The sequence below is a fragment of the Rhodococcus coprophilus NBRC 100603 genome, from assembly GCF_001895045.1.
GTDB classification, from domain to species: Bacteria; Actinomycetota; Actinomycetes; order Mycobacteriales; family Mycobacteriaceae; genus Rhodococcus; species Rhodococcus coprophilus.
In genome coordinates, this window is record NZ_BDAM01000002.1 from 1 (window position 1) to 57,671 (window position 57,671).

The window sequence follows — 57,671 nt, forward strand, 5'->3', positions numbered from 1 at the left end:
TTTGCGTTTCGGACTTGTCCGCTTCCGCTCCGGGGCAACCGTTCCAACCTATCACCGTCGATCCGAGGAGCGCAACTTGTGTGCTTCTTGGTCTTCGGGCAGGTGCTCGAAGTGACTTACCCGAACACCAGTGAACTCCGTACCTTTCGGTCCGGGTCGGTGTCCGTGTCGCTCGAACGACGACAAAGTTACGCCGCCGCTAACGAGCCGTCAAATCCGCTGGTCAACGGCCCGAAAGCGGGCGGCGAACGTGCGGGGTCAGCCCCGATCGACGCGTACGCCGGCAAAGTTCCGCTTGCCCCGGCGAATGACGAGCCACCTGCCGTGGAGCAGCTCGCCGTCGCCCGGTGTCCACTCTTCCGACGACACCCGAACGTTGTTGACCGAGGCGCCACCCTCCTTCACCGTTCGGCGGGCTGCGCCCTTGCTCTCGCACAGACCCGTGGCGACGAGCAGGTCGACGATCGTGTCGGGCTCACCCGGGTGCAGATCCACCACCGACGCTTCGGTCAGGGCGGCGGCGAGCGTCGGCTCGTCGAGGTCGGCCAGTTCCCCGCGCCCGAAGAGGGCACGGCTCGCCAACTCGACGGCCGCGGTGTTCGCCGCGCCGTGGACGAGCGTGGTCATCTCCGCGGCGAGTCGCTTCTGCGCCTCGCGCGCGTGCGGCCGTTCGACCGTTGCGGTCTCGAGTTCGGCCAGTTCCTCGCGGTCGAGGAACGTGAACCAGCGCAGGTACTTCATGACATCTGCGTCCGCCGCGTTCACGAAGTACTGGTACCAGGCGTACGGGCTGGTCATCTCCGGGTCGAGCCAGAGGCTTCCGCCGCCGGTCGACTTGCCGAACTTCTTGCCGTCGGACGACGTCACCAGGGGGACCGTCAACGCGTGAACCGACGCGCCGTCGGTCCGGCGGTTGAGCTCGACGCCCGCGATGATGTTGCCCCACTGATCGGAGCCACCGACCTGGAGTGCACATCCGTAGTCGCGGCGAAGCTGCACGAAATCGTTCGCCTGCAGCAGCATGTAGCTGAACTCGGTGTAAGAGATGCCGTCGCCTTCGAGCCGTCGCTTGACGGTGTCGCGGGCGAGCATCACGTTCACCGAGAAGTGCTTGCCGATGTCACGCAGGAAATCGACGGCGGTCAGCTGCCCCGTCCAGTCCAGGTTGTTCGCGACCACGGCACCGGTCGGCGACTCGTCGAAGTCCACGAAGCGCTCGAGTTGCCCGCGGATCCGCTGCGCCCAGTCGGCGACGGTGTCGGCGGAGTTCATCGTCCGCTCCCCCACATCCCGGGGATCGCCGATCATGCCGGTTGCGCCACCTGCGAGGACGATCGGGCGGTGCCCGGCCCGCTGGAACCGTTTGAGTGCGAGAAGCGGGACAAGGTGACCGGCGTGCAAGCTCGGTCCGGTCGGATCGAAGCCTGCGTACAGGGTGATCGGACCTGCGTCGAGATCGCGTCGGAGTGCATCGAGATCGGTCGATTGGGCAATGAGCCCGCGCCAGGTCAGTTCGTCGAGAATGTGCTCAGTCACCGCTCGATCATCCCATTCGCGCTCGGAGCGCCGGCGCCCGTGGGCTCCGTCGATACGCCGAGACCCCGGGTGAGCCGGGAATCCACCGACGCCACGGCCGGTCCGCGGCGACGCTGATCCCGACGCGCGGTCCGGAGGCAACGGCGACTTCAGGACGTTGCTCCGGGAGTTCCAGGCGTACCCGCGACTGCTCGGAGAACATGTCGAGACCGTTATCGGAGATATCCAATCCTAGTGCCGCGGCGAGGTTTCCGGGTCCGCGGGCAAGCTTGTCGGCCGGCATTCCCGGCGTTCGTCGCTGCCGGGCGCACTCCTCACCCTCCACGACTTCACCTCCGCGCAGCAATACCGCGGCGGCGACGCCGTCGGGTCCGACCGAGATGTTCGCGCACAGATGCAGGCCGTAGCTGCGGTAGACGTACAGGTGACCGGCTGGTCCGAACATCACGGCGTTGCGTGCGTTCGGCCCCCGATACGAGTGCGCCGAAGGATCCGGCCACGGACCGTCCTCCGGGCCGCCGTACGCCTCGACCTCCGTCAACCGGATTGCGACTTCACCGACGCGAACCACTGCGCCGAGCAGGGCGCAGGCAGCCTCGACCGGGTCGAGGGTTGCGAGGTCCTGCGCGCTCATACCGGTCGGTTGGTCAGTCCTGGGTCCAGCCCGGGACGCCGCGCGCGACGTAGTCCTCATGCTCTGCGTCACCGACGGAGACCGCCTCGTCGATGAGCAGCACCGGGATGCCGTTCTCGATCGGGTAGGCGCGGCGCAGCCGGGGGTTGTAGAGAACCGTGTCGTCGACGAGAAGCAGCGGCCCCTTGTCCTCGGGGCAGGCAAGAATGTTCAACAGCGTGGGATCGACGGCCACGGGGGTCCTTCCGACTTCGTACACAACGGAACCGGTCCAGCCTACCGCGCGGCGGGGGCCGCCCCGGTCGCGCCCGCTGTCCATCGTGCGGCGACCGCCTTCGTGAATCTCCGGTATGTGCCGGTCTCCCGGTCCGCGTACCAGGAGCGGACGGTGGGAGTCGGCATGCCCCGTTCTCGCAGCGTGTCCGCAGCGGGACGGTACGACGGTCCGAGAGGGATCGACGGGACGATGTGGACCAGATCGGGTCGCTCACCTTCGGGAACGGTGTCGAGTGCGGCGGTGATCTCAGCGGCCGTCGGCGCCTTCTTGCCACGCAGAGTACATGCGGCGACCGCGATGTCGTCGTCTCCCAATGAAATTCCGTACGAGACCGCGAGGTCGATCCGCGGGATCATCCCGAGCACGTCGATGACCGGCTGGGCGTACACCGGGCCGTGCGCGGTGACGACCACACTTCGTTTGTTGTCGAGAAGCCAGTAGTCGCCGTCCGCGTCGCGGCGGAACAGGTTCTCCGTCGGGACCCACACGTCTCCCGGTTCGAAGACTCCACGCATGACGTTGCCGAGCGCTTCGCTCGCCGCACCCGGTTTTCCGAGGAGAAGACCGACCTCGTCGTCCGCGCACGGGCGCACGAAGCCCCGCTCGTCCTCGACGAGACGCCCGGTGAGGGGGTCGTAGGCCGCGAGACATACGGCAGCGCTGCCCGGCAGCGGGCGTCCCTTGGATCCGACTTTCGATCCGGACACGTTGGCGAGGATCACGTCGCCTTCGGCAGACGCGTAGAACTCCACCACCCGCGCGGGGGCGAACCGTTCGAGCGTGCGCCACCACAGGCCGGGAGGCATGCCGGACCCGATGAACAACCGGACCGGGTGACTCGCGTCGATGTGCAGGGACTGAGAGTCGAGCACCTGCCGCATCATCGACCACGTGTAGGTGACTACGGTGACGCCGTACCGATGGATCTCTTCTCCGAACTTCGCCGGGTTCAGTCCGTTCGACAGCGCGATCCGCGACCCGCCGGCGAGCGCGCCGCCGAAACTGACGAGCAGACCCGACGAGTGGTGCAGCGGAGCGAGGCAGTACATGGTGTCGCCTCGTCCCAGCGACGCTGCCGTGGCGGTACCGAATGCAGACAGCGCCCAGCGGTAGTTGGTGATCCGCTTGATTTCGAGCGTCGGTCCACCGCCCACGAAAAGGATGAATGCCAGTTCGCGGGCGAGACCGGGGTCGGGGACGTACCACCCCGGCAACTGGACATCGGAGATGTCGATGCGTTCGAGGTCTACGACGTCGGCGCCCGGAGCGACGTCGAGGTCGCGGACGTCGCCGCCCCCGAGCACGAGGACGGGCAGATCGGTCGCGACGGCGAGGTCGAGATTCTCGGGATCGGCGACGAGTTTCTCCACGCCTCCGAGCCGCGCGGCGGCGACCGCGTCCGGGCCCGGCGGGATCAGCACCGACACCGCTCCGAGCCTCGAGATCGCCGCCACCGCCGCCATTGCGCTCGGCCGGACGTTCATGAGCACCCCGACATGCATGGCGGGCCGGACGCCGTTGTCGACGAGACCGAGCACGATGTTGTCGATGCGGCGGTTGACCGCTTCGTAGGTGTAGACCCGGTCTTCGAAGATGAAGCACTCGCGTTGGGGTGCCCTGCGGCCCTGTTCCGCGAGGAGGCTTCCGACCGAGACGCGGGTGCGGGGCTGGATCTGGCCGAGGCGCGCGAGCCGCGGGAGCGCCCGCGCGGCTTCGCCGGACAGGTCGCGGGCACCGCGCACCGCGCCGGTGGCGACCTCGGCGATCCCCTTGCCGATATCGGCGCCCACGTCGGCGAGCGTGGCGACGGTGTGCGCCACGCGGCTACTGATGGAGACGCCGGTGTCCCCGACGCCGTCGGGGTCGGGTGCGGCCATCGGAGTGACCCCGACCGGCCTGTCCCCCATCCCTTCCCTCCACTGCACCCATTCGCTCGTGGCGGGCCAGGTCTGTTGCGCTGCAACGGATCCGACGACGAGCCCGAAGTGGCCCGCGCGCAGGGAGTACTCGTACACCTCAGCGCGCGGTGCTGCCTTGCGGACGCCGCGGACGGCGAGCGGCTGGCCGATGTCGTCGACCTCCCCGAGGAACGCGAGGATGGGACAGGTGATCTCCGCGATTGTCACGGCTTTGTCGTTGATCACGAAGCCGCCGCTGACCATCCGGTTGTGGGCGACGAACTGGCGCAGCAGGTCGGCGACGGCGGGACCGGACCACGCGACCCAGCCTTCGGTGTCGAGGAACCGGCGCTGCGGCTCCCGCGGCAGCAGGGCTTCGCGGTCGTGGAGTTGACGGAGGAAGTCGATGCGCGACCGCACCGTCTTGACCGGATCGAGGAACTGGAATCCGGTGCGCGCCATCCAGCCTGTGATCGCGAGACGGTTGAAGACGTGATCGGCGAGGAAGTCCGCCGACAGCGTCGCCACGGTTTCGGGGATACCGAAGGGCAGTGCGGCGAGCGTGTCGACGGGACTGCCGAAGGTGATGAGGCTGGCGATGTTGCGACTGCGGCGATAGGCGGCGGCCTGATAGCAGAACATGCCGCCCTGGGAATACCCACCGAGGTGTACGTCGCGTGCGGTGTAGGCGTGTATCCGGTCGACGATCTCGTCGAGGGCGAGGATGTGGTCGGTGAGGGTGCGGTCCCACCCGCCTTCTTCTTTGTCCGGTGATCCGAAGTCCACCACCCACGGATCGAGCCCGGCGGCGTGGAGGATGCCCACCGCCCCGCGGTCGCGCGTGACGTCGTAGACATCGGCGGACATCATCATCGGCGGCACCAGCACCACCGGAGGTCCGGACGCGGCGGTGTCCGAGTCGGGGTAGTAACGCCGGAGGCGGTACATCCCGGAGCGTTCCACGACCTGATAGGGCGAGGACGACGAGTCCGGTTCGAGCCCCCCGAACCGGATCACTTCGAGACCGTTCTGGGCCGTCGCGATCAGGCGACGCATCGGCCCGGTCACCGCTCTACTGTCCAGTCCCACGATCGCTTCCCTCCACGACGCAATGTCCCCGGTACATGATGGGTGTACGCGTAAGCCTGCCACATCCGCGATCCGGTCCCGGGCAATTCGGACGCTGCCCGGGACCGCGACGAGGAGATGACGGGCGACCGCCGTCGACCTACGCCGGTCGTATCAGCCGCGTACCCAGCTACGCAGCGCGGCTGCGGTCTCGCGGAGCGTCGCGAGTTGCTCGGCGACGCGAACTCCGGCGGTGCCGCCCCGGGCGTTTCGCGACGCGATAGAGCCCTCGACCGTGAGCACCTCGCGCACCTGCGGGGTCAGCGCGGGATCCACGGCGGCGAGTTCTTCGTCGGTGAGATCCTCGAGCCCCACGCCGCGGGCTTCCGCTACGCGGACGCAGGCACCTGCCGCCTCGTGGGCGACGCGGAACGGCACTCCCTGACGAACCATCCACTCCGCGATGTCGGTCGCGAGAGTGAACCCTGCGGGCGCGAGCTCGGCCATCCGGTCGGTGTGGAACGTCAGCGTCGACACGAGTCCGGCGATGGCCGGCAGCAGAAGCTCGAGCTGCGCGACGGAATCGAAGACCGGTTCCTTGTCTTCCTGGAGGTCCCGGTTGTAGGCCAGCGGCTGCGCCTTGAGCGTTGCGAGCAGGCCCGTGAGGTTTCCGATGAGCCTGCCCGCTTTGCCACGGGTCAGTTCGGAGACGTCGGGATTCTTCTTCTGCGGCATGATCGACGATCCGGTGGACCACGCGTCGGCGAGGGTGATATACCCGAATTCCGGTGTGCTCCAGAGGATCACCTCCTCCGCCATCCGCGAGAGGTCGACCGCGATCTGAGCGAAGACGAACGCTGCTTCTGCGGCGAAGTCGCGCGCACTGGTCGCGTCGATGGAATTGTCGGCGGCAGCGTCGAATCCCAGATCGGCGGCGATCGCGTCGGGGTCGAGCCCGAGGGACGAGCCCGCGAGCGCGCCCGACCCGTACGGCGACACAGCCGTCCGCCGGTCGAAGTCACGCAGCCGATCGACATCACGCAGCAAGGGATGCGCGTGCGCGAGCAGATGATGCGCCAGCAGGACAGGTTGTGCCGCCTGCAGATGGGTCTTGCCCGGCATCACCGCGTCGGGATGCGCGGCGGCCTGGCCCGCGATGGCTTCGACCACGTCGAGCACACCGTCGGCGACGCGCCGCGCGCTCTCGCGCAGCCACATGCGGAACAGTGTGGCGACCTGGTCGTTGCGGGAACGTCCGGCACGCAGGCGACCGCCCACCTCGGGTCCGACGCGCTCGATGAGACCGCGTTCGAGCGCCCCGTGGACGTCCTCGTCGGATTCTTCCGGGGCGAAGGCGCCCGACGCGACATCGGCGGCGAGGCTTTCGAGCCCCTCGAGCATGGTCGCCAGTTCGTCGTCACCGAGCAGCCCTGCCCGGTGCAGGACCTTGGCGTGCGCCTGGGATGCCCGCACGTCGTAGGGAGCGAGGACCCAGTCGAACTGGGTGGACTTGCTCAATGCCGCCATGGCGGCGGCCGGTCCGCTTTCGAACCGGCCGCCCCACAGGGAACCTTCGTTGGTGCCGTGGGTGGCCATGACTAGAGGCCCAGATCGCGCTTCGCGGCGACCTTCGACGACAGGCCGTGGATCTGGACGAAGCCCTTGGCGTTGGACTGGTCGAAGCTGTCGCCCTCGTCGTACGTGGCGAGGTTGAAGTCGTACAGCGACTCGGGGCTGCGACGTCCGTTGACGGTGATGTGCCCGCCGTGCATGGCCATCCGGATGTCGCCGGTGACGCGTTCCTGCGTGTTCTGGATGAACGCGTCGAGCGCGTACTTGAGCGGGGAGAACCAGAGGCCGTCGTAGACCAGCTCGCTCCAGCGCTCTTCGACGCGGCGCTTGTAGCGGCCGAGCTCGCGCTCGAGGGTGACGTGCTCGAGTTCCTGGTGCGCGGTGATCAGCGCGATCGCGCCGGGCGCCTCGTAGATCTCGCGGCTCTTGATGCCGACGAGGCGGTCCTCGACCATGTCGAGCCGGCCGACACCCTGCGCGCCGGCGCGCTTGTTGAGTTCCTGGATCGCCTCGAGCACGGACACGGGCTTGCCGTCGATCGCGACGGGGCGACCCGCCTCGAAGGAGACGATGAGCTCGTCGGGAGCCTGCCAGTTGAGGGTGGGGTCCTCGGTGTAGTCGTAGACGTCCTTGGTGGGAGCGTTCCACAGGTCTTCGAGGAAGCCGGTCTCGACGGCGCGTCCCCACACGTTCTGGTCGATGGAGAACGGGGACTTCTTGGTGACGTTGATCGGCAGGTTGTGCTCGGAGGCGAAGGCGATGGCCTTCTCGCGGGTCCAGGCGTAGTCACGCACGGGTGCGATGACCTGCAGGTCGGGCGCGAGGGCACCGAAGCCGACCTCGAAGCGCACCTGGTCGTTGCCCTTGCCGGTGCAGCCGTGCGAGACGATGGTGCCGCCGTACTCCCGGGCCGCCTTCACGATGTGCTTGACGATCAGCGGGCGGCTGATCGCCGAGACCAGCGGGTAGCGGTCCATGTAGAGCGCGTTCGCCTGCACGGTGGGCAGGCAGTATTCGTCGGCGAACTCGTCCTTGGCATCGACGACCACCGATTCGACGGCGCCACAATCGAGGGCGCGCTGACGCACGACCTCCATGTCCTCGCCGCCCTGACCGAGATCTATGGCGACGGCGACGACCTCCTTGCCGGTCTCCTTGCCGATCCAGCTGATGGCAACGGAGGTGTCCAGCCCGCCCGAGTAGGCGAGTACGACGCGATCGGCCATTGTCTTGTGCTCCTTCTTTTCTTCGTTTACGTCTAGATCTTGATGGGTCAGGCCAGTGATTCGAACAGGGCGGCCAGTTCGGCCCCTGTCATCGGTTCCCGGGCGATCACCGCGATGGTGTCGTCCCCGGCGATCGTGCCGACCACCTCAGGTAATGATGCCCGATCGAGTGCGCTGGCCAGATAGTGCGCCGCCCCCGGCGGGGTGCGGAGCACCGCGATGTTGCCGCTGGCGTCGGTGGAGACGAGCAGCTCACCGAGCAGCCGGGAGAGCCGATCTGTTCCGCCGGTCACTCCGCGGACGGGGCTGCCGTCCTCCGGCACGATGTACACGCCCGCTCCCCCGTCTGCGCCGCGCAGTTTGACGGCACCGAGTTCTTCGAGGTCACGGGACAGTGTGGCGGTGGAGACCTCGATGCCTTCGGCGGCGAGCAGTGTCGCGAGCTCGGTGTGGCTGCGCACCGCGCGGGTCGCCAGGAGCGCGGTGATGCGCGCCTGCCGTGCCGCCCGGGTGGGGGCGGCGCCGCCGACCCGTTCGGGAGCTCCCTGCGCGGTGGTGTCCACGGTCAGCTCCTGCGCTGCTCGAGCAGCCAGACGAGCAGCGCCTTCTGGGCGTGGAGCCGGTTCTCGGCCTCGTCCCACACCACGGAGCGGGGTCCGTCAATGACCTCTGCCGTGATCTCCTTCCCGCGGTACGCGGGCAGGCAGTGCAGCACGATGGAAGCGGGATCCGACAGTGCCAGGAGGTCCTCGTCGAGCTGGTAAGGACGGAACGGTGCCTCGCGGTCCTTGCCGTCGACTTCCTGTCCCATCGACACCCATGTGTCGGTGACGAGGACGTCGGCGCCGGTCGCCGCCGCGCGGGGGTCCTCGACGATCGTCACACTGCCACCGGTCTCCTCTGCGCGCCGGCGGGCTGCCGCGACGATGTCGGGATCCGGCATGAATCCACTGGGGGACGCGATGGTGACGTGCATTCCGGCGGTGACGCCGCCGAGCATCAGGGAGTTGGCCATGTTGTTGGCGCCGTCGCCGAAGTAGGAGAGCTTCAGGCCCTGGGTGCGGCCCTTGTGCTCGCGGATGGTCTGGAGGTCGGCGAGGACCTGGCACGGGTGGAAGGTGTCGGTGAGGGCGTTGACCACGGGCACGGTGGAGTGCGCCGCGAGCGTCTCGACCCGGTCCTGGCCGAAGGTGCGCCAGACGACGGCTTCGGTGAACCGGGAGAACACGCGCGCGGTGTCTTCGAGGGTTTCGCCCTTGCCGATCTGGGTGGATCCCGCGTCGACGACGATGGCGTGCCCGCCGAGCTGGGCGATCCCCGCGTCGAACGAGAACCGGGTGCGCGTGGAGGGCTTGTCGAACAGCACCGCCACGCTGTAGGGGCCCTCGAGCGGGCGCCGCGACAGCGGGGCCTTCTTGAGTTCGGCGGCGAGGTCGAGGATCTCGTTCTGTTCGGCGGGGGACAGGTCGTCGTCACGCAGAAGATGTCGTAGCACGGTTCTTCAGTTCCCTTCGCGGACGGCGGTATCCAGGATGGCGGGCAGTGCGGCGACGAAGCTCTCGGCCTGACTCTCGGTGAGGACGAGGGGCGGCGCGAGCCGGATCACGTCGGGTGCCGGGGCGTTGACGAGGAATCCGGCATCGCGAGCGGCGGTTTCGACGGCGGCGGATTTCGCGTCGGTGAGCACCACGCCGAGCAGCAGGCCCGAGCCCCTCACGTGCGAGACGAGGGGATGCCCGAGCGACTCGATGCCGGTGCTCAGGGTCTTGCCGACGGCATTGACGTGGTCGAGCAGGTTCTGCTCGTCGATGGTGCGCAGTACGGCGAGAGCCGCGGCGGCGCACACCGGGTTGCCCCCGAACGTCGTCCCGTGTTTGCCGGGCTGGAACAGGTCGGCGGCCGGTCCTGTGGCGAGGACGGCGCCGATGGGCAGGCCGCCACCGAGCCCCTTGGCGAGGGTCATCACGTCGGGGACGACACCGACTGCCTGGTGGGCGAAGAAGGTGCCGGTGCGGGCGATGCCGGTCTGGACTTCGTCGAGCACGAGGAGCGCTCCGCGTTCGCGGGTGATGCGACGAGCTTCGGCGAGGTATCCCTCCGGCGGTACGACGACCCCGGACTCCCCCATGATGGGTTCGAGGAACACGGCGGCGGTGTCCTCGTCGACCGCCGCGTCGAGGGCGGCGATGTCGCCGTAGGGAACGAACTCGACGCCGGGCGGCATCGGCTCGAACGGCGCTCGCTTGTCGGGCTGGCCGGTGAGGGCGAGAGCTCCCATGGTGCGGCCGTGGAATGCCTTCTCGCAGGCGATGATCTTCGGTCGTCCGGTGAGGCGTGCGATCTTGAAGGCCGCTTCGTTGGCTTCGGTGCCGGAGTTGCAGAAGAACGCGCGTCCGGGCTGCCCGAAGTGCCCGAGCAGTTGCTCCGCGAGTTCCACGACGGGCGCGGAGGCATAGAGGTTGGAGACGTGGCCGAGCTGCCCCAGTTGAGCGGTGACTGCCTCGAGAATCGCGGGATGCCGATGGCCGAGGCTGTTGACCGCGATGCCGCCGAGCAGGTCCAGGTACTGCATGCCGTCGGCGTCGGTGACGACCGCACCGTCACCGGCGACGAGCGCCAGTTTCGGTACGCCGTAGTTGTTCATGAGCGAGCCTGCCCAGCGTTGCTGCAGCTCGGACGTGCCGGTCATGCGTTTCCTTCCGTGGCGGGGAGCACCGTCGAGGGGTGTGAGGAAGTCTCCTGGGCCGGGGTGACCATCGTGCCGATGCCTTCCTCGGTGAACAGTTCGAGGAGCACCGAATGCGGTTGGCGTCCGTCGATCACATGGGCGCTGGGCACCCCGCCTTCCACGGCTCGCAGGCACGCTTCCATCTTCGGGACCATCCCGGAGTCGAGGGAGGGCAGCAGTTTCGCGAGCGTGTCGGTGTCGATGGCGGAGGTCAGCGACGAGCGGTCGGGCCAGTTCGTGTACAGCCCCTCCACGTCGGTGAGCACCACGAGCTTCTCGGCGCCGAGCGCTTCGGCGAGCGCGGCGGCAGCGGTGTCGGCGTTGATGTTGTGGACGACGCCGTCGATGTCGGGCGCGATGGTCGACACCACGGGGATGCGGCCGGCTGCGACCAGGTCGAGCACTGCGGCGGGGTCGACGGTGGTGACGTCGCCGACGAGGCCGATGTCGGTGTCGGCGCCCTCCACGACGACGGTGCGACGGGTCGCGGTGAACAACTGCGCGTCCTCACCCGAGATCCCCACGGCGTAGGGGCCGTGCGCGTTGATCAGGCCGACGAGTTCGCGGCCGACCTGGCCGAACAGCACCATCCGCACGATGTCCATGACTTCGGGAGTGGTGACGCGGAAACCGCCCCGGAATTCGCCTTCCATCCCCAGCCGCCGGAGCATCGCGTTGATCTGCGGGCCGCCGCCGTGCACGACCACCGGGTGGATGCCGACGGTGCGGAGGAACGCCATATCGGCCGCGAAGGCCGTTTTCAGTTCGTCGTCGATCATGGCGTTGCCGCCGTACTTCACCACGACGATCTTGTCGCGGAACTTCTGCAGCCACGGCAGTGCTTCGGCGAGGACGAATGCCTTCTGGTGTGCGGTCAGGCTCGCGATGGGGTCTGTGGCGATGGGCTCTGGGGCGATGGGCTCTGGGGTCATGCCGTCTCCGGTCGCAGGGGCGGTCATGACGAGTACGCCGAGTTCTCTTCGACGTATGCGTGCGAAAGGTCGGTGGTGCGGATCGACACCTCGGCATCGCCGAGCCCGAGATCGATGTCGAGAGAGATGTCGATGCCGGACAGGTCCACCTCGCGGGCGCCGGGGGCACCGACGCCGCCGATGCATACGGGCCGGCCGTTGAACATGACGGTGATGGTGTTCGGATCGAGTTCGATCGGGGCGATGCCGATGGCGGCGAGCACCCGTCCCCAGTTGGGGTCCGAGCCGAACAGCGCGGTCTTGACGAGGCTGTCGCGCGCGACGGTGCGGGCGCCGATGAGGGCGTCGTCTTCGCTTGCGGCGCCGCGAACGGTGACGGTGACGCGTTTGGTGACGCCCTCGGCGTCGGCCATCATCTGATCGGCGAGGCTGTCGCATACGGCGAGTACGGCCGCGTCGAGTTCGTCCTGGGCGGGGCTGACTCCGCTGGCGCCGGAGGCGAGCAGCAGCACGGTGTCGTTGGTGGAGGTCGCGCCGTCGATGTCGAGCCGATCGAACGTCTTCCGGGTGGCGTGGCGCAGTGCCCGGTCGAGTTGCTCCGGGGTTGCGACGACGTCGGTGGTGAGCACGCACAGCATGGTGGCGAGCGCGGGAGCGAGCATGCCGGCGCCCTTGGCCATACCGCCGACGTTCCAATTGCCGGCGTGGTGGAGCGCCGCCTGCTTGGGAACCGTGTCCGTGGTCATGATCGCGTGGGCGGCATCGGTGCCGCCGGAGATGCCCCCGGCGAGTTCGTGGACGATCTCGCCCACGCCGGCGAGGACCTTGTCCATGGGCAGCCGGTCGCCGATGAGACCGGTCGAGCACACGGCGATCTCGCCCGCTCCGGTCTCGGTCCCCCAGTTGCTCAGGGCGTCGGCGAGGGCTTCGGCGGTGGCGTGGGTGTCCTGGAAGCCACCCGGTCCGGTGCATGCGTTGGCGCCGCCGGAATTGAGGATCACGGCGCGCAGCGCGCCGCTGCTGAGGACCTGCTGGGACCACAGCACCGGAGCGGCCTTCACCTTGTTGGTGGTGAAGACCCCCGCGGCCGCGAGTTCGGGGCCCTCGTTGAGGACGAGGGCAAGGTCGGCGTTGCCGTTGACCTTGATTCCTGCCCGGATGCCTGCGGCGCGGAAACCTGCGGGAGCGGTCACGCCCTGGGTGCGGATGAGCCGTCCGCCGGCGATCTCCTCGGCGTGCGCGTAGGCGCCGTCCAGGTTGTCGTCCGTCGTGCTGTCGGTCAGGTCGGTCACGGCGCCACTCCTACGGTGGACAGGCCGGCGCCTTCGGGCAGGCCGAGCGCCAGGTTCATGGACTGCACCGCCGCTCCGGCGGTGCCTTTGGTCAGGTTGTCGAGCGCGGCGATCACGACCAGCAGGCCGGCGTCGGGATCGACGGTGACGGCGAGCTGGACGGCGTTGGAACCGATCACCGAGCCGGTGGCGGGAAGTACGCCCTCGGGGAGCACATGGACGAATGCTTCGTCGGCATACGCCTTCTCGTAGACGGCGCGGGCCTCGTCGGCGGTGGCCGTGGTCGGCGCCGTGCAGGTCGCGAGGATGCCGCGGGGCATGGGTGCGAGAACCGGGGTGAACGACACGGAGACGTCGGTTCCGGCGAGCGCCGAGAGGTTCTGCTTGATCTCAGGGGTGTGGCGGTGGGCGCCGCCGACGCCGTAGGCCCGCACCGACCCCATTACTTCGGAGCCGAGCAGGTCGACTCTCGGCGATTTGCCGGCCCCGGAGGCACCGGAGACCGCGACGATCTGCACCGACGGCTCCACGATGCCGGCGGCGACCGCGGGCGCGAGGGCGAGCGACGCGGACGTCGGGTAGCAGCCGGGTACCGCGATGCGGGTCGCGCCGACGAGCTTGTCGCGCGCGCCGGGGAGTTCGGGCATGCCGTACGGCCAGGTGCCGGCGTGGTCGGTGCCGTACCAGCGCTTCCAGTCGTCGCCGGAGGTCAGCCGGAAGTCTGCGCCGCAGTCGATGACGACCGTGGTGTCGGGAAGCTGCTCGGCGATCACTGCGGAGTGACCGTGGGGCAAACCGAGGAAGACGACGTCGTGCCCGGTGAGGCTGTCGAGGTCGGTGGGTGCTAGCACCCGGTCGGCGAGGGGCAGCAGATGCGAGTGGAACTCGCGGAGGGTAGCTCCGGCGTTGCCCCCGGCGGTGAGCGCGCCGATGACGAGCGAGCCGTCTGCGTACGCGGGATGGCCGAGGAGGAGGCGCAGGATTTCGCCGCCCGCGTAGCCGCTCGCTCCTGCGACGGCCACGCGTAGCGGCGACTGCGGCGTCGCCGTGAATGCCGGTGAATTACCCATACGATTGATTATGCACGATGGTGCAAATCATTTCATCGAGCGGTAGGTCACTCCGGGCGCAGCGACCGCCGGATCTCCGCGAGTTTGTCGGCCGCGGCCGCCTGCCGCGCCTCGTACTCGTCTTCGAGACTCCGGCCGGACACGCTTTCCCGGGCCAGTTCCTCCGCACCGATCGCCGTGGCCGACCGGTGCTCGATCTTCTCCCGCACCGAGTCCAGCGTGGGCACACCGTCGCGGGTGTATCCGGTGATCTCCTCGATCGTCGGCGCCCGGACCCCCGAACCGGCAGGACCGGGCTCGGTCGCCGGTTCCGGCTCGGTCGGCGGCACATCCGGGATGGCCGGTCCCGGCGGCACGTCGGGCACCGTGGGTGTCCCCGGTTCGGCCGGGGTGACGTCCGGCGCGGGCTCGTCCGGTGCCTCGGGCTCCGGTATGCGGCCGTGGTTCCGCTCGTCGGTACTCATATCTCCAGGTTACGTGCCACCGGCATCCGCGGGAGGTGACGTCCGGCAACCTGGGACGACACCCCCGGCGGCAGTGCTCTCAGTGACGACGACCTCGGTGACGACGACGACCTCAGCGACGACGACTTCAGCGACGCATCTCTGCGCCCACCGCCGCCGCAGCGGCCGCGACCGCAGCGTCACGTGCGGCACTCGCCTCGCCCTCCGTCAGAGTGCGGTCCGGCGCCCGGAACCGCAGCGCAAAGGCGAGCGACTTTCGGTTCTCGCCGACCTGCGCACCCTCGAACACGTCGAACAACCGGATGTCTTCGAGCAGTTCCCCGCCACCGGAGCGCAGCGCGGCTTCGACAGACGCGGCCGGCACTGCCGCATCCACCACCACCGCGACATCTTGCAGCACCGCCGGGAACGGCGAGACCACGGGAGCGGGCAGCGACTCCACGATCGGGAGGGCGTCGAGGTCGAGTTCGAAGGCGCAGGTGCGCGCCGGGAGCCCTGCCCGTTCGACCACGGCAGGGTGCAGTTCGCCGGCGTAACCGACGACGACGTCGTCGACGACGAGTTCCGCGCACCGTCCCGGATGCCACGGAAGGTGTTGCGCAGCACGGCGTTCGAGCCGAACGCCTGCGGCCCTGGCGATGGTCTCGGCGGCGGCGAAGGCGTCGGAGGCTTCGACGGCGCGCCCGGGTCCCCACGGCCCGGCCGGCTCACGCAGTCCCGCGAGCACACCGCCGACGTGCACGGGCTGCGCCGGCAGCGACCCTTCGAGGGTCGCGATCTCCGTGTCGCTGGGCCGCCGATCGACGGGCAGCGGCGCAACCGACACCGTCTCAGGTCCGGGCTGCACCACCTGTGCGATCGAGAACAGCGCCAGGTCGCGCTGGCCGCGCGAGACGTTACGGGCCAGGACCTCGAGGAGGCCGGGCAGCAATGTGGTGGCCAGCTCCGGGCGGTCCGCTTCCAGCGGGTTGAGCACCTTGGTGGTGACGCGGCGCGGATCGTCGGCGTCGAGTCCCCAGCTGTCGAAGACGCCGGTGGGCAGGAAGACCGGTGCGAGCACCTCGACGTACCCGTCGTAGGCCAGCGCCCGGCCCACGGACCGGCGACGCTTCTGCGCCGGGGTGAGGCCGCGACCGGCGGGTGCGGCCGGGAGCACCGACGGGATCTGCTCGAGTCCCTCGAGTCGCAGCACCTCTTCGACGAGATCGGCGGGCTGACGCAGGTCGGGACGCCACGACGGCGGTGTCACCACCAGCTGACCGTGGCCGTCGGCGCCGACACCGACCTCGACGGCGCACCCGATCTGGGTCAGGCGACGGGCCGCAGTGCCGTTGGGGTAGGTCACTCCGGCGGTCCGGTCCGGCAGATCGATGTCCATCCGGATCGACACGGGTTCGGACGGAACGACGATGTCGGTCAGGGTCGACTCGACCGTGCCGCCGGCGATCTCGACGAGCAGGGATGCCGCGCGATCGAGTGCGGCGCGCGCGACGGCCGGGTCGACGGTGCGCTCGAAACGCTTGCCGGCCTCGCTCGAGAGCTTGTGACGACGGTTCCCGCGGAACACCGCGAGCGGATCCCAGGTAGCCGCTTCGAGGAGGATATCCGTGGTGTCGTCCCCGACCTCGGTGGTCGCGCCACCCATGATTCCTGCGAGGGAAATGACACCGGAGTCGTCGCAGATCACGACGTCCTCGGGATCCAGGTCACGCTCGACGCCGTCGAGGGTTGTGAGCTTCTCCCCCGCCCGGGCCCGGCGCACCACGATGTCGCCCTGGAGTGCGGCGGCGTCGAACGCGTGCAGCGGCTGGCCGAGTTCGAGCATCACGTAGTTGGTCACGTCGACCGCCGGGGAGATCGGACGCACGCCGGCGGTGTGCAGGCGGCGCTGCAGCCACCACGGCGACACGGCGTTCGGATCGATGCCCGTCACCCGGCGCGCCGCGAACCGGGACGCGTTCGTTTCCGGTTCGAGCCGGATCGGGTACGCCTCCCCACCGTCGGCCGGTAGCGGGGTGACCTGGGCGGGGTCGGCGAAGTCGAGGTCGAATCCGCAGGCCAGCTCGCGCGACAAGCCGCGGGCGGAGAAGCAGTAGCCGCGGTCCGGGGTGATGTTCAGTTCGACGATCGTGTCGCCGAGCCCCAGCAGGTCGTTCGCGTCCGTCCCGGGTTCGGCGCTGCCAGGCTCGAGAACCAGGATGCCCGAGTGGTCGGTGCCGATCCCCAGCTCGCTCACCGAGCAGATCATCCCGTCGGACACCTGCCCGTAGGTCTTGCGGCTCGCGATCGCGAAGCCGCCGGGGAGGACCGCACCGGGCAGAGCGGCGACCACGAGGTCACCTTCGGCAAAGTTGCGGGCGCCGCACACGATGCCGCGCGGCTCGTCCTCGCCCACCTCGACCTTGCAGAACCGGATGGGCTTCTTGAATCCGTCGAGCTCGGTGATCTCGGCGACCCGTCCGACCACCAGGTTGTCGATGCGTTCGAGGGTCTCGATGTCCTCGACCTCGAGCCCGACCCGGACGAATCCCGCGTCGAGTTCCTCGGCCGTGACGTTCCACTCCGGGGTGGCACGCTGCAGGATCTCGGTCAGCCAGGATTGCGCTACTCGCACTTGGGTTCAGCTTTCTCGTTCGTTTCGGGGCACGGATGGGCGGTGGAGGGCGTCAGCCCTGCACACCGAAGGGCAGGGTGAAACGCACGTCGCCTTCGACGATGTCGCGCATGTCGGAGATGCCGTTGCGGAACTGGAGTGTGCGTTCGAGGCCCATGCCGAACGCGAATCCGGTGTATACCTCGGGATCGATTCCCGAGGCCCGCAGCACGTTCGGGTTCACCATGCCGCAGCCGCCCCACTCGACCCAGCCGGCGCCGCCCTTCTTGTTCGGGAACCACACGTCCACCTCGGCGGACGGTTCGGTGAACGGGAAGTAGTTGGGCCGCATACGGGTCCGGGTCTCCGGACCGAACAGGGCACGGGCGAACGCGTCGAGGGTGCCGCGCAGATGCCCCATCGTCAGGCCCTTGTCCACCGCGAGGCCTTCCACCTGGGAGAAGACGGGCGTGTGGGTGGCGTCGAGTTCGTCGGTGCGGAAGGTTCGTCCCGGGCACACCACGTAGATCGGGATCTCCCGATGGAGCATGGTGCGCACCTGCACCGGCGAGGTGTGGGTACGCAGCACCTGGCGCGATCCCTCCGGTGCGATGTGGAACGTGTCCTGCATCGTGCGGGCCGGGTGATCGGGCAGGAAGTTGAGGGCGTCGAAGTTGAAGTGCTCGGTCTCGACCTCGGGTCCTTCGGCGATCTCCCACCCCATCGCGACGAACACGTCGGAGACCTGGTCGGAAATGATGCTGATGGGGTGCCGGGCACCGAGCGGGCGACGAGTCGCGGGCAGGGTGACGTCGACGGCTTCGGCGACGAGGACTGCCGCGTCCCGCTCGGCCTGCAGTTCGGCCTTGCGGGCGTCGAACGCGGCCTGCGCGGCAGTGCGGTGCGCGTTGACTCGCTTGCCCGCATCGGCGCGTTCCTTGCCGGGCAGGGAGCCGAGTGCGCGCTTGGCGAGCGAGATGGGTGCCTTGTCGCCGAGGTGGTCGACCTTGGTCCGAGCGAGCTCGTCGAGGTCGGCAGCGGCCGCGAACGCTTCGATTGCCGCCTTTTCCGCCGCGGCGAGAGCTTCCTCGGTCAAGGCGTTCGGATCGACTGCGGGCGGTGTGCCGCCCTCTTTCTTGGCCACGACCGGTGCAACTCCTTCTTCGGCGAACGGTGTTCGAAATTGTTCTCGCAGGCGCTGCCGCGACCGGGACGGTCGGGGGGCACCCGGCAAATCCTATGTGATGGGCCCGGAGACCCGGTCCTGCACCGGCGGACGGTGCTGGACCCGGGAGCTGGCGTACAGGCAGATCGACGCGGCGGTGGCGAGGTTCAGCGATTCGGCGCGGCCACGGATCGGAATACGGATCCGGTGATCCGCCCGGGCAGCGACCTGCGGATCGAGACCGTGGGCTTCGTTACCGAAGAGCCATGCCGTCGGACCGGCGAGCAGTTCGTCGGCGTCGTCGAGATCGACTTCTCCGTCGGCGGCGGTGGCAAGGATCTGCACCCCTGCATCGGATAGTGCCTCGAGGACGCGGGTGGTGTCCCGCTCCCGGGCGACGGGCAGGTGGAAGATGCTGCCCGCCGAGGCGCGCACGCATTTCCCGTTGTGCGGATCGACCGAATCACCGGCGAGAATCACCGCGTCGGCGCCGACGACGTCCGCGACCCGGATCAGGGTGCCGGCGTTGCCGGGTTCCGCGATCTCGACGGGCACCGCCAGGAGCCGTGGCCGAGCCGACAGCGCCGATTCGAGCGGCACGTCCAGGGTGTCGCACACGGCGACGATCCCGGGTGGTGTGACGGTGTCCGACAGGCGGGACGCGGCCTTCTCGGTCACGATCGCGACGCGGGCACCGGCGCGCTGGGCCGCGTCGACCGCAGTCCGGTAGCGATCGGCGGCGGCGTCGGTGACGAACAGTTCGTGGACGTGACCGGCGGCGAGCGCCTCGGTGACGGAGTTCTCACCTTCGGCGAGGAACCGTCCCGTCTTGCGTCGTTCGGCGGCCCGCAACAGTTTCACAGCAGAAACGACCCGCGGGGTGCGCTCGGTGAGCGGGTCCACGGGCCGTTCCTGTGTTGTGTCGTCGTTCAGCGTCGCGCTCAGGCAGCCGGAGCGTTGACGTCGGCCGGCAGCGCAGCCTTGGCGACCGCAACCAGGCCGGCGAAGGCCTCGGCGTCCGACACCGCGAGCTCGGCGAGGATCTTGCGGTCGACCTCGACACCCGCGGCCTTGAGGCCCTGGATGAAGCGGTTGTAGGTGATGTCGTTGGCGCGGGCCGCAGCGTTGATACGGCTGATCCACAGCTTGCGGAAGTCGCCCTTGCGAGCGCGACGGTCGCGGTAGGCGTAGGTCAGCGAGTGAAGCTGCTGCTCCTTGGCCTTGCGGTACAGACGCGAGCGCTGCCCGCGGTAGCCCTTGGAGGCCTCGAGAATCGAACGGCGCTTCTTCTGGGCGTTGACTGCCCTCTTCACGCGTGCCACTGGTTAAGTCCTGTCAAAGTTCGGGGGACGAAGTCGTTTCGTACCCGGAGAGCGGAAAGGTCGGGGAAGCTCAGAGGCCGAGCAGGCGCTTGACACGCGGGGTGTCGGCCGGCGCGACCACTGCCACGCCGTCGAGACGGCGAGTGACCGTCGAAGGCTTGTGCTCGAGAAGGTGGCGACGCCCGGCCTTCTGGCGCAGGATCTTCCCGCTGCCGGACACCTTGAATCGCTTCGCGGTGCCGCTGTGGGTCTTCGACTTGGGCATGGAGTCCTCAGTTCTTGTCGGTGTGTACATCGGTGCTCGCCGCAGCACCGGGGTGCTGCCGGAGCGGCTAGCTGCTTGGGGCGTCGCCCTGCTCGGCAGCCTGCTGCGGCGCCGGCGGGGTCGCGGGGGCCGAGGCCTGTGCGGCCTGCGCGGTGCTCGAGGGCTGCGCGGTGTTGACCGGTGCAGCATGGGCGGCTTCCTGTGCCTTCGCACGGGTCTTCGCGCCCTTGTGCGGGGCCAGCACCATCGTCATGTTGCGGCCGTCCTGCTTCGCGGAGGTCTCGATGAAGCCCAGATCGGCGACATCGGCACCCAGACGCTGCAGCAACCGGTAACCCAGTTCGGGGCGCGACTGCTCGCGGCCACGGAACATGATGGTGACCTTGACCTTGGATCCGGCCTCGAGGAAGCGAACGACGTTGCGCTTCTTGGTCTCGTAGTCGTGATCGTCGATCTTCGGCCGGAGCTTCTGCTCCTTGATCACGGTCATCTGCTGGTTCTTGCGCGATTCGCGCGCCTTCTGCGCGGCCTCGTACTTGAACTTGCCGTAATCCATGATCTTGCAGACCGGCGGCCGTGCGTCGGGCGCCACCTCGACGAGGTCGAGGTCGGCTTCGATGGCCAGGCGGAGTGCATCTTCAACACGCACGATTCCGACCTGTTCCCCTCCCGGTCCTACAAGACGGACCTCGGGAACTCGGATGCGTTCGTTGATGCGGGTCTCAGCGCTGATGTGGCCTCCTAGGTAGAACGGTGGGTCGGTGTGACCGCACCGCAGCAGGTGGCCCGAATTCCTCGACGAAAAGACCCCGCTGTGGTGCCGAGGCTCCACGCGGGGTCCGATACCGACCGGTCGACGAACTGCAGTTGCACTGCACCTACGCCCCTGCATCCCCGAGGATGCGGCATCCACGGTGCGAACACCGGGAAGACCGGACCACTGAACTGCATCTATTGTGCCGCCAGAGGTGGGAGTCGGACTCCACTTTGCTGCCCATGCTGGAAGGCACGGGCGGTCGTGAATCCGAGTCTAGCAAAGATGCCACCCGGCTTCGAATCGGACCGTGAGCGCCCACCCGGGCAGCGAGGCTCACGGCCGCAGTGGAATCCTCGACGGTATGACCGAGGCACCCGATCCCCAGGACCCCCACGTCGAACCCGAGGACGTCCGCGAACTCGCGGAGATCCCGGCCGTCGAGGTGATCAGCCGCGCCGCCGTGATGCTCATGAGCTCGGCCGCCGAGAAGCTGGGCCTCGGCGACGCCGATCCTCAGCAGAGCAGCCACCTCGACCTCGACGAGGCACGGCGGGTCATCACAGCGCTCGCCGGTCTCGTCACGGCTTCGGTGGAGTATCTCGGCCCGCATGCCGGACCGATCCGTGAGGGCCTGCAGGCACTCCAGCGGGCGTTCCGGGAGGCGTCGTCGACTCCTGACGAGCCCGGATTCGGGCCGGGTGAGAAGTACACCGGTCCCGTCTACTGAACCGGCCCCGACGAACAACGCACCCGGGACGCGACGGCCGAGCCGTCGCGTCCCGGGTGCTGTTGCGTGACTAGCCAGCGGCCGCGACCTTCTTCTTCGTCGCCCGCTTCCGCGCCGGAGCCTTCTTCGGCGCGGGAGGCGCAGGGGCGAGCGCCTCCGCGAGGAAACGCCCGGTGTAGCTCGCTTCGACGTCGGCGATGTCCTCGGGCGTGCCCTGCCCGACCACGGTGCCGCCGCCCGCGCCGCCTTCGGGTCCCATGTCGATCACCCAGTCGGCTGTCTTGATGACGTCGAGGTTGTGCTCGATGACGATGACGGTGTTGCCCTTGTCGACGAGCCCGTTGATCACGCCGAGCAGCTTGCGGATGTCCTCGAAGTGCAGACCCGTGGTGGGCTCGTCGAGGATGTACGCGGTGCGTCCGTTGGACCGCTTCTGCAGTTCGGCCGCGAGCTTGACGCGTTGCGCCTCACCACCGGACAGCGTGGTCGCCGGCTGGCCCAGCCGCACGTATCCCAGCCCCACCTCGGTGAGCGTCTGGAGATACCGGTGGATGGAGGTCACCGGCTGGAAGAATTCCGCGGCCTCCTCGATCGACATGTCGAGGACCTCGGCGATCGTCTTGCCCTTGTAGTGCACCTCGAGGGTTTCGCGGTTGTACCGCGCCCCGTGACATACCTCGCACGGCACGTAGACGTCGGGCAGGAAGTTCATTTCGATCTTCAAGGTGCCGTCGCCCGAGCATGCTTCGCAACGTCCACCCTTGACGTTGAAGGAGAAGCGTCCCGGCTGATAGCCGCGCACCTTCGCCTCTGTGGTGGCCGCGAAGAGCGTGCGGATCTTGTCGAACACACCGGTGTAGGTCGCCGGGTTGGACCGCGGGGTGCGGCCGATCGGTGACTGGTCGACGCGCACGAGCTTGTCCAGCTGATCGAGCCCGTTGACGCGGGTGTGACGCCCCGGCACCTGCCGGGCACCGTTGAGCTTGTTCGCCATCACCGTCGCGAGGATGTCGTTGACCAATGTCGACTTGCCCGAACCCGACACACCTGTCACGCAGGTGAGGACGCCCAGCGGGAACGAGACGTCGATGCCGTGGAGATTGTTCTCGCGCGCCCCCACCACTGTGATCTGCCGCTTGGCGTCGACGGGACGACGGAGCGCCGGGATCTCGATCGCTTCACGACCGGACAGGTACGCACCGGTGAGCGACTCGGTGTTGTCGAGTAGTTCCTTGTAGGTACCGCTGTGCACCACCCGGCCACCGTGTTCGCCCGCCCGGGGGCCGATGTCGACGACCCAATCGGATGCGCGGACGGTGTCCTCGTCGTGCTCGACGACGATGAGGGTGTTCCCGAGGTCACGCAACCGCGTGAGCGTGTCGATGAGCCGGCGATTGTCGCGTTGATGCAACCCGATGGACGGTTCGTCGAGCACGTACAGAACGCCGACGAGACCGGACCCGATCTGGGTCGCCAGCCGGATGCGCTGGGCCTCGCCACCCGAAAGCGTCGCGGCGGCACGTGAGAGCGACAGGTAGTCCAGGCCGACGTCGAGGAGGAATCCGAGCCGGGCCTGCACCTCCTTGAGTACCTGCCCGGCGATGGCCGCCTCGCGGCTGCCCAGGGTGAGGGTGTCGAGGAATTCGGCGCACTCGGCGATCGACAGATCGCAGACCTCCGCGATCGACTTGCTGTCGTGGTTGCCGGCGGTGACGGTGACCGAGAGGATCTCCGGCCGCAGCCGGGCGCCGTTGCATGCGGGACAAGGGATTTCCCGCATGTAGCCGTCGTAGCGTTCCTTCATCTGATCGGACTCGGTCTGTTCGAGTCGCCGATGCAGGAACGGCATCACACCTTCGAACTCGGCGTAGTACGAACGCACACGGCCGTACCGGTTCTTGTAGCGCACGTGCACCTGGTCGGTGCTGCCCTCGAGGACGGCCTTGCGGACCTTGGCGGGAAGCTTCTTCCACGGGGTGTCGATGTCGAAGCCCATGACGTCGGCCAAACCGGTGAGGAGCCGGGTGAAGTATTCGGCGCTCTGTCCCATCGACCACGGGGCGATCGCGCCCTCGGCGAGACTGATGTCCGGGTCGGGGACGACGAGATCGACGTCGACCTCCTTCCGGACTCCGAGCCCGGCGCATTCGGGGCACGCGCCGTAAGGCGAGTTGAAGGAGAACGACCGCGGCTCGAGATCGTCGATCGCCAAAGGATGCCCGTTGGGGCACGCCAACGATTCGGAGAACCGGCGCTCACGGTCCGGCGCATCCTCGTCGCGGTCGACGAAATCGAGCACGACCACGCCTTCCGCGAGACGCAAGGCAGTTTCGATCGAGTCGGTCAGACGCTGCTTGGCGCTCGGTTTCACCGCCAGACGGTCGACGACGACCTCGATGTCGTGCTTCTCCTGCTTCTTGAGCTTCGGCGGATCCGACAGCGGATACACCACGCCATCCACGCGAACACGCGAGTAGCCCTGGACGGTGAGCTGCTCGAACAGATCCACGAACTCGCCCTTGCGAGTACGGACGACCGGCGCGAGGATCTGGAACCGCGCGCCCTCCTCCATGTCGAGAACCTGATCGACGATCTGCTGCGGCGTCTGCCGGGAGATCTCCTCACCACACACCGGGCAGTGCGGCGTGCCGGCACGCGCATAGAGCAGGCGCAGGTAGTCGTAGACCTCCGTGATGGTGCCGACCGTCGATCGCGGATTGCGGTTGGTGGATTTCTGGTCGATCGAGACCGCCGGAGACAGGCCTTCGATGAAGTCGACGTCCGGCTTGTCCATCTGCCCGAGGAACTGCCGGGCGTACGCGGACAGCGACTCGACGTAACGTCGCTGACCTTCCGCAAAGATGGTGTCGAACGCGAGACTCGACTTGCCCGATCCCGACAGGCCGGTGAACACGATGAGGCTGTCGCGCGGTAGGTCCAGGTCTACTCCCCGTAGGTTGTGTTCCCGTGCTCCACGCACGATCAGGCGGTCCGCCACGCCATATCCTTCCTGTAGACACAGCCGATGTCCGGCCTTTGTCCATGGTAGGCGCGGGCACCGACACCGGCCGGGCACGCTTCGCCTCCCCCGCGGGGCCACGACGGTAGGTTTGCCGGTATGACGCAGCAGCCCGTGATCATCGAGGACACCTACACCGGCGATGTGACCCCCGGGGGTCCCGCTCAGCGACGCACCGTCCCCGGCGCCGAGATCGTCAAACTCGCCGTCGGCCCGATGAACAACAACACCTACCTCGTCACCGACACCGCGACCGGAAGATCGGTCTTCGTCGATGCCGCAAACGAACCCGACACCCTCGTGCAATTCCTGCACGACAACGCGCCGCATCTCGAGCTCATCGTCACGACCCACCAGCACTGGGATCACTGGCAGGGACTCGAGCAGGTCGCAGCAGCCACGGGTGTCCCCACCGCCGCGCACTCCCTCGACGCCGGGCCGCTGCCGGTCGCACCCGACCGGATACTCACCGAGGGAGAGTCGATTCGGGTGGGTGAGCTGAATCTCGAGGTGATTCACCTCGCAGGACACACACCGGGATCGGTTGCGCTGGTTCTCACCGAGCAGGGCACCGGCCGGCACCACATCTTCACCGGCGATTCCCTCTTCCCCGGCGGCGTCGGTAAGACACCCGACGACGACGCCTTCCGCTCGCTGATGGACGACGTCGAATCGAAGATCTTCGACCGCTTCGACGACGAAACCGTGTTCTACCCCGGGCACGGCAAGGATTCGACGCTAGGCGCGGAGCGTCCGCATCTCGGCGAGTGGCGCGAACGCGGCTGGTGACGGGCGCTCGTCGCAGGTCATCGACCGGAGCTTCACCACCGGCCGTTCGGCGCCCCGCATTCGAGCCGGAGCGGGGTGTCGAGCCGGTGATCCCGTAGGGTCGGGTGATCAGGACCGTTCAGGTCCTCGAATGAGGGTGGCAGCATGGCCGACAAATCGCCTCGCAGTTCCATGTCCAAGAAGTCCGGCAAGTCGCTGAAGGAAAAGCGGGCCGACAAGAAGTCCGGGTCGAATGCCAAGGCAGACCCCGAGATCGTCGCCCACGTCAAGAAGCGCTGACGCGACTCCCCACGCACCACCCGAAATTGCAGGAGCACAACTACATATGCTCGATCTCGGTGTTCTGGCGCGCTCTCGAAAGAAGAACGAGCGTCGCCTTCCGATCCATCCGCACCATTTCTCTCGCATCGACGAGGATCTGCGTGCACACATCTATCTCGAGCCCGGGTACGGCGAGCCGTTCGGGGTGTCCGACGACAAGATCGAGCCGTGGGTCGCCGGTTTCCGTTCCCGGGATCGGCTGATCGCCGAGTGCGACGTGATCGCCCTGCCCAAGCTCCAGGCGGCCGACCTCGCCGAGTTCCGTGAGGGGCAGACCGTCTGGGGTTGGCCGCACTGCGTACAGGACGCCGACGTCACCCAGCACGCCATCGATCGGCGGCTGACCCTGATCGCCTTCGAAGCGATGAACCACTGGCGCAGCGACGGGAGTTTCGGCCTCCACGTGTTCCACAAGAACAACGAGCTCGCCGGATACAGCTCCGTCGTCCACGGCCTGCAGACCATCGGGTCCACCGGTGACTACGGCCGTCGTCTGCGCGCCGTCGTCATCGGCTTCGGAGCAACAGCACGCGGCGCGGTGACTGCGTTGAACGCGCACGGCATCGACGACGTCCGGGTGCTGACGAACCGGGACGTCGCGGCGGTCGGATCACCGATCCATTCGGTGCAGATCGTCAGGTTCGAACACGACGCCACCGATCCGCACCGAAGTTATGCGCTCACCGACGAGGGCCGGGTTCCTCTCGCGCCGTACCTCGCGGAGAACGACATCGTCGTCAACTGCGTGCTTCAAGATCCCAACGAGCCGCTGACCTTCCTGATCGAGGAGGATCTGGCGGCCTTTGCATCCGGCAGCCTGATCGTCGACGTGTCCTGCGACGCCGGTATGGGTTTCAGCTGGGCGCGTCCCACCTCGTTCACCGAGCCGAGCTTCGTGGTGGGCGACAACGTTCACTACTACGCGGTGGATCACAGTCCCTCGTACCTGTGGAACTCGGCGACCTGGGAGATCAGCGAAGCGTTGCTCCCCCACCTGCGAACGGTCCTGTCAGGCCCGGACGCATGGGACGACGACATGGTCATCGCCCGGGCGATCGAGATTCGCGACGGGGCGATCCGGAATCCGGCGATCACCGCGTTCCAGCACCGCGCCGCCGACTATCCGCACGAGCGGACAGCGGCGGCGTCGTCCGCGCGATGACGGGGTGCCGGACCCGGGCCGGTACTCGCTACACGATCTCGGGCATCCGCACGACCTGCCCGGCATAGGACAGACCCGCGCCGAAACCGAGCAGCAGCGCGAGGTCACCGGGCTTGGACTCACCGGAGCGCAGCAGTTGTTCCATCGCCATGGGGATCGAGGCAGCACTGGTGTTGCCGGTCTCGGCGATGTCGCGGGCAACCGCGGCTGTGCCGGGCAGTCCCAGGGTGCGGACCAGTGCGTCGGTGATGCGGCTGTTGGCCTGGTGCGGCACGAAGGCGTCGAGATCCTCGACCGAGACTCCGGACCGGGTGAGCGCGTCCTTGCAGGCCGACTCCAGGAATGTCACGGCCCAGCGGAACACCGCTGCTCCGTTCATCCGGATGTACGGGCGTACCGGGGCGGGTCCGCCGGCCAGCGCGGCGTCGACCTCGCCGAAATACTGCTGGAAATCTTTGTCTTGCTTGATCGCATCGGTCTGGCTGCCGTCGGAACCCCAGGCGACCGGCCCGATCCCCTCCGAATCCGACGGCCCCACGACGGCGGCGCCGGCTCCGTCGGCGAAGATGAACGCGCACGACCGGTCGGTCGGATCGAGGAGGTCCGACAGTCGCTCCACGCCGATGACGAGAACGTTGCGTGCCTGGCCTGCGCGGACGAGGCTCGACGCGTTGCCGAGCGCGTAGCAGAAGCCGGCGCAGCCCGCGGAGACGTCGTATGCGGCGGTGTTGTGCATGCCCAGTTCCGTGGCGACCACGGCGCCTGCCGAGGGTCCCAGCACCATTTGCGACGACGTGGCGAGTACGACAGCGTCGATCTGATCTGCGTCCATGGAGGCAGCAGCGAGCGCGTCGCGGGCTGCGGCCGTGCTCATCGACACGATGGTTTCGTCCGAGTCCGCCCAGTGGCGTGTGGCGATACCGGAGCGCGTTCTGATCCACTCGTCCGTGGAGTCGATGCGCTCGACGATTTCCGAATTGGGTACGACGCGACGCGGGCGGTACACCCCCAAGCCGAGGAGGGCGGTGTGAACTGTGGGCGGTGCGGTGGTGATGTGTGCGGGCATCCGCACATCTTGCACCTACGGCGGCGCAAACGGGTGCGGTTCCGCGGCATCGCCACCGACCGGCAACCTGCCGTCGACTCCCGGCAGGATTCCGGCCCGCCCTACTCCCGGTCCGTTCCGGATTCGTCCTCCGCGTTGTCTTCGTCGGGCTCGGCAAACGCAGTACCCGAAACCATGCCGTCGGTACCCGGCACGATCTCGGTCCGCCGCACACCGGGTTCGTACATTTTGCGGATCTTCTCTGCCTTCTCCGTGGCCTGCCGCTTCGCGTCCTCGTCGAGGTTGTCCCAGTCGCTTTCGTCCTGGCCGTCGTCCACGCCGGGCTCCTCCTCGTTGCGCACTCGGCCGGGCCGTGCGGTCCGGCCTCATCAGAGTCCTCCCGATTCCGTTTCCCCGGGCCCGTTTCGCGGGGATCGATTCTCACGAGCCGGTACGATTCGGTCGCATCAGGCCTCGCTCCTGCGAACTCCCGGCACGGTGAACCATGGCGGCACTTCTGCTCGGCCCCGTCCTCAGACACGTCGGCTCGACGGATGCGACGGTCTGGGTTGAAACGTCCCGGCCTTGCACCGTGAAGATCCTCGGTCGTTCCGAACCGACCTGGTCGGTCGCAGGGCACCACTACGCCCTCGTGATGATCGAGGGGCTGGAACCGGGTTCCACCACGCCGTACACCGTCCACCTCGACGACATCGAAGTCTGGCCGGCCGCGGACGGTGCCCCATCGGTCATCCGCACCCTCGGCGACGACGGCAGGTTCGATCTCGCGTTCGGGTCGTGCCGGGTCGCCACCACCGAGGACGAACCCGATGATTCTCTCGGCGCGGATGCGCTCGTCGTGTATGCGCAGCGTATGAAGACGCAGTTCCGTGAGTCGTGGCCGGATGCTTTGGTGCTCCTCGGCGACCAGGTGTATGCCGACGAGTTGTCGCCCGACATCCTGCGCCGCGTGGGTGAGCGGCACCACCTCGACGAACCGCCCGGACCCCAGGTGCGGGACTTCGAGGAATACACCTGGCTGTACGCCCAGTCGTGGTCGGACCCAGAGGTGAGGTGGCTACTCTCGACGGTGCCGACCTCGATGATCTTCGACGACCACGATGTGCACGACGACTGGAACACTTCGCAGTCCTGGCGTGCGGAATTCGAGGCGAGCAACTGGTGGGAGGAACGCATCGTCGGTGCGCTCATGTCGTACTGGATCTATCAGCACCTCGGGAACCTTTCGCCGGACGAGCTGAAGTCGAACGACCTGTACGCGAAGGTCCGCGGATCTGCCGGTGACGCGACCGCGATTCTCCGCGCGTTCGCCTCCGACGCCGACGAGGAAGCCGACGGCGGCGGCGGGGTGCAATGGTCCTATCGCCGGGATTTCGGGGCGGTGCGTCTTCTCGTGATCGACTCGCGTTGCGGGCGCGTGCTCACCTCGGAGCGGCGCGAGATGGTGTCCGATCCGGAGTTCGGCTGGATCGAAGACCAGACGGCCGGCGACTACGACCACCTTCTGGTGGGAACATCGTTGCCCTGGCTGCTCCCCCGAGCGCTGCACGACGCCGAATCCTGGGACGAGCGGTTGGCATTCGGTGAGCGGGGTCCACGGCTCGCACGCTGGGCGGAGGCTCTGCGCCGCGGCGCCGATCTCGAACACTGGGCGGCGTTCCACGACTCGTTCGACCGTCTTGCCCGACTCTTCGGCGCCGTTGCCCGCGGCGACCGCACAGGTCCGTCCGGTACCCCACCGGCGACGATCTGCGTACTGTCCGGCGACGTCCACCACGCCTACGCGGCACAAGCGCGTTTCACTTTTCCGACGGACTCGCTGGTGTACCAATTGACATGTTCACCGCTCCACAATCGCGTTCCGGCGGTGGTGCGGGCCGGGTTCCGGGCGGCGTGGAGTCGCACTGCGGAACGCTCGGTAAGGGCATTGCTCCGGCTCGTCGCTCCCGTGCCCCGATCTCCGGTGGAGTGGGATCGGATCGCCGGCCCCACGTTCGGCAACCAGATCGCGACTCTCCGGTTGGACGGTCGAGCCGCTCGGGTGTCGGTGGAACGGACCACCGGCAGCGGTGCCTCAGCGCCCCATTTCGAGGTCGTGGCCGATCTGGTTCTCTCCCCGGGCGGAGCGAATGCGGACACGGCGCGCACGAAGTCTGCGAACCGAGCGGACACATGAATTACATGTGAATGTAATTCTCCCGAAGCCGTAATGTCGTATTCGTCCACGACATACTCTGTTGACACTATGCAGTCGCCGATGTTAGACATTCTGCGCAGGGCCCGGATTCGACGATCGACCCCTCCCCGATTCGGCTCGCGGGGTGCCGGCCTCCGCGCATGTTGCCGCTCATATTCTCGAAACCGTTGGGGCACAAGCCTTCAGCGGACGCCTGACGGACAGTCCAGGTGAACGGAGAACTGCCGCATGACACCTTCACCATCGTTTACCCGCATGTCATCCTCCGCGTTGCGACGAGCACCGCGATGACCCGGACGCAGGCTCCCCCGGCGACCGGCGTCGTCGGCACTTCCGTTCCGCGAATCGAAGACCTTCGCTTGGTCACCGGGGCCGGCACTTTCGTCGACGACGTGACCCGCCCCGGCATGGTGCACGCCTGCTTTGTGCGAAGTCCGTTGCCCCGCGCGCGAATCGGCAGCGTCGACGCGTCCGCGGCACTGCAACTCGACGGCGTCTTCGCGGTCTACACCGCAGCAGAACTCAATACCGTCGCGCACCAGATCTCGTACGCACTCGACATGCCGGGTATGCCGCCGGTACCGCGGCCGCCGCTCGCCGAAGAAGAGGTGCGGTTCGTCGGCGACCCGGTCGCCCTCGTCGTCGCCGCCGACCGGTACATCGCCGAGGACGCCGCAGAGCTTGTGGAGGTCGAGTACGAACCGCTCGAGCCGGTACTCGACTACGTCACCGCGGACACGTCCCCGCATCTCGTGCATGCCGGCTTCGCCGGTAACTCTGCCGGTGAGATGGCAGGCCGCCCGGCGTCGGATCTCGATCCGATCTTCGACAGTGCCGCACACGTGGTGCAGCAGCAGATCTTTCAGCAGGCCTATCTCCCCGTTCCGATGGAGACCCGTGGCCTGGTGGCGGAGTGGTCGGCGTCGACAGCCGAGATGACCGTGTGGATCTCCACCCAGTCACCCCACGAAGTGCGCGGCTTCTGTGCCCGCCTGCTCGGCATCGACGAACACCGGGTACGGGTGGTCGCGCGCGACACCGGAGGTGGTTTCGGACTGAAGGTCGCGCCGCTGCGCGAGGAGATCTGCGTCCAACTCGCAGCACGCAAACTCGGCACCGCCGTGAAGTGGATCGAAGATCGTCAGGAGAACCTGATGTCGTCGGGCATGGCGCGCCACGAGCACGCGGACGTCCGGATGGCGTTCGACGCGGAGGCCCGGATTCTCGCGGCGGGAATGGATCACGTGCAGAACGTGGGTGCCTATCCCACTCCGTCGCCGCTCACCGCAGGAGTCGTGGTGGGCATGTTGTTCCCCGGCCCTTATCGCGTCCCGGATGCATCCTTCAGCGTGAAGTTCCACTATTCCAACACCGTCGGGCGGCTGGCCTACCGTGGTCCGTGGCAGTTCGAATCCGTCGCTCGCGAAGTGCTTCTCGATCATGCAGCCCGCCGCATCGGTATCGACCCCGTCGAACTCCGGCGGCGAAACATGATCCGGCGCGAGGACCTGCCCGCGTTCAATCCGCACGGTATGCCCCTCGACCACATCTCCCCGCTGGAAACGCTCGAGCAGGCCGTGGCGATGCTGGGCTACGAGGACTTCCGGGAGGAGCAGAAGCGAGCCCGCACCGAAGGCCGGTACTTGGGCGTCGGCACGTGCACCTACGTCGAGCCGACCACGGGTGGAACCTCGTTCCACAGCACCGAGGGCGCCACCATCCGGATCGAGCCGACCGGCAAGGTCAACGTCTACGTCGCGGGCGGCTCCGCAGGAAACAGCTTGGAGACGACGGTCGTCCAGCTGACGGCGGATGCGCTCGGGGTCGCGATGGCGGATGTGCGGACCATTCAGGGCGACACCGCGATCACGCCGTTCGGAGCCGGAACAGGTGGCAGCAGATCCGGATCCATGACGGCCGGGGCGATCGCCGAAACGGCCAGGGGCCTGCGGGAGCGGATCGTTGCGATTGCGGCGCACCGCCTCGGCACGGTTCCCGACGAGATCGACTTCGTGAACAGCATCGCCTCGGTGCGAAACGCCCCGGACAAGTCACTGTCGCTGGCCGAAATCGCCGATATTGCCTACTTCCAGGGCGAGGCGCTCCCACCGGGCGTCCCGCCCGGACTGGAGGCGAGTGGACGCTACCGGACACCGCACATGATGATCTGGGCCAATGCCACCCACGTGTGCACGTGCGAGGTGGACGTCGAAACGGGCAAGGTCTCTCTGCTCCGCTACATCGTGAGCGAAGACTGCGGCAAGATGATCAATCCGGCCGTGGTGGAGGGCCAGATATGCGGCGGCACCGTCCAGGGAATCGGCGGCGCACTGTACGAACACCTCGCCTACGACGACAGCGGCAATCCCGTGGCCACCACCTTCATGGACTACCTGCTGCCCACCGCGTCCGAGATTCCCGTCATCGAAATCGGGCACGTGGACACCCCGAGCCCCGGGCCCGGGAACTTCAAGGGCGTAGGGGAAGGCGGGGCGATCGGCGCGACCCCCGCGGTTCTCAACGCGGTGGCGGACGCTCTCGCTCCGTTCGGAATCGAACTGTCGCAGTTGCCACTGTCCCCTTCCGCCGTGCTGCGGATGATCGACGAGGCCCGCGCCGCCGGAAAGGGCACCGAATGAAGCCGGCCGCGTTCGACTATCACGCACCGGAGACCGCCGCCGAGGCGGTCGATCTCCTCGCCGAACTCGGGGACGAGGCCAAGTTCATCGCAGGCGGACAGAGCCTGATGCCGCTGCTCGTCCTCCGACTCGCCGTGTTCGAGCATCTCGTCGACCTCCGGCGACCGGCCGGCCTGCGTGGCATCGACACCGGAACCGGCACCGTCCGGATCGGGGCCACCACCACTCACGCCACCGTCGGCCGCTCCGAGGTGATCGCGCGAGGTGTTCCACTGCTCGCCCGCGCGACCCCACTCATCGGGCACTTCCAGATCCGAAATCGCGGCACGATCGGCGGCTCCCTCGCCCACGCCGATGCGGCCGCGGAGTATCCGGCGGTAGCGATGACCCTCGACGCGGACATCGAAACGCTCTCTCCCCGAGGAACGCGCACGATCCCCGCCGAAGAGTTCTTTCAGGGAATGTGGACGACCGCGGTGGAACCGGACGAACTGGTGACCGCGGTGACGTTCCCGGTGTGGACCGGCCGGTGCGGATACGCAATCGAGGAGTTCACGCGCCGCAGCGGCGACTTCGCGGTGGCAGGTGCCGCGGTCGCGGTCCGCGTAGATGCTGACGATCGCATCGAGCGGTGCGCGATCACGGTTTTCGGCATGGGCCCGGCGCCGATCCGCGCGCGGGCGCTCGAAACCGATCTCGTCGGACGCGGAGCGTCGACGATCTCCGCACGCGATGTCGGCCACGACGCGACCGCACACCTCGACGCGGTTCCGTCGGACGGTCACGGCACGGACGGGTATCGGCGCCGCGTCGGGGCCGCGATGGTAGCTCGCGCGTGGACGCGCGCGGTGGAGGAGGCACTCGATGACTGACGTCGAAATCCGTGTCCGCATCAACGGCGCGACCCGCCACGACCGCATACCGCCGCGGTTGACACTCGCCGACTACCTGCGCGAACGGTGCGGCCTGACGGGCACGCATCTGGGATGCGAGCACGGCGTGTGCGGGGCGTGCACCGTCCTGTTCGACGGCGAAGCCGTGCGCGCCTGCCTGATCTTCGCGGTCCAGGCCGACGGCGCGGAACTGACCACCATCGAGGGCATCGCCGGGGCAGACGGGGAACTGTCCCCCGTCCAGGCCGCCTTCCGGGACGAGCACGGACTCCAGTGCGGCTTCTGCACACCGGGGTTCATCGTCTCGGCGACCGCATTCCTTCGCGAGAACCCGACGCCGTCCGACGAGGAGATCCGGGAAGCGATCTCGGGCAACCTGTGCCGCTGCACCGGTTACCAGGGCATCGTCCGCGCGGTGCGCGCCGCCGCCGGCGAACACGATCCCGACGGTTCGGTCGACACCGTCACCGCAAACAGCACCTGACACACAACGAGGAGTACCGAGTGAAATCGATCCCGGCCGAACGCCCGCGTACCGCGAAGGACCTGTCGTGACCACCGACGAGGCACCCGTCGACAAGGACCGGAAAAGCTCACGGTGCCATTTCGACCGCCACACCCCCGAATACCGGCATCACTTCGAGGAGATCACCGAGGATCTTCACTCTCGGTGCCCTGTCGCATGGACCGACACCTACGACGGGCACTGGGTGGCCAGCGGCAGCGACGAAGTCTTCGAACTCGCACGTAGCCCGTATGTGTCCAACGACCACGATGTGCACGGAGTCCGGCGCGGCTACAAAGGAATCTCGATTCCCACCGCGCGTCGCGCCGTCATGGTGCGCGGCGGAATCCTCGAGATGGACGACCCGGAGCATCGCATCTACCGGCAGGTCCTCAACCCCTACCTGTCTCCCGCTGCCGTGAAGCGCTGGGAACCGTTCATCGACGAAGTGGTCCACGCCGCGCTCGACGAGAAGATCGAAAGTGGACACATCGATTTCGTCGACGATCTCGCCAACATCGTGCCCGCGGTGCTGACCCTCGCCATGCTCGGTATCCCGATCGAGAAATGGTCCGTCTACAGCGAACCGGTGCACGCGTCTGTCTACACGCCGGAGAACTCGCCGGATGCCGAGCGGGTCGCCGAAATGCATCGCGCGATGGGCATCGACCTGCTGTCGAATCTCGCCGAGATCAAGGCGAACCCCCGCCCGGGACTCGTCGACGGGCTCGTCGCGTTGCGCATCGACGGCGAACCGGCACCCGATCTCGAATTGCTCGGCATGCTCGGTTTGCTGATCGGGGGTGGCTTCGATACGACGACGGCTCTCACCGCCCACTCTCTCGAGTGGTTGTCGGAGAATCCCGGTAGGCGTGAAATGCTCGATCGTGATCGTGAGCGCCTGCTCGACTCGGCCACCGAAGAATTCCTGCGCTTCTTCACGCCTGCGCCCGGCGACGGGCGCACCGTCGCCGCCGACTTCGAGATCGGTGGCACCGAGTTGCGCGAAGGAGAGCGACTGTGGCTGTCCTGGGCGATGGCGAACCGTGACGCGACGGTCTTTCCCGATCCGAACGAGATCGTCCTGGATCGGAAAGGGAACCGGCACTTCAGTTTCGGTCTCGGAATCCATCGCTGTATCGGCTCCAACGTCGCCCGGACCGTGTTCAAGTCGATGCTCACCGCGGTGCTCGATCGTATGCCGGACTTCCGATGTGATCCCGAGGGGACGGTGCATTACGACACCATCGGCGTGATCCAGGGCATGCGGCACCTGCCCGCGTCCTTCACTCCGGGGCCCCGAAAGGGTCCTGGCCTGAGCGCCACGCTCGAGAAGCTGCAACGGATCTGCGACGAGCAGCAACTCGCCGCCCCGGTGACCGCCCGTCCGGAGGTCGCGCGCATCGATTGATGCGACGAGTGGCGTGTTCGGGGCGGGTGCGAGCCCCGCGAAGTTCGGATTATTTCGGTTTTCCGTCCGGTGCGAATCCGGCTTCGGCGCTGAAACGGGCATCCCGGGCGGCACTCCGGGATGCGGGGGCATATTCCGGCAGTAGTGGGGGTACACGGGTTGCGGTGGCAACACACCCGACAACGGGAGGAATTACATGATCGTCCGGAGACTCGCGAGGCCGATGCTCGCGTCCATTTTCATTGCCGGGGGCGTAGACGCCCTCCGCAATCCCGCTCCGCGGGCGAACGCAGCCCAGCCCGCGCTGGATCAGGCGGTGAATGCGCTGCCCGCCTCGGTCACCGATCGGCTCCCGAGCAACCCCGAGACGCTGGTCCAGCTCAACGCCGCCGTGCAGATCGGTGCCGGCGCGCTTTTCGCGCTCGGTAAAGCACCGCGACTCTCGGCACTTGCGCTCGCAGGTTCACTCGTACCGACCACCGCCGTCGGACACGATTTCTGGAACGCTCAGGATCCGGAAACCCGTTCCAGGCAGCGCACCGAGTTCATCAAGAGCGTCAGCTTGCTGGGCGGGCTTCTCATCGCCGCGGTGGACACCGAAGGAAAACCGTCGCTCGGCTGGCGTGGCCGTCGCGCCGCGCGACGCGCGCAGGCTTCCGTGGCCGCCGCGCTCCCCCTCGTGGCTGCCGATCGTGGCACGTCCGACGCGTTCAGCAATGTGGCCGATCGCGTGAAGTCGCTCACCGGTGAGGCAGCCGAGCAGGGCGGCCATCTGCTGGACGTCGCGAAGGAACGCGGCCCCGTACTCGCCGAGGTGGCGAAGGAACGCGGCACCGACATCCTCGAGATCGCGCGCGACCGTGGACCGGTTCTCGCGGAGCGCGCACGCGAGCGCGGCACCGGTCTCCTCGATATCGCCAAGGAACGGGGCCCGGAGTTCGCCGAAACCGCGCGCGAACGCGGCATCGAACTCCTCGACATTGCAAAGGAACGCGGGCCCGAGTTCGCCGAGGTCGCGCGGGTGCGTGGTACCAAGTTCCTGGATACCGCCCGCGATCGCAGCAGCGAGTGGGCGCAGCTCGCCGACGAGCGTTCGGCGGTCCTCAACGCCAAAGCTCTCGAGGCCGCCGAGAAGGCACGGATCAGCGCCGAGAAGGCACGCAAGCAGGCAGAAAAGACGATCGAGAAGAACCGTAAGGCGCTCGAGAAGCGGTAGAGCCGCTCCGTCACGAGCAACAGCGAGCCGAGCTGTCGGCTTCCGCGGCAGGCACGCGGGTCCCCGGGATCCGCGTGCCTGCCGCTTTGTCTCCGGGTGTTCCTCGACGCGCCTGGGGATCCGACTAGACTTCTCGGGCACTTCCGTCGACGCCTACGCGTTCGATCTGTTTTCTATCCGAGGAGTTCATGTGCCGGCCGATGGCGCGTCCCACCCCGAGCTCGACCATGAGCAGGAATACGTCGCGATGCTGTACCGGCACCTCGACGCCCTGCGCGACTACGCGAAGACACGTCTCACTCGCGTACTCCGGGAGTCGGGCGGTACGCCGCAGGCACGCAGCGAACGCGAGTCGTTCACGCAGATGTACACCGAGGATCTCGCGAAGTACGACGCCGCGGAACACGGACTGTGCTTCGGGCGCATCGACGTGCGCGAGGACTCCACCGACAACGACAACGACAACGACAACAACGACGCCACCGACCACGACGATGCCGACGGTGAACGCCTCGACAGCCGCTACATCGGCCGCATCGGCATCCTGGACGAGGACAACGACTACGAATCACTCCTCCTCGACTGGCGAGCGCCGCAGGCCCGGCCGTTCTACCTCGCGACGCCCGCGACGCCCGACGGTGTCGTGCTGCGTCGCCACATCCGCAGCCGCGGACGGTCGGTGACCGCCCTCAACGACGAGTACCTCGACCTCGACGCTGCTCGTGAGCACTCCGACACCCCGGCCGCAGGCGGCGTGGCAGGCGAGTCGGCCCTGCTGTCGGCACTCAACGCGGCGCGCACCGGGCAGATGCACGACATCGTGGCCACCATCCAGGCGCAGCAGGACGCGATCATCCGGTCCGAGCATCGCAGCGTGCTGGTGGTGCAAGGCGGGCCGGGCACCGGCAAGACCGCCGTGGCGCTGCACCGCGCCGCCTATCTGCTGTACACGTACCGCAAACAGCTCGCGAAGAGCGGCGTGCTGATCATCGGGCCGAACTCCACCTTCCTCGATTACATCGGCCAGGTGCTGCCGTCCCTCGGCGAGACCGGCGTGTTGCTGTCGACCATCGGCGACATGTATCCGGGTGTGAAGGCAACCCTCGACGACACCCGCGAGGCGGGCGAAATCAAGGGCTCGTCGGCGATGATCGACATCCTGAAGAAGGCGGTGCGGGATCGGCAGGAGGTCCCGGCGTCCCCGGTCACCTTGTCCTTCGACACCTATCGCCTCACCCTGGACCGGAAGTCGGTGACGCGGGCGCGCGGGCGGGCACGCTCGTCCCGGCGGCCGCACAACCTCGCTCGTCCGATCTTCGTGTCCGCCGTCATCGAAGCACTCGCAGACCAGCTCGCTTCGATCATCGGCACCGATCTGGTCAACGGCGGCAACCTGCTGAGCCGCGACGACATCGACGACATCCGGTCGGAGATGCGCGCGGACCGGGAGATCGTGTCCGCGATCGATGCCTTGTGGCCGGAGCTGACGCCGCAACAGGTGCTCACGGATCTGCTGGGTTCGCGGGAACGTCTGGCCTCGGCGGCTCCCGGGCTGTCCGACGACCAGATCGACGCGCTGTACCGTCCGCACGGCGGAGGACGATTCAGCGCCGCCGACGCTCCCCTGCTCGACGAGATCGCCGAACTTCTCGGCGTCGACGACGCCGCGGAACGCGAGCGCGCTTCCCGGCGGTGGCGCCGGCAGATCGCCGACGCTCAGGGCGCACTCGACATCCTGACCGGGTCGGCGCCGCAGGATCTCGAAGACGACCTCGATCCCGAACTTCTCATGGCCTACGACCTCATCGACGCGTCGCAACTCGCCGAACGGCAGGACCATCGCCGTCACGAGACCACAGCGGAACGGGCGGCGGGTGACCGCACATGGACATACGGCCACGTGATCGTCGACGAGGCGCAGGAGTTGTCGGAGATGGCGTGGCGGGCGCTGATGCGTCGCATTCCGAACCGATGGATGACGCTCGTGGGTGACACGGCACAAACCGGCGATCCGGCGGGCAGTTCGTCGTGGCAGGAGGTCCTCGAGCCGTATGTCGCGAACCGGTGGAAGAAGGCGGAACTGACCGTCAACTACCGCACTCCGGCCGAGATCATGCGGGTCGCGCATGCGGTGCTCTCGGAGATCGATCCCGAGCAGATCCCGCCCGAGTCTGTCCGCGAATCCGGGTACGAGCCGTGGGCACGGCCGGTTGGCGCCGACATGTTGGCGGAGGCTGTCCTTGAGGCACTCGACGAGGAGTCGGGACCGGGCACGACTGCAGTTCTCGTACCTCCACGGCTGGTACGGGAGTGGGCTCACCTGGCGTCCCCGTCGGTGACGGTGGCTGCCGTCAAAGACGTCAAGGGGCTCGAGTTCGATTCGGTGCTGCTCGTGGAACCGGCCGAGATCCTGTCAGATTCTCCGCGCGGCATGAACGACCTCTATGTGGCGCTGACGAGAGCGACCCAGCGACTCGGCGTGCTGTACACGACGGAACTCCCGCGGGTGCTCGAAGGTCTCGCGGCGCCGGTAGCCAGTTGAACGGTGCCGAGAATCGGAATCGTTCCGTAATGCCGGGACGGTACGGTCCTGTCCACGGTGCCGTCGCTGCGGCTCCCGGCGATACGTGCGTCCGGCACGGAGACGGTGTGAGGTGAAGGTGATGGGACTGTTGCCGATCGGCGCCGCTGCGCGTGTGGGACTGGTCGCCGCGGCGGTGCTCACCGCTGCTGCCTGCTCCGGCAGCACAACCGTCGACCGCGTCGAGGCGGTGGAGACACCCGCTTCGACGGTCCCGGCCGACCCACCGGTGCTGGATGCCCGCGCAACGCGCCTGAAGAACACGTTGGCGGACGCCGGTCTGGTCGCCGACATCCCCGACGAGACATTGCTCGCGGTCGCACGCGGACTGTGCGACCAACTGGCCGCCGGAGTGCCGGAGGAGCGCATCCTCGAGACTGCCCGGCCGCTGGCGTCGTACGCCGCGGAGGCGACGCACACGGCGGTGCCGGACGACGACGCCGCCCGGCACTATGTCGAGATCACCCGCGACACCTACTGCTGACCTCCACCGGTCACCCGGAAGGTATCCCGGTCGGCGTCAGCGGACGGTGTGAACGACCAGCACGTCGGAGGTCGCCTTGCGGGCCACATCCGAAGGAACCGAGCCGAGGAGCCGGCCGGTGAGGGTGTTGAGCCCGCGGTTGCCGATCACGATGAGGTCGGCCTCGACCTCGGCGACGAGGGCGAGGAGCGATTCGACGGGCGAGCCCACGATGGGCCGCTCGACGATGTTCTTCGCCCCGGCCACGGTGGCCTTCTCCCGTGCCGTGCGGAGGATGTCGTAGGTCGGCGCGGAGCCGGTGACCTGGTAGGCCTCGTCGCGCAGCACGTCCACGGCCTGTGCCGTGTCCTTGGGATCTGCGGGGTAGTACGCGCAGGCGATCACCAACTTCGCGCCGGCGTCTCCCGCCAGAGCAGCTGCCTTCTCCACCGCCTTGTACGACGATTCCGAACCGTCCGTCCCGACGACAATGGTCCGGTAGGCGCTCATTCGTTCCTCCATCGAGTATCCGGTCACCGGCGCGTACCGCCGATGGCGCCGGTGATGGAGGTCGGTGCCCTCCTTCGCGCGGCGCTGGCGTAGACAGTAGCGGGGACGTCGGGGCGCATGGGGCATTTGGGTCCCACATCTCTTTCGCTGGCGCTCCACCAGCGGGCCGGAAAGGACACGTTCGTTGTCACACTGCAGCACGTGGTAACCCGAACGCCGTCAGACGTCGTTGCCACCGAGCCCGGATACAGCTGCCAGGCAGCCGTTCGGCATGCCGCGCTGTGCAAGTACCGTCGGCGCGGATCCGTCACAGACACGAGTGTCAGCCGACGTGCACGCGCGGTCGGCCGGCGCGATCGGGAACCGCGCGGCGCAGTACCTCCCGAGTCACGGAGGCCACCTGCCCCTCCCCGAAGAAGAGGAAACGGAGCTGGTTCATCAACGGGCCACCTTCGGTCCACTCGAAATAGACATCCGGAATGACACCGGTGAGATCACGCATTCGGAGCAACACCGCGGCGATCGTGTTGGGGATTGCAGGGCTGTCGACCCGGAGGATCCGGAAATTCTCACACTGCCGGCCATGCACGACAAGGTCGGTACTGAAGTCCGACGAGTTGGTGACGCTCACCTCGAGGAAGACAATCGCTTGCGAATCGGGGATGTGACTGTCGGCACGCTGCCGAGCTTCCTTGACGCGGTATTCGTCCACGGTCAACCGATCGACGTCATGGGCGACAACAGCGATTGCGCCCGTGGCGGCCGCCTCAGACAGAAATCCCAGTGCGGTCTCGTCGAATTCCACCGACGTGGCACGCAATTCGTAGGATCGAGAGATTCGTGACAGCAACGAGACGATGAGGATCGCACCGATGAAGAAGGCTGCGACTTTCACGCCGTCGGGCCGCTCGACGATATTCGCGGCGGTTGTGTAGGCAAACACCGCGGTGATCACGACGAAGCCGAGAAGCCGTCGATGTTGGTGATGTCTACGGGCGGACAGTGCGACCGCGACGGCCGCGGACGTGATCAGCACCAGCACACCGGTCGCGTAAGCAGCGCCCTGGGCATCGACGCTGGCGTCGAAGTAAAGGGTTACAGCCACTGCGACGGCGGTGAAGACGAGCACCAGCGGACGCACCGCCCGCGCCCAGGACGGTGCCATCCCGTAGCGGGGCAGATAGCGTGGCACGAGGTTGAGCAGTCCGGCCATCGCCGACGCGCCCGCGAACCACAGAATCAAGATCGTGCTCGCATCGTAGACGGTGCCGAATACTTCCCCCAGATACCGATGTGCCAGAAACGCCAATGCCCGACCGTTCGCCTGGCCCCCGGGCGCGAATTCCGACCCGGGTATCAAGATCGTGGTGACCAGGCTCGAGGCGAGCAGAAGACCACTCATGATCACAGCGACGGTGGTCAACAGCTTGCGGGTGCGACGAATTCGTCCAGCCGGATCGGCGTCCGTATCGCCGGGCGCGCCTTGGATCTGGGGCATCACCACCACTCCCGTCTCGAAGCCGGACAGCCCCAGCGCCAGCTTGGGAAATACGAGCAACGCCACCGCGATCATCATGACCGGATTTGCGTGCTCAGTGCTGATCGCCGCCGTCCAGTCGGTGACCAGGGACGGGGCGGAAAACACGTGCCAGAACCCGGCCCCGATCACGATCACGTTCAGCCCCAAGTACACGGCGACCAAAGCAACGGAGATGCCGATGGCCTCGGTGAATCCACGCAGGAATACCCCCGACAGCAGTGCCACCAACACCAAGGTGACCACCACAGCGCGCCCGGAAAGCCAGGACGGTGCGAACGGATTCTCGATCAGGTGGGCGCTGCCGTCGGCGGCGGACAGCGTGATGGTGATCATGAAATCGGTGGCGGCGAATCCGAGTAGCACCAGGACGAAGAGTTTTCCACCCCACCTCGGGAGCAGTTTCTCGAGCATCGCGATCGAACCTTCGCCGCGCGGACTTTCCCGGGCCACCCGCCGATACACCGGCAGAGCACCGAACAGCGTCACCAGGATGAGCACCACCGTGGCCACCGGAGCCAGCGTGCCTGCCGCCAATGCTGCGATCCCGGGCTGATAACCCAGCGTCGAGAAATAGTCGACACCGGTCAGGCACATCACTTTCCACCACGGGTGCCGATGTTCAGCCTTCGATACCACCCGGTGTGGCCCTTGGTAGCCGGCCGGTTCCTCGGTGATGTCCTCGAGCAACCATCCTCGGACTCGGCGCATCGACGAGACCCTCGGCATCCGTTCGGACTCGATCCTCACCGTGTCTCGCCTCGCCTTCGACTTGCTCCGCGCAATCCAGTGGGGTCGACCCTTGCCCCCGGGGTGTAGGCCGACGTGACACGCGCCGGTGCCCGAGGAGCGACCACTGCCGAAGGCGTCGGCAAGTGCGGTCGTTGCGCCGGAGAAGGCATGCGCGATGTCCGCCCGTGGTGCCACTGTCTCTCACACGACCGCTGATCGCGGGATACTGAAGAAAATTCGCCGCACCCGCGACACAGCGGCACGTGTACGCAGCGCCGAACGGTGAAGAGTCTCGAACGGCATGGAAGTTGTCCGCCGGTTCTCAGGTGTTCGCTCCGGTCACCGAATAGATCACTGCCGGCTCATGCGGTTGGCGCGGCTTGATCATCGAACTGCGTGAGATCCCCGCATCGGGCTTGATCGACGGGATCGGTTACATCTCGTTCGACACCGATGCCGCGAACTTGTTCTTCCGATCGGTGTCAAGCCGTCGACAATGCCGTTCGCGAGGTTGAGCGAAATGTTGGGTGAAGCGACGATTGTGTCGGCAAGCTTCACATACCGCCCCGGCACTTGTCCGACGCCCGGCCATGTTCTCTGCAGACGGATCCGTCGGTAAAGGCCTTCGGGTCGAAGGCCGCCCCTGTCGGAGCGGAGACTACTTGAGTCCGGCCGCGTCCATTCCGCGCAATTCCTTCTTGAGATCGGCGATCTCGTCACGCAACCGGCCCGCCAGCTCGAACTGCAGATCGCGTGCGGCCTGCATCATCTGGTCGGTGAGTTGCTGCACGAGATCGGCCAGTTCGGCGCGCGGCATCGTCGTGGTGTCGCGACCTTCGATGACGCCGGAGCTTGTCGCGCGTCCCGATTCGCCCTGGGCGCGACGTCCCCGCGACGCATTGCGGCCCGATCCGCCGACCTCGATGGCTTCGGTGTCCTCGGCTTCCTGATACACCTGGTCCATAATGTTGGCGATCTTTTTGCGCAACGGTTGCGGGTCGAGACCGTGCTCCTTGTTGTAAGCGATCTGCTTTTCGCGCCGGCGGTCCGTCTCGTCGATGGCACGGGCCATCGAATCGGTGATCTTGTCCGCGTACATGTGCACTTCGCCGGAGACGTTGCGCGCCGCGCGTCCGATCGTCTGGATCAGCGACGTGCTCGAACGGAGGAAGCCTTCCTTGTCCGCGTCGAGGATCGCGACGAGCGACACTTCCGGAAGGTCGAGTCCCTCACGCAGCAGGTTGATGCCGACGAGGACGTCGTACTCTCCCAGTCGCAGCTGCCGGAGCAGCTCCACTCGGCGCAACGTGTCGATGTCGGAGTGCAGGTACCGCACCCTGATGCCCAGTTCGAGCAGGTAGTCGGTGAGGTCCTCGGCCATCTTCTTGGTCAGCGTCGTGACGAGGACACGTTCGTCGCGGTCGGCGCGCTCCCGGATCTCGTGGATCAGGTCGTCGATCTGGCCCTTGGTGGGTTTGACGACGACCTTCGGGTCGACCAGACCGGTCGGCCGGATGACCTGTTCGACGAACTCGCCGCCGGTCCGTCCGAGTTCGTACGGGCCGGGCGTCGCCGACAGGTACACGGTCTGCCCGATCCGGGAGGCGAACTCCTCCCAGGTGAGCGGACGGTTGTCGACGGCCGAGGGCAGACGGAACCCGAACTCGACGAGGTTGCGCTTGCGCGACATGTCGCCTTCGTACATCGCGCCGATCTGGGGCACCGTCACGTGCGACTCGTCGATGACGAGAAGGAAGTCTTCCGGAAAGTAGTCGATCAGGGTGGCCGGTGCGGAACCGGCGGGCCGGCCGTCGATGTGCCGGGAGTAGTTTTCGATGCCGGAGCAGAACCCGACCTGCCGGATCATTTCGAGGTCGTACTGGGTGCGCATCCGCAGTCGCTGCGCCTCGAGGAGCTTGCCGCGGTTCTCGAGGTCGGCGAGGCGTTCCTCGAGTTCGGCTTCGATGTCCTTGACCGCGCGTTCCATCCGCTCAGGCCCCGCGACGTAGTGGGTTGCGGGGAAGATCCGCAGAGAATCGACCTTGCGGACGACATCTCCGGTAAGCGGGTGCAGGTAGTACAGCGCCTCGATCTCGTCGCCGAAGAACTCGATGCGTACCGCGAGTTCCTCGTAGGCCGGAATGATGTCGACGGTGTCGCCCTTGACGCGGAACGAGCCGCGTGTGAAGGCGAGGTCGTTGCGGTTGTACTGCACGTCGACGAGCAGTCGCAGCAGGGCGTCGCGAGGAACTTCGAGGCCCACTTCGAGCTGGATGGAACGGTCGAGGTACGACTGCGGGGTGCCGAGGCCGTAGATGCAGGACACGGAGGCGACCACCACGACATCTCGACGGGAGAGCAGCGACGAACTCGCCGAGTGACGCAACCGCTCCACGTCGTCGTTGATCGACGAGTCCTTCTCGATATAGGTGTCGGTCTGCGCGATGTACGCCTCGGGCTGGTAGTAGTCGTAATACGACACGAAGTACTCGACCGCGTTGTTGGGCAGCATTTCCCGCAACTCGTTGGCGAGCTGCGCGGCGAGGGTCTTGTTGGGGGCCATCACCAGGGTGGGGCGCTGGAGTCGCTCGATGAGCCAGGCGGTGGTCGCGGACTTGCCGGTACCGGTCGCGCCGAGCAGTACGACGTCCTTCTCCCCTGCCTTCAGCCTGCGCTCGAGTTCGTCGATCGCGGCGGGCTGGTCGCCGGCGGGTTCGTATTCGCTGACGACCTCGAACCGGGCGTCGGTGCGTTCGATCTCGCCCACCGGACGGAACTCGGAATGGGCGACTACGGGATGCTCACTAGCGAACGCCATGATTCCAGGGTAATTGCTCCCACCGACACGTGCGGCGGGCCGCCGAGCCCTCCCGTCCCCCGCCGACGTGCAGCGTCGGTTCCCCGCCGACGTGCAGCGTCTGTTCCGGCAGGGGCGGTACCGTGCGAATATGCCGTCGCACCTTCATCCCATCAAAGTGGAACGTTTCGACGTCCCCGCGCAGACGAACACCGATCCGAAGGGCAACGTGCGACCGGTGGAGATGTATCGGGTCGAGCCGTGGGGTCTGTACATGGCGCGCCCGGCCGACCATCACGAGTTCGGGTACGTCGAGTCGTGGCTCCTGCCGTCCCGCCATCTCCGCGTGACGATCTTCCATTACCGACCCGGACACGAACGCGACCTCGACCGGTATGTCGATATCGGTGAGTACTGGCGAGATGGCGAGGTGTGGCATTCGTACGACCACTACATCGATCTGCTCGTCCGCACCGGCCGCGGCACCGCGATCGAAGATATCGACGAACTGTTCGCCGCCGTCGCTGCGGGCCTGATCGACACCGACGATGCCGAGTCGGCTGTGCTGCGCGCGTTCGAAGCTGTCGACGGTATCGCCGCCCACGGTCACGATGTCGACGCGTGGCTCACGTCGGTGGGGTTGCCGATCACCTGGCGCTGACGTCGGCCTCTCCCCTGCTCATTCCCGGACTCCGGCTCCGGTCGCAGCAGGAGCGACGAGCCGGTGCGGCGACCCGGGGCCTTCGGCCACGAGCGACGCGTGGGTCGGCGGGTCGGACGGCACGTGCGCTGGCCGCCAGCGTTCGAACTCGGTGCGCAGCACCGGGACCACCTCACGACCGAGGATCTCGATCTGCTCGAGCGGCAGCCCGGCGTGGTCCACGAGGAACAACTGGCGCTGGTAGTCGCCCGCGTAGTCGGCGAAGCCGAGGGTGCGCTCGATGACCTGTTCGGGGGTACCGACGGTCAGCGGTGTGGTCGCGGAGAATTCCTCGAGGGACGGACCGTGGCCGTAGACGGGCGCGTTGTCGAAGTACGGACGGAAGACCCGTTTGGCCTCCGCCTCGGTGCTCGCCATGAACACCTGGCCGCCGAGTCCGACGATGGCCTGGTCGGCGGCGCCGTGTCCGTACTGTTCGAAGCGTTTCCGGTGCAGGGAGACCATCATCCGCTGGGTGTGTTCCTTGTTCCAGAAGATGTTGTTGTGGAAGAACCCGTCACCGTAGAAGGCAGCCTGCTCTCGAGTCGAAGCGACCGACTGTCGCGGAGGATCTCGACGCAGCGCGAGCTGACCGGCTGGCATTCACTGCAGACCGGGAGCCGATCTGGCCCAACAATACGCAGGAGCGGCTGAACAAGGTCCCAGTCAAGCACCGTACTCGCGCGATGATTACGACACCGGCGACGAGAACTGCGACGACAATCCAGGATTCGATGCTCATTGCTGCAGCCCATCCACGCGGTTGTGTCGAGTTCAGTGCCTGAGTCCGTGCTGCTCAGGAGCAAGCCTTCGAGGGCTTCTTTCGGCGCAGGGCCAGTGTTGGGCCCACTACTTCATGGTCGTCGAGAGTGGCGATTGCTCTGCTCACAGTCGGCCTCTTGGAACTCGGATAGTTCCCCCGCACTGGCGAAACGATTCTCGTCGGACAGAGCCAACGCAGACCAACCGCTTTCTGCCCTTGCGGATCCAGAGGCCTTCATTCAGGTAGCTCGGCTCCAGATCCTGGACTGCCACACATGCTCACTCAGCGGATGTCCTATTCGCACGTCCACGCATGACGTGTATTGTCCGCCTTCGGTTCAAAGAGCATTGTGGCCTGCCGTCCGACTGCACTCGTCGGGCGGCTTCTTCGTGTTTGGGAGTGGTATATGCGCGTCTCTAAGCGCACGATGGTTATCTCTGCAGTGGCAACAGTCGCCCTCGGTGTCATCGGCACCGGTGTCGGATTTTCCGTAATGAAGGAGAAAGTCGAGATTCCGCGTGACATCTCGTTCTCGCCCCTTCCCGGAACATATGCGCAAGCACCACATCTGCTATCAACGTCCCATCCCATGGATGAACGGTTCGATGTCGTACTGACAAGCGATTCAAGCATCGTGGTTAGCGCCTATGACTACAAGGCCCAAACCTCGGTCCTCAGATCAATCGACGTCGATACCGGAGAGACCCTGTGGACGAGTGAGCAGGTGAGTGGTAATTGTCGAGGCAGGCACATACCCAACAGTTCCGCGATTGCGTGTACTGCGGATGCTGGTGAAGTAACCGTCTTCTCCGCGAGTAACGGCGCACCGATCTTCGCGAGACCGGCATCAACGGACGGCGACAAGCGGGAGGAACCAACTGTCGTGGTCGACGGAGACAACCTGGCTATCTGCACACCAGGAAGCGACCGCACGCGATTGGAGTACGGAGCCGCCGAAGATTTCGATCCTCAGTGGACGGTCGAGGTCGGCCACAGACAGACAACCATCTGCGGGATGGGGGCCAGCGCGTCCTATCTTTCGATGACCTCCTACAGAAAGGACGACGATCGATGGTTCACGATCGTCGATCGCGAGGGGAACGTCGTACACCAGAACCTCGATCAGATGGGGTGGGTTTACGCCGATGACGTGTATGCCGAGCTCCGCGATCCCGAGAACGAGGAGGAAGGCTGGCTGTGGCGTGAGTTCCCGTCGGGCGAGATTCGCGAAGTTGAAGGGGAAGACGTCGACAGAATTTATGGATTGCCCGGAAACCGGGTCCCTGCCAATTTCATCGACAACAAGCTCGGTCTGATCGCCAGCATCTACGAAAGCACCCCCGAATGGATGTACGAACCCGGGGGACAGTTCATGATGCGTCGGGTAGGTGACACGTTGATCGCCCGTGAGGGCGGGTACATGACTGGATACTCGGCCATTACGGGATACGAGCAGTGGGCTCGTAAGATCGACGATCTGCTGGAGAATTCCCGTGGGGGCCTGGACCTTTACTCCATCATCATGGAGTACTCGAATGGCACCAATGACGGCTTTAATCTCATCGGGAGCACCGAGTCGGAAATGTTCTGCATCGCCGCGAGTACCGGTGCACTGCTGTGGAGCCTGGACGAGGGAGGACAGATCGTCGCGGTACACAACGACATGATCGTTGTCCGTCAACCCGGATACAACCACAACTCGCCCTCCTCAGGTGATCAAGCGACGTTCGCGATGTACCGGTTCGACGCCCCGATCAGCTGACGCTTAGCCACGACGACGAATCATATTTCGCGTCTGCTTCATTCCAGACAGATGTGGCCCCGAGGTTTCCCACGGGGCCACAGGGCTTTCTGCACCAGGCGACGGTGACCGGTCCGCCCGGATTGGCGGTGGAGTTCCACCGTCCGACAGGGACAGCATCTTATGCCGACACGACGCATCCGCCGGTGTATAACACCGTTGGCGCGGGAGTGGTGCGCCGAGCTCCCGAGGGTATCCGCAAGGCTGGCCGCTCGGCGAGCGGAATCGTGCCGTCCTTCGCGCGCCGCGCCTTCTGGATAGCGATCTGCATCATACGATCACTGCGAGCCTGGCTACCGCCTTCGACGGCTATCCCTTCCAGCCGTTTTCCTCAGCCCAGGACCACGCGCGATGGTAGGCGCGGTCGAACCACGGAGCCTTCGCCGCACTGTATGCCGCAGCTGCCTCGACCGGGTCACCGAATGCTGTTGCCGCGCGTGCTGCGCTCCTCTTGACGTCGGCGTATTCCGCCGCTGCGGCTGCGTCGGCGCGCAGCCAGTCGCGAAGCAGCAACGCGAACTGCTGTCCGGGCCAGCCGACGACGCGCACCGCGACGCGCGCAGGCTGCCCCGGGTCGGCGCTTCCGTGCAAGCGCATCGCCCACATCGCCGGGTCCGTCTCACCGCCGGCACCGTACGAAGGTTTCGGTTGGTCGTGATCGATCCGGTCGACGCGCGGGAAGCCTGCCACAGCAAGGGGTTCCGCGAGCGCGTCGGCAGCCGCGAGATCGGGCACCGTGACCTGCAGATCCAGGGCGTCGACGGCGTCGAGTCCGGGCACCGCGGTCGATCCCACGTGGTCGATACGCAGCGCGCTGCCGCCACATGCCACAGCGAGTCGTGCGACCAGTCGCTGTGCGCTCGGTTCCCACTCGGGACGAGCTGCAACCAATACCGGCGCCGGTGCCACCGGGACGCGGGTGCGGACATTGCGTTCGAACGGGACCAGGCGGTCGGCCCACAGCGTCCGCACGCGGCGGACGACCTCGTCAGGTTCGCCGGTGTTGTCGAGCCAGACATCGGCGACCGCGCGACGCTGCTCCTCGGTCGCCTGTGCGGCGATCCGGGCACGGGCGTCGGACTCGGGCATGCCGCGCAACTCCACCAGCCGGCGGAGCCGCTCGTCTTCGCCGGCGTGAACGACCGCGACCAGATGGAAGATCGGCGCCATGCCACCTTCGACGAGCAACGGGATGTCCTGCACCACGATCGCGTCGTCGGGTGCCGCGGCGACGAGTTCGGCGGTGCGGCGGCCCACCCGCGGATGGGTGATGGCGTTCAGGACGGCACGTGCGTCGTCGGTCGCGAACGCCTTGGCCGCGAGCGCGGGCCGGTCCAGCGACCCGTCGGATAGGAGGATGTCCTCCCCGAACGCGTCGACGAGTTCGGCGAGACCTTCCGAGCCCGGCTCGACAATCTCCCGCGCGATCGTGTCGGCATCGACGAGCACCGCCCCGAGATTCACGAGTTCCTTGGCGACGGTGGACTTCCCCGCGCCGATACCTCCGGTCAACCCCATTCGCAGCACGCCGCCCAGTGTCGCACCACACAACCGCGCCGGGTGAGCCGACCCGCCGCTGTCACAGCACAGTCACGGAGCGGTCACAGGCGGGTCGCGAGACTGCCCGCCCACGAGAAACACGCCCCCCACCTGCAATAAATGCGCGGGAGGAGGTTGCCCGTCGGTTATCGTCGTGTCGAAGCGTCCGACTCCGGTTATCCCGTTCATCGAGAAGGCAGGCCATGCGTTCCTCCCCCTCACCTTCCGGTCGACATCGCCTCGGTATGGAACACGGTGTTCACTGCGTCCTCATTCCCGAGGTGGCAGCCGCGCTCGCCGAGCACCGGCGCAATTGGTTCACCACGCTGCTGAGCAACGCGCGGCACAGTCACGCCGCCATGCGCAAGCGCGCCGCTTCGCTTCCCACGCAGTGGGCCACGCCCGCCGTGGGCTGATCCGCACGGTCGGGTCGGACCGCGACTACCTGCACATACACGACGACGGCGACTCCTCCCAGATGGGAGGGGTCGCCGTCGTCGTCCGCTCTCGAAGGTGCCGCGCGGTGTGCACCTCCGGAATGCGGAAGACCCCGCACCGAATCGGTGTGGGGTCTTCCGTCGATCAGAGTCGATCAGATCTGTCAGGCGTTGCCGGACAGCTTCTCGCGCAGTGCAGCGAGCTGAGCATCGCTGGCCAGCGAGCCACCGGTCTGCTCGGCGGGCTCTTCGGCATCCGTCTCGGACGAGTAGTTGCTGCTGGACACGCCGGCAGCAGCCTCGGCGGCCTCGTCGGCAGCCATCTTCTCGATCTGAGCGGTGTGCATCTTGTGGCGACGCTCGGCCTCCGCGTAGCGGGACTCCCACTCCTCGCGCTGCTTCTCGTAACCCTCGAGCCATTCGTTGGTCTCGGGATCGAAGCCCTCGGGGAAGATGTAGTTGCCCTGCTCGTCGTAGCTGTCGGCCATGCCGTACTTCGACGGGTCGAACTCGGCGGTGTAGTCCTCGTTCGCCTGCTTCAGCGACAGCGAGATACGACGACGCTCGAGGTCGATGTCGATGACCTTGACCATCGCGTCGTCGCCGACTGCGACAACCTGGTCCGGAACCTCCACGTGGCGCTCGGCCAGCTCGGAGATGTGCACGAGGCCTTCGATTCCCTCTTCGACGCGCACGAACGCACCGAACGGAACCAGCTTCGTGACCTTGCCCGGGACGATCTGGCCGATTGCGTGGGTCCGGGCGAACTGACGCCACGGATCTTCCTGCGTCGCCTTGAGCGACAGGGACACGCGCTCGCGGTCCAGGTCGACGTCGAGAACCTCGACGGTGACCTCGGTGCCGACCTCGACAACCTCGGACGGGTGGTCGATGTGCTTCCAGGACAGCTCGGAGACGTGCACGAGGCCGTCGACACCGCCGAGATCGACGAAGGCGCCGAAGTTGACGATGGAGGACACGACGCCCTTGCGGACCTGGCCCTTCTGGAGCTGGTGCAGGAACTCGCTGCGGACCTCGGACTGGGTCTGCTCGAGCCATGCGCGGCGCGACAGGACCACGTTGTTGCGGTTCTTGTCGAGCTCGATGATCTTGGCCTCGATCTCCTTGCCGACGTACGGCTGGAGGTCGCGGACGCGACGCATCTCGACGAGCGACGCGGGCAGGAAGCCGCGCAGGCCGATGTCGAGGATCAGGCCGCCCTTGACGACCTCGATGACGGTGCCCTTGACGGCCTCGTCCTTCTCCTTGAGCTCCTCGATCGTGCCCCAGGCGCGCTCGTACTGCGCACGCTTCTTGGACAGGATCAGGCGGCCTTCCTTGTCCTCCTTGGTGAGGACCAGAGCCTCGACCTCATCGCCCACGGACACGACCTCGTTGGGGTCGACGTCGTGCTTGATGGAGAGCTCACGGGACGGGATGACGCCTTCGGTCTTGTAACCGATGTCGAGCAGCACCTCGTCGCGGTCGACCTTGACGATCGTGCCTTCGACGATGTCGCCATCGTTGAAGTACTTGATCGTGGCGTCGATGGCGGCGAGGAAATCCTCGGCGGAGCCGATGTCGTTTACGGCTACCTGCGGCGAGGTGACGGTGGTGGAGGCCATGTGTTGAGTTGCTCCGGACGGGTTGATAGTCGGTTGATGGAACTTCGGTCGGGCATGCGAATCGGGCACTGCGATGAAGCGGTGATCGAATCACGGCGAGCGTCCCCGTCCGACCGATGAAGCCGAGCAGCGGACACTCGCTTCACCAGGCTACGCGCCCCCATGGGAGCTGGGCAAACCAGGGCGGCCCCTCCCGCGCGCCCGCGCGCCGCACCCCTCTACTCTCGCATCCATGGTCAGCTCCGAAAACCCCTCCGGCACAGCACCTCACCAGTCCCAACTGTCACCCGAGGAACGGCACGCCGCGGCCAACGCGTTGCTCGGAACGTCGAAGGTGGGCCGCATCCGGCTCGGGTCCCGGGACAGCGAGCGGGCCAGCCGAGCGTGGTGGGACGCGGACGCCGAGGACTACCACCGCACACACGGCGAGTTCCTCGGCGTCGACTCGGCCGCGGGCGAGTTCGTCTGGTGTCCCGAAGGACTTCATGAGGGCGACGTCCACCTGCTCGGCGACATCGCGGGCCGCGACGTGCTCGAGATCGGCTGCGGTTCCGCTCCGTGTGCACGCTGGCTGGCCGAACACGGAGCCCGTCCCGTCGGTCTCGACATTTCCATGGCGATGCTCGAGCGCGGACTCGCTGCGATGGACACGGCCGGCACGCCTGCTGCGCGCCGGGTGCCGCTCGTCCAGGCGGGGGCCGAGAATCTGCCGTTCGCGGACGGGAGTTTCGACGTCGTGTGTTCCGCGTTCGGCGCGGTGCCGTTCGTGGCGGATTCGGCGCGGGTCATGCGGGAGGTCGCGCGGGTGTTGCGCCCGGGCGGCCGGTGGGTGTTCTCCGTCAACCATCCGATGCGCTGGATCTTCCCCGACGATCCGAGCGAAAAAGGACTGGTCGCGATGTTCCCGTACTTCGACCGCACCCCCTACGTGGAACTCGACGACACCGGCACCGCCACGTACGTCGAACACCACCGCACGATCGGCGACCGGGTGCGCGAACTCGTCGGCGCGGGCCTCGAGGTGTACGACATCATCGAACCCGAGTGGCCCGAGCACCTCGACCGCGAGTGGGGACAGTGGAGCCCCCTGCGCGGCGAGTATTTCCCGGGCACCGCGATCTTCTGCAGCCGCAAACCCGCCTGAACCGGCGGGTACGCCGCTACAGAAGACGTGACAGGAAGCCGCGGGTGCGCTCGTGCTGCGGGTTCGACAGCACCTCACGCGGGTTGCCGGCTTCGACGACGACACCGTCGTCCATGAAGACGAGTTCGTCGGCGACTTCGCGCGCGAAGCCCATCTCGTGGGTGACCACGACCATCGTCATGCCGCCGGCAGCGAGGTCACGCATCACAGCGAGGACCTCGCCCACGAGTTCCGGGTCGAGGGCGGAGGTGGGCTCGTCGAACAGCATGAGTTTGGGATCCATCGCGAGAGCCCGGGCGATCGCCACACGTTGCTGCTGCCCGCCCGACAACTGAGCCGGATAGGCATCGGCCTTGTCGGAAAGCCCCACACGGGCAAGAAGTTCGCGACCCCGTTCGATTGCCTCGGTGCGTTTGACCTTCTTCACCAGAACCGGGGCTTCGATGATGTTCTCGAGTGCCGTGCGATGCGGGAAGAGATTGAAGTGCTGGAAGACCATGCCGATGTCGCGGCGCTGCCGGGCGGCGACCTTGGGCTGGAGTTCGTGGAGCTTGGAGCCGCGTTCGGCATAGCCGATGAGTTCACCGTCGACGTAGAGGCGTCCGGCATCGACACGTTCGAGGTGATTGATGCACCGCAGGAAGGTGGACTTGCCGGAACCGGACGGCCCGATCATGCACGCGACCTGACCGCGTCCCACCTCGAGGGAGATGCCCTTGAGGACCTTGACGGCCCCGAAGTTCTTGCACACGCGGTCCGCGCGAACCATCGGCGTTTCGGTCGAGGTCATGCGAGGCCACCTCCGGGGTGATTCGGGTTCTTCGGCGCGACGGCCGGCAGCTCCTGCGCGTCGGCGAGGGCCTGCAACTGGCGGTTCGTCAAGTGGCGGCTCAGACCCTTCGAGTAGTGCCGTTCGATGAAGTACTGCCCCACCATCAGGACGCTGGTGATGGCGAGGTACCAGGTCGCCGCGACGAGCAGCAGCGGGATGGGCTGGAAGTTCGCGCCCGAGATGTCGCGTGCCCGCCCGTACAACTCGAGGCTGTAGGGCACCGCCGCCACCAGCGACGTGGTCTTGAGCATGCTGATCAGTTCGTTGCCGGTCGGCGGGATGATCACCCGCATGGCCTGGGGCAGCACGGTGCGGCGGATGGTCTGGGACCAGGACATCCCGAGGGCGGTCGACGCCTCGACCTGGCCCTCCGGGACCGATCCGATGCCGGCGCGGACGATCTCCGCCATGTAGGCGGCTTCGTTGAGTGCGAGGCCGACGACGGCGAACAGGAATGCGGCGTTGAGCCCCTGGACGTCGATGTGGACGAATTGGTGAACGAACGGGATTCCGAGGTCGATCTGCTTGTAGATCGACGGGAACAGGCCCCACAGCACGAGTTGCACGTACACCGGGGTGCCACGGAAGACCCACAGGTAGAGCCACGACACCGACTTCAGTACCGGGTTCGGCGACAGGCGCATCACGGCGAGCAGGACACCGAGCAACACGGCGATGAGCATCGCGAGTGCCGTCAGCTGCACCGTCTTCCAGGCGGCTGCGGTGATGCGGCTGTCGAAGAGGTACTGGCCGTACACATCCCAGCGGTAGGCGTCGTTGGTGGCCGCGCCCCACAGGAACAGGCCCAGTCCGATCAGCACCAGCGCCCCGGAGATCCATCGTCCGGGATGCCGCAGCGGCACCGCCTGGATCGGTTCCGGTTCGGTCGCAGGCGCACCGCTGCTCGGATGCGTGTGCTCGCTCATCGGTTCCCTCTCAGCTCGTTGCCGCATTGATCTGTGACGTGGTGATCGCCCCGGCCGACATGTTCCAGCGCTCGAGGATCTCGGCGTAGGCACCTGTGTCGATGAGGTGCTGGACCGCCTGTTGCAGCACGGGCCCCAGCGGTGATTCCTTCGCGACGACGAAGCCGTACGGCGCCGCGTCGAACAGCGGTCCGGCGGACTCGAGCCGGCCCTCGCTCCGGGCGATGACGTACGCGGTGACCGGCGAGTCGGCGGACAGGGCGTCGACGCGTCCGAGGATGAGCGCGTTCGCGGCTTCGTCCTGGCTGTCGTACTTGACCTTGTCGATCGGCGGGAGTCCTGCCGCGAGACACGCCTCGTTCTTCGCGGGGATTTCTTCGATGTCCTCGACGGTGTTGGTCTGCACCGCGACACGCATCCCGCAGGCGTTGTCGGGATCGACGTGCTCGCCGGTCCGTTGCGCCCACTGCACCCCGGCGCTGTAGTAGGTCACGAAGTCGACGGTTTCCTCGCGTTCCAGCGTGTCGGTGAACGAAGACGACCCGAGATCGAACGTGCGGGCCTGCACCGCCGGGATGATCCGGTCGAAGTCGGCCTCGTTGAAGACGGTCTGCACACCCAGCACGTCGCCGAGCGCCTGCACGAGTTCGACGCCGAAGCCGACGATCGTGCCGTCGTCGTCCCGGAACTCGTTGGGGGCATAGGGCACGTTGACGCCGACCTGGAGGTCGGGGTCGGAGGCCCAGTCGGGAAGCTGGGCGGCGATGCTGTCGACCCGCTCGGCGCGGACACGGTCGCCCGCGGGCACGGTCGATTCCGAGTTCACGACACAGCCTGTGGCGGTACACAGCACGACGAGCGACCCGATGAACGCTGCCGCGAACCGTCGGTAGCGGCGTAGCCCGAGAGCCCGGTGTCCGGCGGGCCGGGAGCCTTCGGAGTGCTCCCACCCATGGGTGCGCACTGTTTCATTCACAGAGAAACAGTATCCAACCTGTGGCCGCGTGACCGAATCACACGCCTGCCGGGACGGCCGAAGACGCGACGACGGTGCCGGCGAATTCGGGGTCGCCCCCGTTGCCGTCGGCCGATCGGAACTGCTGAGCGGACACGCCGGAAGCCGGACGAGATCGGAACATGTTTTCCATCACTCCGGCGGCGGCACACACCGGACTGTGTCAGGCGCCACCGTGCACCGGGCCGTCCCACTCGATCCGATAGTCCTGGATCCAGTCCGGTCGCTCGGTAGCGTTCCGTGCGTACCGGGCCACCAGTGGCATGACGAGGCGGTCGCGAATCACCCTTGTCAACGGGTTCGCGATCTTCATATCGCTGGTTCGCTTGGCCTGGACGATCAGCTTCTGGACGCGATCCCGCCGCAACCGTTCGAAGGTCCGAAGCGCCGAGGGGATGTCCGAGTCCCGCAGGCACCGGGCCAGCATCACGCCGTCCTCGATGGCCAGTGAGGCACCTTGGCCGGACGACGGGGAGATGGCGTGGGCGGCATCTCCGATCAGCACCGTCGAACGGGCACTCCAGCGGTCCACGTGCGGAAGGTCGCAGGTGTTCCACGGGGGCACGATGTGGTCGGTTGCGGAAATGATGTCGGTGGCGGGTCCGGCGTCACCGGCAAATCGATCGGTCAGTTCGGCCCGCCACCGCTCCGGCGTAAATCCGGCGAGGCCCGTCGGCGACAGTTGCTTTTTTTCGGGAATGTTCGCGAACCACCAGACGTCGCCGGGGCGGCGCTGAAGGTAGCCGAAGAACGCCTTCTTGCCGAACATCATGGTGAACTGGCCGTCGGGTTCCGTGACGGTGACGCCGTGGGCATATCCGCCGGTATCGAGCAACCCGGTGTAACGCGGCTCCGGACATGAAGGGTCGATCAATGTCCTTGTCCGCGAGTGCAACCCGTCTGCTCCGATGAGAACGTTGCCTTCTGCGGATGTGCCGTCGGCGAACTCGGCCCACACCGTGCCGCCCGGGGTGCTGTGCGAATCCACGAGTTGCTTGCCGTACTCGATGCGGATGCCCCGCGCGACAGCCTCGTCCCGTAGACGGGCGTAGAGATCCGAGCGGCTGAGGGTCCGGCTGACGAAGGGACTGCCCGGTCGCCCGGAAGCGAAGGTCGCCAGTCGGCGGCCGGTGCCGCTGCGGATCGACATCGCCGGTGTGTCGAATCCACCGAGTGTCGCGGGGCCGATACCGACGTGCTCGAGGGCGTGCAATCCGTTGATCGCCAGCGTAAGGAACGCGCCGACACCGTCAGCGGTGCGGTCGTGGGCTTCGTACACGGTCGATTCGATCCCGGCCCGCTGCAGAGCCATGGCGGTCACGGGCCCGGTGATACCCGCTCCGACGATCAATGCTCGCGTCATCCGCTAACCATAATATGGATACCCATAATATGGCTAGCATGAATCTGCGCCCGAGGTCTCCCCTCGTGATGGTGTTGCTGGCATTGCTCGCCGAGCGGCCGATGCACCCGTACCGAATGCAGCAGTTGATCAAGTCCAGACGCAAGGACGACGTGGTCAACG

At 66.9% G+C, this 57,671-nt stretch carries 49 protein-coding genes and 1 pseudogene (1 of these 50 running past the window's edge); 17 read left to right on the forward strand and 33 right to left on the reverse strand.

Annotated features, from left to right (window positions below; all coding sequences use genetic code 11):
• Positions 1-258 precede the first annotated feature (258 nt).
• The 19 genes from tyrS to infC form a co-directional block, all read right to left on the reverse strand.
• Positions 259-1,536, reverse strand: a complete 1,278-nt coding sequence (gene tyrS / locus RDCOP1_RS04380; RefSeq protein ID WP_072698920.1) for a tyrosine--tRNA ligase — start codon at positions 1,534-1,536, stop codon at positions 259-261.
• Positions 1,537-1,543: 7 nt separating this feature from the next.
• Positions 1,544-2,170, reverse strand: coding sequence for a DNA-3-methyladenine glycosylase (locus tag RDCOP1_RS04385; RefSeq protein ID WP_072698921.1), 627 nt, complete (start codon positions 2,168-2,170; stop codon positions 1,544-1,546).
• A gap of 13 nt (positions 2,171-2,183) precedes the next feature.
• Positions 2,184-2,405 (reverse strand): Trm112 family protein, encoded by a 222-nt coding sequence (locus RDCOP1_RS04390; RefSeq protein WP_072699155.1) that lies wholly within the window; start codon positions 2,403-2,405, stop codon positions 2,184-2,186.
• Positions 2,406-2,446: 41 nt separating this feature from the next.
• A complete protein-coding gene (locus tag RDCOP1_RS04395) occupies positions 2,447-5,434 on the reverse strand; it encodes an acyl-CoA synthetase (protein WP_072698922.1) in 2,988 nt (995 codons plus the stop codon).
• A 153-nt stretch (positions 5,435-5,587) separates the two neighbouring features.
• The gene (gene argH / locus RDCOP1_RS04400) at positions 5,588-7,009 is read right to left on the reverse strand and encodes an argininosuccinate lyase (protein WP_072698923.1); all 1,422 of its coding nucleotides are present in this window, start codon (positions 7,007-7,009) and stop codon (positions 5,588-5,590) included.
• Positions 7,010-7,011: 2 nt separating this feature from the next.
• Positions 7,012-8,211: an argininosuccinate synthase gene (locus RDCOP1_RS04405; protein WP_072698924.1), complete on the reverse strand. Its 1,200-nt coding sequence runs from the start codon at positions 8,209-8,211 to the stop codon at positions 7,012-7,014.
• A 47-nt stretch (positions 8,212-8,258) separates the two neighbouring features.
• Positions 8,259-8,774: an arginine repressor gene (locus RDCOP1_RS04410; protein ID WP_072698925.1), complete on the reverse strand. Its 516-nt coding sequence runs from the start codon at positions 8,772-8,774 to the stop codon at positions 8,259-8,261.
• A 2-nt stretch (positions 8,775-8,776) separates the two neighbouring features.
• Entirely contained in the window at positions 8,777-9,706 is a 930-nt protein-coding gene (argF, locus tag RDCOP1_RS04415; RefSeq protein ID WP_072698926.1) for an ornithine carbamoyltransferase, read from the reverse strand.
• A 6-nt stretch (positions 9,707-9,712) separates the two neighbouring features.
• Positions 9,713-10,900, reverse strand: a complete 1,188-nt coding sequence (locus tag RDCOP1_RS04420; protein WP_072698927.1) for an acetylornithine transaminase — start codon at positions 10,898-10,900, stop codon at positions 9,713-9,715.
• Positions 10,897-11,871 carry an acetylglutamate kinase gene (gene argB, locus RDCOP1_RS04425; protein WP_072699157.1) on the reverse strand — a complete coding sequence of 325 codons (975 nt, stop codon included), beginning with the start codon at positions 11,869-11,871 and terminating at the stop codon, positions 10,897-10,899. The genes RDCOP1_RS04420 and argB overlap by 4 nt, the downstream gene beginning before the upstream one ends.
• 23 nt (positions 11,872-11,894) lie before the next feature.
• Positions 11,895-13,127, reverse strand: coding sequence for a bifunctional glutamate N-acetyltransferase/amino-acid acetyltransferase ArgJ (gene argJ / locus RDCOP1_RS04430; protein WP_111731649.1), 1,233 nt, complete (start codon positions 13,125-13,127; stop codon positions 11,895-11,897).
• 32 nt (positions 13,128-13,159) lie between these two features.
• Positions 13,160-14,233, reverse strand: a complete 1,074-nt coding sequence (gene argC / locus RDCOP1_RS04435) for an N-acetyl-gamma-glutamyl-phosphate reductase (protein ID WP_072698928.1) — start codon at positions 14,231-14,233, stop codon at positions 13,160-13,162.
• Positions 14,234-14,280: 47 nt separating this feature from the next.
• Positions 14,281-14,697, reverse strand: coding sequence for a PspA/IM30 family protein (locus tag RDCOP1_RS04440; protein WP_084722407.1), 417 nt, complete (start codon positions 14,695-14,697; stop codon positions 14,281-14,283).
• Between the two features lie 127 nt (positions 14,698-14,824).
• Positions 14,825-17,311, reverse strand: coding sequence for a phenylalanine--tRNA ligase subunit beta (pheT, locus tag RDCOP1_RS04445; protein ID WP_072698929.1), 2,487 nt, complete (start codon positions 17,309-17,311; stop codon positions 14,825-14,827).
• Positions 17,312-17,363: 52 nt separating this feature from the next.
• Complete coding sequence (gene pheS, locus RDCOP1_RS04450; RefSeq protein WP_072698930.1) at positions 17,364-18,434, reverse strand: phenylalanine--tRNA ligase subunit alpha; 1,071 nt, start codon at positions 18,432-18,434, stop codon at positions 17,364-17,366.
• A 93-nt stretch (positions 18,435-18,527) separates the two neighbouring features.
• Complete coding sequence (locus RDCOP1_RS04455) at positions 18,528-19,358, reverse strand: TrmH family RNA methyltransferase (protein WP_072698931.1); 831 nt, start codon at positions 19,356-19,358, stop codon at positions 18,528-18,530.
• A 38-nt stretch (positions 19,359-19,396) separates the two neighbouring features.
• On the reverse strand, positions 19,397-19,777 hold the full coding sequence (rplT, locus tag RDCOP1_RS04460; RefSeq protein WP_006553977.1) for a 50S ribosomal protein L20: 381 nt from the start codon (positions 19,775-19,777) through the stop codon (positions 19,397-19,399).
• A 70-nt stretch (positions 19,778-19,847) separates the two neighbouring features.
• Entirely contained in the window at positions 19,848-20,042 is a 195-nt protein-coding gene (gene rpmI, locus RDCOP1_RS04465) for a 50S ribosomal protein L35 (protein ID WP_072698932.1), read from the reverse strand.
• A gap of 67 nt (positions 20,043-20,109) precedes the next feature.
• Positions 20,110-20,820, reverse strand: coding sequence for a translation initiation factor IF-3 (infC, locus tag RDCOP1_RS04470; protein ID WP_231923098.1), 711 nt, complete (start codon positions 20,818-20,820; stop codon positions 20,110-20,112).
• 340 nt (positions 20,821-21,160) lie between these two features.
• Between infC and RDCOP1_RS04475 the strand changes: the two genes are divergently transcribed.
• Complete coding sequence (locus tag RDCOP1_RS04475) at positions 21,161-21,526, forward strand: DUF1844 domain-containing protein (protein WP_072698933.1); 366 nt, start codon at positions 21,161-21,163, stop codon at positions 21,524-21,526.
• Between the two features lie 70 nt (positions 21,527-21,596).
• Here RDCOP1_RS04475 and uvrA read toward each other — a convergent pair whose 3' ends face one another.
• A complete protein-coding gene (gene uvrA, locus RDCOP1_RS04480) occupies positions 21,597-24,524 on the reverse strand; it encodes an excinuclease ABC subunit UvrA (protein WP_072698934.1) in 2,928 nt (975 codons plus the stop codon).
• Positions 24,525-24,644: 120 nt separating this feature from the next.
• Here uvrA and RDCOP1_RS04485 point away from each other — a divergent pair, with 120 nt between their 5' ends.
• The 3 genes from RDCOP1_RS04485 to RDCOP1_RS04490 all read left to right on the forward strand — a co-directional run bounded on the left by RDCOP1_RS04485 (position 24,645) and on the right by RDCOP1_RS04490 (position 26,817).
• Positions 24,645-25,334 (forward strand): MBL fold metallo-hydrolase, encoded by a 690-nt coding sequence (locus tag RDCOP1_RS04485; protein ID WP_072698935.1) that lies wholly within the window; start codon positions 24,645-24,647, stop codon positions 25,332-25,334.
• Positions 25,335-25,478: 144 nt separating this feature from the next.
• Positions 25,479-25,613, forward strand: coding sequence for a hypothetical protein (locus RDCOP1_RS21700; RefSeq protein ID WP_255311409.1), 135 nt, complete (start codon positions 25,479-25,481; stop codon positions 25,611-25,613).
• A gap of 46 nt (positions 25,614-25,659) precedes the next feature.
• A complete protein-coding gene (locus RDCOP1_RS04490) occupies positions 25,660-26,817 on the forward strand; it encodes a N(5)-(carboxyethyl)ornithine synthase (RefSeq protein ID WP_072698936.1) in 1,158 nt (385 codons plus the stop codon).
• Positions 26,818-26,845: 28 nt separating this feature from the next.
• Here the strand turns inward: RDCOP1_RS04490 and RDCOP1_RS04495 are convergent, their stop codons facing one another.
• Together RDCOP1_RS04495 and RDCOP1_RS04500 are read right to left on the reverse strand one after the other, a co-directional pair.
• On the reverse strand, positions 26,846-27,883 hold the full coding sequence (locus tag RDCOP1_RS04495; protein ID WP_072698937.1) for a beta-ketoacyl-ACP synthase III: 1,038 nt from the start codon (positions 27,881-27,883) through the stop codon (positions 26,846-26,848).
• Between the two features lie 101 nt (positions 27,884-27,984).
• Positions 27,985-28,200, reverse strand: a complete 216-nt coding sequence (locus RDCOP1_RS04500) for a hypothetical protein (RefSeq protein WP_084722437.1) — start codon at positions 28,198-28,200, stop codon at positions 27,985-27,987.
• A 167-nt stretch (positions 28,201-28,367) separates the two neighbouring features.
• Here RDCOP1_RS04500 and RDCOP1_RS04505 point away from each other — a divergent pair, with 167 nt between their 5' ends.
• The 8 genes from RDCOP1_RS04505 to RDCOP1_RS21240 all read left to right on the forward strand — a co-directional run bounded on the left by RDCOP1_RS04505 (position 28,368) and on the right by RDCOP1_RS21240 (position 39,809).
• Complete coding sequence (locus RDCOP1_RS04505; RefSeq protein ID WP_072698939.1) at positions 28,368-30,059, forward strand: alkaline phosphatase D family protein; 1,692 nt, start codon at positions 28,368-28,370, stop codon at positions 30,057-30,059.
• A 308-nt stretch (positions 30,060-30,367) separates the two neighbouring features.
• The gene (locus RDCOP1_RS04510; protein ID WP_072699160.1) at positions 30,368-32,719 is read left to right on the forward strand and encodes a xanthine dehydrogenase family protein molybdopterin-binding subunit; all 2,352 of its coding nucleotides are present in this window, start codon (positions 30,368-30,370) and stop codon (positions 32,717-32,719) included.
• Positions 32,716-33,591: an FAD binding domain-containing protein gene (locus RDCOP1_RS04515; protein WP_072698940.1), complete on the forward strand. Its 876-nt coding sequence runs from the start codon at positions 32,716-32,718 to the stop codon at positions 33,589-33,591. The genes RDCOP1_RS04510 and RDCOP1_RS04515 overlap by 4 nt, the downstream gene beginning before the upstream one ends.
• Positions 33,584-34,096 (forward strand): (2Fe-2S)-binding protein, encoded by a 513-nt coding sequence (locus tag RDCOP1_RS04520; RefSeq protein WP_072698941.1) that lies wholly within the window; start codon positions 33,584-33,586, stop codon positions 34,094-34,096. The genes RDCOP1_RS04515 and RDCOP1_RS04520 overlap by 8 nt, the downstream gene beginning before the upstream one ends.
• Before the next feature lie 67 nt (positions 34,097-34,163).
• Positions 34,164-35,528, forward strand: a complete 1,365-nt coding sequence (locus RDCOP1_RS04525) for a cytochrome P450 (protein ID WP_072698942.1) — start codon at positions 34,164-34,166, stop codon at positions 35,526-35,528.
• A gap of 196 nt (positions 35,529-35,724) precedes the next feature.
• Positions 35,725-36,744: a DoxX family protein gene (locus RDCOP1_RS04530; RefSeq protein ID WP_072698943.1), complete on the forward strand. Its 1,020-nt coding sequence runs from the start codon at positions 35,725-35,727 to the stop codon at positions 36,742-36,744.
• A 190-nt stretch (positions 36,745-36,934) separates the two neighbouring features.
• On the forward strand, positions 36,935-39,286 hold the full coding sequence (locus tag RDCOP1_RS04535) for a HelD family protein (RefSeq protein WP_072698944.1): 2,352 nt from the start codon (positions 36,935-36,937) through the stop codon (positions 39,284-39,286).
• 121 nt (positions 39,287-39,407) lie between these two features.
• On the forward strand, positions 39,408-39,809 hold the full coding sequence (locus RDCOP1_RS21240) for a DUF732 domain-containing protein (RefSeq protein ID WP_143152177.1): 402 nt from the start codon (positions 39,408-39,410) through the stop codon (positions 39,807-39,809).
• Positions 39,810-39,845: 36 nt separating this feature from the next.
• On the opposite strand, the gene RDCOP1_RS04545 is transcribed toward RDCOP1_RS21240, so the two are convergent.
• The 3 genes from RDCOP1_RS04545 to uvrB all read right to left on the reverse strand — a co-directional run bounded on the left by RDCOP1_RS04545 (position 39,846) and on the right by uvrB (position 45,385).
• Positions 39,846-40,298 carry a universal stress protein gene (locus tag RDCOP1_RS04545; RefSeq protein WP_072699162.1) on the reverse strand — a complete coding sequence of 151 codons (453 nt, stop codon included), beginning with the start codon at positions 40,296-40,298 and terminating at the stop codon, positions 39,846-39,848.
• Between the two features lie 322 nt (positions 40,299-40,620).
• Positions 40,621-42,546, reverse strand: a complete 1,926-nt coding sequence (locus RDCOP1_RS04550; protein WP_072699163.1) for an APC family permease — start codon at positions 42,544-42,546, stop codon at positions 40,621-40,623.
• Between the two features lie 679 nt (positions 42,547-43,225).
• Positions 43,226-45,385: an excinuclease ABC subunit UvrB gene (gene uvrB, locus RDCOP1_RS04555; protein ID WP_072698945.1), complete on the reverse strand. Its 2,160-nt coding sequence runs from the start codon at positions 45,383-45,385 to the stop codon at positions 43,226-43,228.
• A 130-nt stretch (positions 45,386-45,515) separates the two neighbouring features.
• Between uvrB and RDCOP1_RS04560 the strand changes: the two genes are divergently transcribed.
• A complete protein-coding gene (locus tag RDCOP1_RS04560; RefSeq protein ID WP_072699164.1) occupies positions 45,516-46,025 on the forward strand; it encodes a ribonuclease FAU-1 family protein in 510 nt (169 codons plus the stop codon).
• A gap of 18 nt (positions 46,026-46,043) precedes the next feature.
• Here the strand turns inward: RDCOP1_RS04560 and RDCOP1_RS04565 are convergent.
• Positions 46,044-46,604 (reverse strand): annotated as a pseudogene (locus RDCOP1_RS04565) (LLM class flavin-dependent oxidoreductase); the annotation flags it as partial.
• Between the two features lie 665 nt (positions 46,605-47,269).
• On the opposite strand from RDCOP1_RS04565, the gene RDCOP1_RS21245 reads away from it, so the two are divergent.
• Positions 47,270-48,589, forward strand: a complete 1,320-nt coding sequence (locus RDCOP1_RS21245) for an outer membrane protein assembly factor BamB family protein (RefSeq protein ID WP_072698946.1) — start codon at positions 47,270-47,272, stop codon at positions 48,587-48,589.
• Positions 48,590-48,937: 348 nt separating this feature from the next.
• Here the strand turns inward: RDCOP1_RS21245 and coaE are convergent, their stop codons facing one another.
• A complete protein-coding gene (gene coaE / locus RDCOP1_RS04575) occupies positions 48,938-50,155 on the reverse strand; it encodes a dephospho-CoA kinase (RefSeq protein WP_197713474.1) in 1,218 nt (405 codons plus the stop codon).
• Positions 50,156-50,370: 215 nt separating this feature from the next.
• Here coaE and RDCOP1_RS04580 point away from each other — a divergent pair, with 215 nt between their 5' ends.
• Positions 50,371-50,583 (forward strand): hypothetical protein, encoded by a 213-nt coding sequence (locus RDCOP1_RS04580; RefSeq protein ID WP_072698948.1) that lies wholly within the window; start codon positions 50,371-50,373, stop codon positions 50,581-50,583.
• 185 nt (positions 50,584-50,768) lie between these two features.
• Here the strand turns inward: RDCOP1_RS04580 and rpsA are convergent, their stop codons facing one another.
• Positions 50,769-52,229: a 30S ribosomal protein S1 gene (gene rpsA / locus RDCOP1_RS04585; protein WP_072698949.1), complete on the reverse strand. Its 1,461-nt coding sequence runs from the start codon at positions 52,227-52,229 to the stop codon at positions 50,769-50,771.
• Positions 52,230-52,461: 232 nt separating this feature from the next.
• On the opposite strand from rpsA, the gene RDCOP1_RS04590 reads away from it, so the two are divergent.
• Positions 52,462-53,373 carry a class I SAM-dependent methyltransferase gene (locus tag RDCOP1_RS04590; RefSeq protein ID WP_072698950.1) on the forward strand — a complete coding sequence of 304 codons (912 nt, stop codon included), beginning with the start codon at positions 52,462-52,464 and terminating at the stop codon, positions 53,371-53,373.
• Between the two features lie 16 nt (positions 53,374-53,389).
• Here RDCOP1_RS04590 and RDCOP1_RS04595 read toward each other — a convergent pair whose 3' ends face one another.
• The 5 genes from RDCOP1_RS04595 to RDCOP1_RS04610 form a co-directional block, all read right to left on the reverse strand.
• Positions 53,390-54,163 carry an amino acid ABC transporter ATP-binding protein gene (locus RDCOP1_RS04595; RefSeq protein WP_072698951.1) on the reverse strand — a complete coding sequence of 258 codons (774 nt, stop codon included), beginning with the start codon at positions 54,161-54,163 and terminating at the stop codon, positions 53,390-53,392.
• Entirely contained in the window at positions 54,160-55,131 is a 972-nt protein-coding gene (locus RDCOP1_RS04600) for an amino acid ABC transporter permease (protein ID WP_072698952.1), read from the reverse strand. Before RDCOP1_RS04600 ends, RDCOP1_RS04595 begins: the two co-directional genes overlap by 4 nt.
• A gap of 10 nt (positions 55,132-55,141) precedes the next feature.
• Positions 55,142-55,999, reverse strand: a complete 858-nt coding sequence (locus RDCOP1_RS04605) for an ABC transporter substrate-binding protein (RefSeq protein ID WP_072699165.1) — start codon at positions 55,997-55,999, stop codon at positions 55,142-55,144.
• 145 nt (positions 56,000-56,144) lie between these two features.
• A complete protein-coding gene (locus tag RDCOP1_RS21710; protein WP_255311410.1) occupies positions 56,145-56,270 on the reverse strand; it encodes a hypothetical protein in 126 nt (41 codons plus the stop codon).
• A gap of 39 nt (positions 56,271-56,309) precedes the next feature.
• Entirely contained in the window at positions 56,310-57,509 is a 1,200-nt protein-coding gene (locus RDCOP1_RS04610; protein ID WP_072698953.1) for an FAD-dependent oxidoreductase, read from the reverse strand.
• A 38-nt stretch (positions 57,510-57,547) separates the two neighbouring features.
• On the opposite strand from RDCOP1_RS04610, the gene RDCOP1_RS04615 reads away from it, so the two are divergent.
• On the forward strand, positions 57,548-57,671 hold the beginning of the coding sequence (locus tag RDCOP1_RS04615) for a PadR family transcriptional regulator (RefSeq protein WP_197713473.1). The gene runs 485 nt beyond the window's last position; only the first 124 of its 609 coding nucleotides appear in the window; its start codon is at positions 57,548-57,550; its stop codon lies beyond the right edge, outside the window.

Bases quoted from the DNA above. Each gene is read 5' to 3' on its own strand.
- RDCOP1_RS04510 (WP_072699160.1), top strand. From the start codon at position 30,368: ATGACCCGGACGCAGGCTCCCCCGGCGACCGGCGTCGTCGGCACTTCC.
- RDCOP1_RS21710 (WP_255311410.1), bottom strand. From the start codon at position 56,270: ATGTTCCGATCTCGTCCGGCTTCCGGCGTGTCCGCTCAGCAGTTCCGA.
- RDCOP1_RS04580 (WP_072698948.1), top strand. From the start codon at position 50,371: ATGCGTTCCTCCCCCTCACCTTCCGGTCGACATCGCCTCGGTATGGAA.
- RDCOP1_RS04385 (WP_072698921.1), bottom strand. From the start codon at position 2,170: ATGAGCGCGCAGGACCTCGCAACCCTCGACCCGGTCGAGGCTGCCTGC.
- argH (WP_072698923.1), bottom strand. From the start codon at position 7,009: ATGGCCACCCACGGCACCAACGAAGGTTCCCTGTGGGGCGGCCGGTTC.
- RDCOP1_RS04520 (WP_072698941.1), top strand. From the start codon at position 33,584: ATGACTGACGTCGAAATCCGTGTCCGCATCAACGGCGCGACCCGCCAC.
- uvrB (WP_072698945.1), bottom strand. From the start codon at position 45,385: ATGGCGTTCGCTAGTGAGCATCCCGTAGTCGCCCATTCCGAGTTCCGT.
- RDCOP1_RS04420 (WP_072698927.1), bottom strand. From the start codon at position 10,900: ATGACCGGCACGTCCGAGCTGCAGCAACGCTGGGCAGGCTCGCTCATG.
- RDCOP1_RS04590 (WP_072698950.1), top strand. From the start codon at position 52,462: ATGGTCAGCTCCGAAAACCCCTCCGGCACAGCACCTCACCAGTCCCAA.
- RDCOP1_RS04440 (WP_084722407.1), bottom strand. From the start codon at position 14,697: ATGAGTACCGACGAGCGGAACCACGGCCGCATACCGGAGCCCGAGGCA.
- RDCOP1_RS04475 (WP_072698933.1), top strand. From the start codon at position 21,161: ATGACCGAGGCACCCGATCCCCAGGACCCCCACGTCGAACCCGAGGAC.
- RDCOP1_RS04560 (WP_072699164.1), top strand. From the start codon at position 45,516: ATGCCGTCGCACCTTCATCCCATCAAAGTGGAACGTTTCGACGTCCCC.
- RDCOP1_RS04595 (WP_072698951.1), bottom strand. From the start codon at position 54,163: ATGACCTCGACCGAAACGCCGATGGTTCGCGCGGACCGCGTGTGCAAG.
- RDCOP1_RS21240 (WP_143152177.1), top strand. From the start codon at position 39,408: ATGGGACTGTTGCCGATCGGCGCCGCTGCGCGTGTGGGACTGGTCGCC.
- rpsA (WP_072698949.1), bottom strand. From the start codon at position 52,229: ATGGCCTCCACCACCGTCACCTCGCCGCAGGTAGCCGTAAACGACATC.
- RDCOP1_RS04610 (WP_072698953.1), bottom strand. From the start codon at position 57,509: ATGACGCGAGCATTGATCGTCGGAGCGGGTATCACCGGGCCCGTGACC.
- RDCOP1_RS04485 (WP_072698935.1), top strand. From the start codon at position 24,645: ATGACGCAGCAGCCCGTGATCATCGAGGACACCTACACCGGCGATGTG.
- rpmI (WP_072698932.1), bottom strand. From the start codon at position 20,042: ATGCCCAAGTCGAAGACCCACAGCGGCACCGCGAAGCGATTCAAGGTG.
- RDCOP1_RS04600 (WP_072698952.1), bottom strand. From the start codon at position 55,131: ATGAGCGAGCACACGCATCCGAGCAGCGGTGCGCCTGCGACCGAACCG.
- RDCOP1_RS04495 (WP_072698937.1), bottom strand. From the start codon at position 27,883: ATGCCCGCACACATCACCACCGCACCGCCCACAGTTCACACCGCCCTC.
- RDCOP1_RS04515 (WP_072698940.1), top strand. From the start codon at position 32,716: ATGAAGCCGGCCGCGTTCGACTATCACGCACCGGAGACCGCCGCCGAG.
- RDCOP1_RS04550 (WP_072699163.1), bottom strand. From the start codon at position 42,546: ATGCGCCGAGTCCGAGGATGGTTGCTCGAGGACATCACCGAGGAACCG.
- RDCOP1_RS04545 (WP_072699162.1), bottom strand. From the start codon at position 40,298: ATGAGCGCCTACCGGACCATTGTCGTCGGGACGGACGGTTCGGAATCG.
- argC (WP_072698928.1), bottom strand. From the start codon at position 14,233: ATGGGTAATTCACCGGCATTCACGGCGACGCCGCAGTCGCCGCTACGC.
- RDCOP1_RS04405 (WP_072698924.1), bottom strand. From the start codon at position 8,211: ATGGCCGATCGCGTCGTACTCGCCTACTCGGGCGGGCTGGACACCTCC.
- argB (WP_072699157.1), bottom strand. From the start codon at position 11,871: ATGACCCCAGAGCCCATCGCCCCAGAGCCCATCGCCACAGACCCCATC.
- RDCOP1_RS04530 (WP_072698943.1), top strand. From the start codon at position 35,725: ATGATCGTCCGGAGACTCGCGAGGCCGATGCTCGCGTCCATTTTCATT.
- RDCOP1_RS04505 (WP_072698939.1), top strand. From the start codon at position 28,368: ATGGCGGCACTTCTGCTCGGCCCCGTCCTCAGACACGTCGGCTCGACG.
- RDCOP1_RS21700 (WP_255311409.1), top strand. From the start codon at position 25,479: ATGGCCGACAAATCGCCTCGCAGTTCCATGTCCAAGAAGTCCGGCAAG.
- RDCOP1_RS04490 (WP_072698936.1), top strand. From the start codon at position 25,660: ATGCTCGATCTCGGTGTTCTGGCGCGCTCTCGAAAGAAGAACGAGCGT.